The organism is Geodermatophilus dictyosporus (assembly GCF_900115505.1).
Lineage (GTDB): Bacteria > Actinomycetota > Actinomycetes > Mycobacteriales > Geodermatophilaceae > Geodermatophilus > Geodermatophilus dictyosporus.
This window is the reverse complement of sequence record NZ_FOWQ01000009.1, coordinates 168,567-224,238: the sequence shown is the minus strand read 5'-3', so window position 1 is coordinate 224,238 and position 55,672 is coordinate 168,567. Positions and strand designations below refer to the sequence as shown.

Annotated in this window: 59 protein-coding genes, 1 other RNA gene and 1 pseudogene (2 of these 61 only partly in view); 27 read left to right on the top strand and 34 right to left on the bottom strand. The window is 74.7% G+C overall.

Features of this window, described 5'->3' with window-relative positions:
* Positions 1-845 carry the 3' portion of a CDP-glycerol glycerophosphotransferase family protein gene (locus BMZ33_RS19835; RefSeq protein WP_091115210.1) on the top strand. Its footprint begins 286 nt before the window's first position, so only the last 845 of its 1,131 coding nucleotides appear in the window; its start codon lies off the left edge, out of view; the stop codon is at positions 843-845.
* The gene (locus BMZ33_RS19830; RefSeq protein WP_169064601.1) at positions 832-1,638 is read left to right on the top strand and encodes a phosphocholine cytidylyltransferase family protein; all 807 of its coding nucleotides are present in this window, start codon (positions 832-834) and stop codon (positions 1,636-1,638) included. Before BMZ33_RS19835 ends, BMZ33_RS19830 begins: the two co-directional genes overlap by 14 nt.
* A gap of 62 nt (positions 1,639-1,700) precedes the next feature.
* On the opposite strand, the gene BMZ33_RS19825 is transcribed toward BMZ33_RS19830, so the two are convergent.
* From BMZ33_RS19825 to BMZ33_RS19805, 5 genes are read right to left on the bottom strand one after another with little or no spacing between them, the layout of a single operon-like run.
* Positions 1,701-2,768: a hypothetical protein gene (locus BMZ33_RS19825; RefSeq protein WP_091115207.1), complete on the bottom strand. Its 1,068-nt coding sequence runs from the start codon at positions 2,766-2,768 to the stop codon at positions 1,701-1,703.
* A gap of 2 nt (positions 2,769-2,770) precedes the next feature.
* Complete coding sequence (locus BMZ33_RS19820; RefSeq protein ID WP_091115203.1) at positions 2,771-3,436, bottom strand: SCO family protein; 666 nt, start codon at positions 3,434-3,436, stop codon at positions 2,771-2,773.
* Positions 3,433-4,179, bottom strand: a complete 747-nt coding sequence (locus BMZ33_RS19815) for a YcnI family protein (RefSeq protein ID WP_091115197.1) — start codon at positions 4,177-4,179, stop codon at positions 3,433-3,435. The genes BMZ33_RS19820 and BMZ33_RS19815 overlap by 4 nt, the downstream gene beginning before the upstream one ends.
* 13 nt (positions 4,180-4,192) lie before the next feature.
* Entirely contained in the window at positions 4,193-5,998 is a 1,806-nt protein-coding gene (locus BMZ33_RS19810) for a copper resistance CopC/CopD family protein (RefSeq protein WP_169064600.1), read from the bottom strand.
* On the bottom strand, positions 5,995-6,642 hold the full coding sequence (locus BMZ33_RS19805) for a zf-HC2 domain-containing protein (RefSeq protein WP_091115193.1): 648 nt from the start codon (positions 6,640-6,642) through the stop codon (positions 5,995-5,997). The genes BMZ33_RS19810 and BMZ33_RS19805 overlap by 4 nt, the downstream gene beginning before the upstream one ends.
* Before the next feature lie 68 nt (positions 6,643-6,710).
* On the opposite strand from BMZ33_RS19805, the gene BMZ33_RS19800 reads away from it, so the two are divergent.
* The 4 genes from BMZ33_RS19800 (at position 6,711) to BMZ33_RS19785 (ending at position 10,320) form a co-directional block, all read left to right on the top strand.
* Positions 6,711-7,271 carry a sigma-70 family RNA polymerase sigma factor gene (locus BMZ33_RS19800; protein WP_091115190.1) on the top strand — a complete coding sequence of 187 codons (561 nt, stop codon included), beginning with the start codon at positions 6,711-6,713 and terminating at the stop codon, positions 7,269-7,271.
* A 104-nt stretch (positions 7,272-7,375) separates the two neighbouring features.
* Entirely contained in the window at positions 7,376-7,993 is a 618-nt protein-coding gene (locus tag BMZ33_RS19795; protein ID WP_091115348.1) for a DUF47 domain-containing protein, read from the top strand.
* 6 nt (positions 7,994-7,999) lie between these two features.
* A complete protein-coding gene (locus BMZ33_RS19790) occupies positions 8,000-9,001 on the top strand; it encodes an inorganic phosphate transporter (RefSeq protein WP_091115186.1) in 1,002 nt (333 codons plus the stop codon).
* Positions 9,002-9,309: 308 nt separating this feature from the next.
* Positions 9,310-10,320 carry a sulfite exporter TauE/SafE family protein gene (locus tag BMZ33_RS19785; protein WP_136697363.1) on the top strand — a complete coding sequence of 337 codons (1,011 nt, stop codon included), beginning with the start codon at positions 9,310-9,312 and terminating at the stop codon, positions 10,318-10,320.
* 129 nt (positions 10,321-10,449) lie between these two features.
* Here the strand turns inward: BMZ33_RS19785 and BMZ33_RS19780 are convergent, their stop codons facing one another.
* From BMZ33_RS19780 to BMZ33_RS19770, 3 genes are all read right to left on the bottom strand, one after another.
* Positions 10,450-10,950 (bottom strand): DUF5994 family protein, encoded by a 501-nt coding sequence (locus tag BMZ33_RS19780; RefSeq protein ID WP_091115182.1) that lies wholly within the window; start codon positions 10,948-10,950, stop codon positions 10,450-10,452.
* Between the two features lie 214 nt (positions 10,951-11,164).
* A complete protein-coding gene (typA, locus tag BMZ33_RS19775) occupies positions 11,165-13,054 on the bottom strand; it encodes a translational GTPase TypA (protein ID WP_091115178.1) in 1,890 nt (629 codons plus the stop codon).
* 226 nt (positions 13,055-13,280) lie between these two features.
* Entirely contained in the window at positions 13,281-13,625 is a 345-nt protein-coding gene (locus BMZ33_RS19770) for a hypothetical protein (protein ID WP_091115175.1), read from the bottom strand.
* A 53-nt stretch (positions 13,626-13,678) separates the two neighbouring features.
* Between BMZ33_RS19770 and BMZ33_RS19765 the strand changes: the two genes are divergently transcribed.
* Positions 13,679-14,062 carry a GNAT family N-acetyltransferase gene (locus tag BMZ33_RS19765; protein WP_091115172.1) on the top strand — a complete coding sequence of 128 codons (384 nt, stop codon included), beginning with the start codon at positions 13,679-13,681 and terminating at the stop codon, positions 14,060-14,062.
* Positions 14,063-14,175: 113 nt separating this feature from the next.
* Here the strand turns inward: BMZ33_RS19765 and BMZ33_RS19760 are convergent, their stop codons facing one another.
* Positions 14,176-14,739 carry a YceI family protein gene (locus BMZ33_RS19760; RefSeq protein WP_091115169.1) on the bottom strand — a complete coding sequence of 188 codons (564 nt, stop codon included), beginning with the start codon at positions 14,737-14,739 and terminating at the stop codon, positions 14,176-14,178.
* Positions 14,740-14,823: 84 nt separating this feature from the next.
* On the opposite strand from BMZ33_RS19760, the gene BMZ33_RS19755 reads away from it, so the two are divergent.
* On the top strand, positions 14,824-15,324 hold the full coding sequence (locus tag BMZ33_RS19755; protein WP_091115165.1) for a MarR family winged helix-turn-helix transcriptional regulator: 501 nt from the start codon (positions 14,824-14,826) through the stop codon (positions 15,322-15,324).
* Between the two features lie 144 nt (positions 15,325-15,468).
* On the opposite strand, the gene BMZ33_RS19750 is transcribed toward BMZ33_RS19755, so the two are convergent.
* Complete coding sequence (locus BMZ33_RS19750) at positions 15,469-16,539, bottom strand: LacI family DNA-binding transcriptional regulator (RefSeq protein ID WP_169064599.1); 1,071 nt, start codon at positions 16,537-16,539, stop codon at positions 15,469-15,471.
* 171 nt (positions 16,540-16,710) lie between these two features.
* Between BMZ33_RS19750 and BMZ33_RS19745 the strand changes: the two genes are divergently transcribed.
* From BMZ33_RS19745 to BMZ33_RS19695, 11 genes are all read left to right on the top strand, one after another.
* Positions 16,711-17,694 (top strand): asparaginase, encoded by a 984-nt coding sequence (locus BMZ33_RS19745; protein ID WP_169064598.1) that lies wholly within the window; start codon positions 16,711-16,713, stop codon positions 17,692-17,694.
* A gap of 62 nt (positions 17,695-17,756) precedes the next feature.
* Positions 17,757-18,647, top strand: a complete 891-nt coding sequence (locus tag BMZ33_RS19740) for a polysaccharide deacetylase family protein (RefSeq protein WP_091115155.1) — start codon at positions 17,757-17,759, stop codon at positions 18,645-18,647.
* The gene (locus BMZ33_RS19735; RefSeq protein ID WP_169064597.1) at positions 18,644-20,026 is read left to right on the top strand and encodes an MFS transporter; all 1,383 of its coding nucleotides are present in this window, start codon (positions 18,644-18,646) and stop codon (positions 20,024-20,026) included. Before BMZ33_RS19740 ends, BMZ33_RS19735 begins: the two co-directional genes overlap by 4 nt.
* A gap of 115 nt (positions 20,027-20,141) precedes the next feature.
* The gene (locus BMZ33_RS19730; RefSeq protein ID WP_091115337.1) at positions 20,142-20,924 is read left to right on the top strand and encodes an SDR family NAD(P)-dependent oxidoreductase; all 783 of its coding nucleotides are present in this window, start codon (positions 20,142-20,144) and stop codon (positions 20,922-20,924) included.
* Positions 20,921-21,661 (top strand): SDR family NAD(P)-dependent oxidoreductase, encoded by a 741-nt coding sequence (locus tag BMZ33_RS19725; RefSeq protein WP_091115151.1) that lies wholly within the window; start codon positions 20,921-20,923, stop codon positions 21,659-21,661. Before BMZ33_RS19730 ends, BMZ33_RS19725 begins: the two co-directional genes overlap by 4 nt.
* Positions 21,662-21,708: 47 nt before the next feature.
* Entirely contained in the window at positions 21,709-22,071 is a 363-nt protein-coding gene (locus BMZ33_RS19720; RefSeq protein WP_091115148.1) for a hypothetical protein, read from the top strand.
* Positions 22,068-22,817: a 5-oxoprolinase subunit PxpA gene (pxpA, locus tag BMZ33_RS19715; protein WP_091115144.1), complete on the top strand. Its 750-nt coding sequence runs from the start codon at positions 22,068-22,070 to the stop codon at positions 22,815-22,817. The genes BMZ33_RS19720 and pxpA overlap by 4 nt, the downstream gene beginning before the upstream one ends.
* Positions 22,810-23,055 (top strand): acetyl-CoA carboxylase, encoded by a 246-nt coding sequence (locus BMZ33_RS19710; RefSeq protein WP_091115140.1) that lies wholly within the window; start codon positions 22,810-22,812, stop codon positions 23,053-23,055. Before pxpA ends, BMZ33_RS19710 begins: the two co-directional genes overlap by 8 nt.
* Positions 23,056-23,062: 7 nt before the next feature.
* Entirely contained in the window at positions 23,063-24,436 is a 1,374-nt protein-coding gene (locus BMZ33_RS19705) for an acetyl-CoA carboxylase biotin carboxylase subunit (RefSeq protein ID WP_091115333.1), read from the top strand.
* Complete coding sequence (locus tag BMZ33_RS19700) at positions 24,433-25,323, top strand: 5-oxoprolinase subunit B family protein (protein ID WP_091115136.1); 891 nt, start codon at positions 24,433-24,435, stop codon at positions 25,321-25,323. The genes BMZ33_RS19705 and BMZ33_RS19700 overlap by 4 nt, the downstream gene beginning before the upstream one ends.
* Positions 25,313-26,278: a 5-oxoprolinase subunit C family protein gene (locus tag BMZ33_RS19695; protein WP_091115133.1), complete on the top strand. Its 966-nt coding sequence runs from the start codon at positions 25,313-25,315 to the stop codon at positions 26,276-26,278. The genes BMZ33_RS19700 and BMZ33_RS19695 overlap by 11 nt, the downstream gene beginning before the upstream one ends.
* A 29-nt stretch (positions 26,279-26,307) precedes the next feature.
* On the opposite strand, the gene BMZ33_RS19690 is transcribed toward BMZ33_RS19695, so the two are convergent.
* The 3 genes from BMZ33_RS19690 to BMZ33_RS19680 are packed head-to-tail and all read right to left on the bottom strand — an operon-like array spanning position 26,308 to position 29,428.
* Positions 26,308-27,210: an enoyl-CoA hydratase-related protein gene (locus BMZ33_RS19690; protein ID WP_091115130.1), complete on the bottom strand. Its 903-nt coding sequence runs from the start codon at positions 27,208-27,210 to the stop codon at positions 26,308-26,310.
* On the bottom strand, positions 27,207-28,214 hold the full coding sequence (locus tag BMZ33_RS19685) for an acyl-CoA dehydrogenase family protein (RefSeq protein WP_091115125.1): 1,008 nt from the start codon (positions 28,212-28,214) through the stop codon (positions 27,207-27,209). The genes BMZ33_RS19690 and BMZ33_RS19685 overlap by 4 nt, the downstream gene beginning before the upstream one ends.
* A 5-nt stretch (positions 28,215-28,219) precedes the next feature.
* Complete coding sequence (locus BMZ33_RS19680; protein ID WP_091115122.1) at positions 28,220-29,428, bottom strand: acyl-CoA dehydrogenase family protein; 1,209 nt, start codon at positions 29,426-29,428, stop codon at positions 28,220-28,222.
* Between the two features lie 106 nt (positions 29,429-29,534).
* Here BMZ33_RS19680 and BMZ33_RS19675 point away from each other — a divergent pair, with 106 nt between their 5' ends.
* From BMZ33_RS19675 to BMZ33_RS19660, 4 genes are read left to right on the top strand one after another with little or no spacing between them, the layout of a single operon-like run.
* A complete protein-coding gene (locus BMZ33_RS19675; RefSeq protein ID WP_169064596.1) occupies positions 29,535-30,194 on the top strand; it encodes a TetR/AcrR family transcriptional regulator in 660 nt (219 codons plus the stop codon).
* Positions 30,195-30,250: 56 nt separating this feature from the next.
* Complete coding sequence (locus BMZ33_RS19670) at positions 30,251-31,816, top strand: long-chain-fatty-acid--CoA ligase (protein ID WP_169064595.1); 1,566 nt, start codon at positions 30,251-30,253, stop codon at positions 31,814-31,816.
* A gap of 46 nt (positions 31,817-31,862) precedes the next feature.
* A complete protein-coding gene (locus BMZ33_RS19665; RefSeq protein WP_091115118.1) occupies positions 31,863-32,096 on the top strand; it encodes a FitA-like ribbon-helix-helix domain-containing protein in 234 nt (77 codons plus the stop codon).
* Position 32,097: 1 nt separating this feature from the next.
* Positions 32,098-32,493 (top strand): type II toxin-antitoxin system VapC family toxin, encoded by a 396-nt coding sequence (locus BMZ33_RS19660; RefSeq protein ID WP_091115116.1) that lies wholly within the window; start codon positions 32,098-32,100, stop codon positions 32,491-32,493.
* Positions 32,494-32,501: 8 nt separating this feature from the next.
* On the opposite strand, the gene BMZ33_RS19655 is transcribed toward BMZ33_RS19660, so the two are convergent.
* From BMZ33_RS19655 to BMZ33_RS19645, 3 genes are all read right to left on the bottom strand, one after another.
* Positions 32,502-33,215 carry a DsbA family oxidoreductase gene (locus BMZ33_RS19655; protein ID WP_091115114.1) on the bottom strand — a complete coding sequence of 238 codons (714 nt, stop codon included), beginning with the start codon at positions 33,213-33,215 and terminating at the stop codon, positions 32,502-32,504.
* A gap of 114 nt (positions 33,216-33,329) precedes the next feature.
* On the bottom strand, positions 33,330-34,469 hold the full coding sequence (locus tag BMZ33_RS19650) for a glycerophosphodiester phosphodiesterase (RefSeq protein WP_091115112.1): 1,140 nt from the start codon (positions 34,467-34,469) through the stop codon (positions 33,330-33,332).
* 120 nt (positions 34,470-34,589) lie between these two features.
* The gene (locus tag BMZ33_RS19645; protein ID WP_091115110.1) at positions 34,590-35,441 is read right to left on the bottom strand and encodes a patatin-like phospholipase family protein; all 852 of its coding nucleotides are present in this window, start codon (positions 35,439-35,441) and stop codon (positions 34,590-34,592) included.
* Positions 35,442-35,546: 105 nt separating this feature from the next.
* Here BMZ33_RS19645 and BMZ33_RS19640 point away from each other — a divergent pair, with 105 nt between their 5' ends.
* Positions 35,547-37,289 carry a class I adenylate-forming enzyme family protein gene (locus tag BMZ33_RS19640; protein WP_091115108.1) on the top strand — a complete coding sequence of 581 codons (1,743 nt, stop codon included), beginning with the start codon at positions 35,547-35,549 and terminating at the stop codon, positions 37,287-37,289.
* A 70-nt stretch (positions 37,290-37,359) separates the two neighbouring features.
* Positions 37,360-38,412, top strand: a complete 1,053-nt coding sequence (locus BMZ33_RS19635) for a potassium channel family protein (protein WP_091115107.1) — start codon at positions 37,360-37,362, stop codon at positions 38,410-38,412.
* 3 nt (positions 38,413-38,415) lie between these two features.
* Here the strand turns inward: BMZ33_RS19635 and BMZ33_RS23535 are convergent, their stop codons facing one another.
* Positions 38,416-38,592 (bottom strand): hypothetical protein, encoded by a 177-nt coding sequence (locus BMZ33_RS23535; protein ID WP_169064594.1) that lies wholly within the window; start codon positions 38,590-38,592, stop codon positions 38,416-38,418.
* Between the two features lie 120 nt (positions 38,593-38,712).
* The gene (locus tag BMZ33_RS19630; protein WP_091115105.1) at positions 38,713-39,570 is read right to left on the bottom strand and encodes an NAD(P)H-binding protein; all 858 of its coding nucleotides are present in this window, start codon (positions 39,568-39,570) and stop codon (positions 38,713-38,715) included.
* A gap of 112 nt (positions 39,571-39,682) precedes the next feature.
* On the opposite strand from BMZ33_RS19630, the gene BMZ33_RS19625 reads away from it, so the two are divergent.
* Positions 39,683-39,877 (top strand): hypothetical protein, encoded by a 195-nt coding sequence (locus BMZ33_RS19625; RefSeq protein ID WP_091115102.1) that lies wholly within the window; start codon positions 39,683-39,685, stop codon positions 39,875-39,877.
* A gap of 4 nt (positions 39,878-39,881) precedes the next feature.
* On the opposite strand, the gene BMZ33_RS19620 is transcribed toward BMZ33_RS19625, so the two are convergent.
* Together BMZ33_RS19620 and BMZ33_RS19615 are read right to left on the bottom strand one after the other, a co-directional pair.
* Positions 39,882-40,949 (bottom strand): alpha/beta fold hydrolase, encoded by a 1,068-nt coding sequence (locus tag BMZ33_RS19620; RefSeq protein WP_091115100.1) that lies wholly within the window; start codon positions 40,947-40,949, stop codon positions 39,882-39,884.
* Between the two features lie 160 nt (positions 40,950-41,109).
* A complete protein-coding gene (locus tag BMZ33_RS19615; protein ID WP_169064593.1) occupies positions 41,110-42,375 on the bottom strand; it encodes a tannase/feruloyl esterase family alpha/beta hydrolase in 1,266 nt (421 codons plus the stop codon).
* 124 nt (positions 42,376-42,499) lie between these two features.
* Between BMZ33_RS19615 and BMZ33_RS24725 the strand changes: the two are divergent.
* Positions 42,500-43,003: pseudogene (locus BMZ33_RS24725) on the top strand (Lrp/AsnC ligand binding domain-containing protein); the annotation flags it as partial.
* Positions 43,004-43,121: 118 nt separating this feature from the next.
* On the opposite strand, the gene ssrA reads toward BMZ33_RS24725, so the two are convergent.
* The 14 genes from ssrA to prfB form a co-directional block, all read right to left on the bottom strand.
* Positions 43,122-43,496: a transfer-messenger RNA gene (gene ssrA, locus BMZ33_RS19605) on the bottom strand.
* 144 nt (positions 43,497-43,640) lie between these two features.
* Positions 43,641-44,777 (bottom strand): magnesium and cobalt transport protein CorA, encoded by a 1,137-nt coding sequence (locus tag BMZ33_RS19600; RefSeq protein ID WP_091115098.1) that lies wholly within the window; start codon positions 44,775-44,777, stop codon positions 43,641-43,643.
* 253 nt (positions 44,778-45,030) lie between these two features.
* The gene (locus BMZ33_RS19595) at positions 45,031-46,644 is read right to left on the bottom strand and encodes an SLC13 family permease (protein ID WP_091115095.1); all 1,614 of its coding nucleotides are present in this window, start codon (positions 46,642-46,644) and stop codon (positions 45,031-45,033) included.
* 44 nt (positions 46,645-46,688) lie between these two features.
* Positions 46,689-47,222 carry a carboxymuconolactone decarboxylase family protein gene (locus BMZ33_RS19590; protein ID WP_169064592.1) on the bottom strand — a complete coding sequence of 178 codons (534 nt, stop codon included), beginning with the start codon at positions 47,220-47,222 and terminating at the stop codon, positions 46,689-46,691.
* Positions 47,219-48,100 carry an SCO6745 family protein gene (locus tag BMZ33_RS19585; RefSeq protein WP_091115093.1) on the bottom strand — a complete coding sequence of 294 codons (882 nt, stop codon included), beginning with the start codon at positions 48,098-48,100 and terminating at the stop codon, positions 47,219-47,221. Before BMZ33_RS19585 ends, BMZ33_RS19590 begins: the two co-directional genes overlap by 4 nt.
* A gap of 10 nt (positions 48,101-48,110) precedes the next feature.
* Positions 48,111-49,127 (bottom strand): GNAT family N-acetyltransferase, encoded by a 1,017-nt coding sequence (locus BMZ33_RS19580; RefSeq protein WP_169064591.1) that lies wholly within the window; start codon positions 49,125-49,127, stop codon positions 48,111-48,113.
* 11 nt (positions 49,128-49,138) lie between these two features.
* Positions 49,139-49,540 (bottom strand): VOC family protein, encoded by a 402-nt coding sequence (locus tag BMZ33_RS19575; protein WP_091115091.1) that lies wholly within the window; start codon positions 49,538-49,540, stop codon positions 49,139-49,141.
* A complete protein-coding gene (locus tag BMZ33_RS19570; protein ID WP_091115089.1) occupies positions 49,537-50,430 on the bottom strand; it encodes an amidohydrolase family protein in 894 nt (297 codons plus the stop codon). The genes BMZ33_RS19575 and BMZ33_RS19570 overlap by 4 nt, the downstream gene beginning before the upstream one ends.
* On the bottom strand, positions 50,427-51,353 hold the full coding sequence (locus BMZ33_RS19565; RefSeq protein WP_091115088.1) for an NADP-dependent oxidoreductase: 927 nt from the start codon (positions 51,351-51,353) through the stop codon (positions 50,427-50,429). Before BMZ33_RS19565 ends, BMZ33_RS19570 begins: the two co-directional genes overlap by 4 nt.
* Positions 51,354-51,830, bottom strand: coding sequence for an SsrA-binding protein SmpB (smpB, locus tag BMZ33_RS19560; protein WP_091115086.1), 477 nt, complete (start codon positions 51,828-51,830; stop codon positions 51,354-51,356). It lies immediately after the preceding gene.
* A gap of 10 nt (positions 51,831-51,840) precedes the next feature.
* The gene (locus BMZ33_RS19555; protein ID WP_091115084.1) at positions 51,841-52,854 is read right to left on the bottom strand and encodes an acyl-CoA/acyl-ACP dehydrogenase; all 1,014 of its coding nucleotides are present in this window, start codon (positions 52,852-52,854) and stop codon (positions 51,841-51,843) included.
* Positions 52,855-52,934: 80 nt separating this feature from the next.
* Complete coding sequence (gene ftsX / locus BMZ33_RS19550; protein ID WP_091115082.1) at positions 52,935-53,819, bottom strand: permease-like cell division protein FtsX; 885 nt, start codon at positions 53,817-53,819, stop codon at positions 52,935-52,937.
* Positions 53,820-53,862: 43 nt separating this feature from the next.
* Entirely contained in the window at positions 53,863-54,552 is a 690-nt protein-coding gene (gene ftsE / locus BMZ33_RS19545; protein ID WP_091115079.1) for a cell division ATP-binding protein FtsE, read from the bottom strand.
* A gap of 112 nt (positions 54,553-54,664) precedes the next feature.
* Positions 54,665-55,672: the 3' portion of a peptide chain release factor 2 gene (gene prfB, locus BMZ33_RS19540; protein WP_091115077.1), read on the bottom strand. The gene runs 105 nt beyond the window's last position; 1,008 of the gene's 1,113 nt are visible here — the last part of the coding sequence; its start codon lies off the right edge, out of view; it ends in the stop codon at positions 54,665-54,667.

Here is a 55,672-nt window from a genome sequence, read left to right as displayed (position 1 = left end):
AGCGCATCCACAACGACGTGCTGTGGGCACCCGAGGGCCGGCTGGCCTACCTCGAGCACGACATCGCCCGCTGGGACGCGATGCTCTCGCCCAACCCGTACAGCACCGGCCGGTTCCGGCAGGCCTTCGGCTACCGCGGGCCGGTGCACGAGACCGGCTACCCCCGCAACGACCTGCTCTCGAGCCCCCGGCGGGACGAGGTGCGGGCGCGGGTGCGCTCCGGGCTGGGCATCGGCGAGGACGCCCGGGTCGTCCTCTACACCCCCACCTGGCGCGACGACCTGGTGTTCGAGGGCACCGGCGAGCGCGACTTCGAGTTCCCGGTGGACCTCGCCGACTTCAGCGACCGGCTCGGCGGGGACCACGTGCTCCTGCTGCGGCTGCACAACATGGTCTCCGACCGGCTCGAGTCGGTCGAGGGCATGCCGGTGCGCGACGTCTCGTCGTACCCGGACATCCGCGACCTGTACCTGGCCGCCGACCTGCTGGTCACCGACTACTCGTCGACGATGTTCGACTTCGCGGTCACCGGGAAGCCGATCCTGCTCTTCCCCTACGACCTCGCCGACTACCGCGACCGGCTGCGCGGCTTCTACGTCGACATCGAGGAGATCGCCCCCGGGCCGCTGCTGACGACCAGCGGCGAGCTGCTCGACGCGATCGCCGACCTCGACGCCGTCACCGCCGCGCACGCCGACCGCTACCGCGACTTCCGGGAGACCTACACCTCCCTGGAGGACGGGCACGCCACCGAGCGTGTCCTCGACCTGTTCTTCCCGCCCGGCGGATCCGCCGCCGGCGCGGTCGCCACCACCCGAGGAGGGGACTCTCGTGCGCATCGCTGACCTCGTGTCGACCACCGGGCTGCAGACCCGGACAGCCGGCCGGACCGCCGGACGCCGGAAGCCCTTCCCCGTGCAGGTGGTCGTCCTGGCCGCCGGGATGGGGACCCGCCTGGGCCGCCCGCTGCCCAAGCCGCTGACCCCGCTGCTCGACGGCCGCAGCATCCTGCACCGCCAGCTCGACACGCTGGCGGAGGTGCTCGGCTCCGACGTCGACGTCACCGCCGTGGTCGGCTTCCAGTGCGAGCTGCTCATGCAGGCCGCACCCGACCTGCGCTTCGCCTACAACCCCCACTTCGCGCGGACCAACACGTCCAAGAGCCTGCTGCGCGGCCTGCGGACGACGCGTTCGGGCGGGGTGCTGTGGCTCAACGGCGACGTGGTCTTCGACGCCGCCGTGCTGGAGTCGGTGCTGCCCGCGCTGGCCGCCGACGAGAGCTTCGTGTGCGTGGACACCTCCACCGTCGCCGACGAGGAGGTCAAGTACACCCTCGACGCCGACGGCTACGTCGCCGGGCTGTCCAAGACGGTGACCGGCGGCCTGGGCGAGGCGGTGGGCATCAACTACGTCTCGTCGGAGGACAAGGCCGTCCTCGTCGAGCACCTCGAGGCCTGCGGCGACCAGGACTACTTCGAGCGCGGCATGGAGACCGCGATCGCCGACGCCGGCCTGCGCTTCCGGCCGCTGGACATCTCCCGGTGGACCGCCGTCGAGGTCGACTTCGAGGCCGACCTCGACCGCGCCAACGCCCTGCTGGCCGGCGCCCCGCGCCTGCACCCGGTACCCCAGCAGTAGCGACCGACGGGACGGTCCCGCTGCAGGGTCCGCCGCGAGCGGTGGGGCAGCGGGGCCGTCCGTCAGCCGACCGGCTGGGGCTCCGGCGCCGGCCGGTCGTGCTCGCGGGCGCGGAAGCGGCGCGCCGCGGCCAGCCCGCCGACGACCAGGCCCGCTCCCCCGGCCACCAGGACGCCGACGGCCAGTCGGGCGGCCAGGTCCGGCCCGCCGCTGAGCACGTGGGCGCTCCACAGCACGTCGACGTCGGGCAGGCCCTGCACCAGCAGCAGCCAGCCCAGGACGACGGCGAGCAGGCCGGTCACCACACCCCGGTCGCGGCGGGCGGCGACCACACCGGCCGTGGCGACCGCGGCCGCGGTCAGCGCCGGCAGCAGCGCCGACACCAGCGCCGCCGCGTGCGAGGAGACCGTGGCCGGCGGCTCGGGCGTGCTCGCCGCGTGCCACAGCGCCGCCGCCCCGCCGACGGCCAGTGCGACCGCCAGCGCCCGCGGTGTCCGCGCCAGCAGGCCGGTGGCGGCGACCGCGGCGACCAGCGCCAGGTGCAGCGTCCAGACCAGCGCCGGTGCGGGCGGCGGGCTCCAGGTGAGCACGCCGCGCACGGTCACCGGCGTCGTCCCGTGGGCCATCGGCACGGTCCACTCGAAGACGGAGTGCCCCCGCGTCGGGTCGGCCGCCACGGCCGGCGGGAGCTGCTCCTCGCTCATCCAGTGGGTGCGGTGGTCGTGCCACACGTACTGCGGCTCGGTGGACACCTGCACCCACTCGGGCTCGGCCGCGGGGTCGGCGCCGGCGGGGAGGGTGACCCGGCCGAAACGGTCGAGGTTGATGTAGGTGGCCGGGCTGTGCGCGTTGCGCCAGACGCCGTCCGGGCCGATCCGCAGGTAGGGCTCGTCGGAGTAGCCGGGCACCGTGACCTCGGTGGCCGTGCTGTTGACCAGCTCGACCTCGTCGCCGAACTGCAGCACCCGCACGCTGACGCCCGGCACGGCCGGCTGCACGGAGGTCACCCGGCCGTCGAAGTCGCTGCCGGCCGCTCCCCCGCCGACGTGCGCCGCGGCCGGCCCGGCGAGCGCCAGCCAGGCCAGCACCCCGAGGAGGACGACGGCCAGCCGCCCGGCCGGGACGCCCACGGTCAGGAGGCGCCGGCGACCGCGTCGAGGTCGCCGGCGATGTCCCGTGCGGTGTTGCCCGCGTCGAACGCGACGTGCGCCTGGTCGTCGGCGCCGTAGAGCAGCAGCAGCGAGCTGTGCAGCCGCCCGGCGTCCTCGGCCAGGGGGACCCCGGCGGAGAGCTGCGCCTGGTCGATCGCGTCCTGCGGCCCGGTCAGCCCGACGAACTGCGTGGGCAGGTCGGCGTCGAACCGGTCGAGGTACTCGGCGAGCACCTCGGGGGTGTCGGCGGCGGGATCCGTGGTGACGAAGACCACCTGCACCCGCTCGGCCAGCGCCGGGTCGACGTCGCGCAGCGCGAGCGCGGCGTCGGCCATCGTCGTCGGGCAGACGTCGGGGCAGTTGGTGTAGCCGAAGAAGAGCAGCGTCGGCCGCCCCGCCGTCGCCGTGGCGAAGTCGTAGCTCGCCCCGGTGGTGTCGGTGAGGGTGAACGACGGCCGCTGGTAGGGATCGCGCAGGTCGATGCCGGCGTACTCGTCGCCGGGCCCCTCCAGGGAGGCGGCCGCCCCGCCGGAGTGGTCGTGTCCTTCGTCGGCCGCGGCGGTGTCGTCGCCGGAGCCGCAGGCGGCCAGGACCAGTCCGGCGGAGAGGAGCAGCGCGGCGAGCCGGCCGCGCGCGGGAGCGGTCACGAGGACACGGTACGTCGGCCGGCGCGGTAGCCGAGGACGACGCCCGCGAGGCCCACGGCCAGCGCCAGGAGGGACAGGAACAGCGCCAGCCCGGCCGGCTCGTTGCTGGTCTCGCCGCCGTGGCCGTGCCCGTCGGCCGCGGCGGTGTCCGTGGCGTCCGCGGTGGTGCCGGCGGTGTCGCCGTCGGCGGCGGTCAGCGACAGCACCGGTGCGGGGCTCTCCGGCTCGGCCTCGCCGTCGACGGTCGGCTCGATCCAGGCCGACTCGGTCCCGTCGTCGTAGGTCTGCACCACCGGGTAGCTCAGCCGCTCGGCGTCGGGGAACGGGCCGCCCGAGAGCGCGAACTCCTGGAACTGGCCGGGCGCGATGCCGCCGCCGGCGCCAGCCCGGAACTCCACCACCGACACGTGGTCGGTGATCTCCTGCCCGTGCACGGTCACCGGCTCGTCGAGCGTCGCGGAGGTGGTCGACACCGTCCAGCCGGGCACCGGCAGGGTCTGCACCGAGGCCATCGCGGCGTCCGCGGGGATGGAGATGCGCAGCGCGACGGTGCTGGCGGTGTCGCTCTCGTTGGGCACCCGGAAGACCAGCTTCCCGTAGCCGCCGGCGGTCGCGTCGGCCGACGAGACCGTCACGTGCGCCGAGGCGCTGCTCGCGACGACGACGGACGCGACCAGGGCGGCGAGCACGGCGGTCAGGACGACGCCGGCGCGGGCCAGCGGTCGCAGGACGGTGGGGGACACGGTTCTCCTCGTCTCAGCGCACCGGGAAGTCGGTGCTGGCGGTGGTCGCGGTGAACTCGTCCAGGCGGACGGTGACCGCGAGGGTCCAGGTCCCGGCGCCGGGGACGCTCATCCCGTCGGCCACCCAGTGGCCGGGGCCGGCGGGCTCGAGGTCGACCTCGAGCGGGCCGATCTCCTGCTCGGCCTCGGTGAGCGTGACGCGCAGGTCCTCGGGCTGGGCGAGGCGACCGGCGTCGTCGAACAGGTACAGGTGCAGGGTGTTGGCGCCGGGCCGGGCGGGGTCGACCGAGAGCTGGACGCTGCCGGACTCCCCCGCCGCGGACTGCAGCGGGAGGGTGACGTCGACCGGCTCGGCCAGCGTCGCCCGGGCCGGCGGCGTGCCGACCAGCACCGCCGACAGCGCCAGGACGGCGGCGGCGACGGCGGCCTCGACGAGCACCGAGCGGCGCAGCGGGGCGACGTCCTCCACCGCGCCGCGCGCCTGGACGGCCGCCCGCTCCCGGGCCGCGGCCACGGCCGGCCCGTCCTCGTCGGGGCCGGCGCCCGGGGCGGTCGCGGCGAACGCGTGCGCGGTGACCCGCCGGCGCCCGCCCGGGCGCGGCCGGGGAACGCCGAGGTGCTGCTGCACCCACACGCGGGAGACCCCGGCGGCGGCCAGCAGGAGCAGCACCAGCGCGAGCTTGGCCAGCAGCAACCAGCCGTACGTCGTCGACACCAGGGCCGCCGGCGAGCCGACCTCGCGCACCGACTGGACGACGCCGGTGACCACGAGCGCGGCCACCGCCCCCGAGGCGAGCCGCGACCAGCGCGGCAGCGCGCCGGCCAGGTCGCCGGCGTCGGCGCCGGGCCGGACCAGGCCGGCCAGCAGCGCGGCCAGCCCGCCCAGCCACAGGGCCATGGCCGCGACGTGCACCGCGGTGACGGCGGTGGCGAACACCGGCAGGGCCCCGGCGACCGGGTGGCCGACGGCGGCGGTGGTGAGCACGACCCCGCCGGCCAGCACGGCCAGGCCGGCCGCCTCCTGCGGCTGCGGAGGTGCCGCCCGGCGCCACAGCGGCACGAGCAGGGCGGCCAGCAGCAGCGCCAGCAGCCCGCGGCCGAGAGTGGTCAGCCCGAAGGAGGAGGAGCCGGTGGCGGCCAGCAGCGCCGGGTCGAGCACCGAGCCGAGCCCGGCCCCGGCGGCGTAGGGCCCCTGCAGGAGGAAGGTGAGCACCGCACCGGCGGCGACGGCGCCCAGGCCGGCGGTGGTCAGCCGGCGCATCCGCGCCGAGGCCCACCCGGCCGGCCAGCACAGCGCCAGGAACGCCGGGACGCCCAGGCCGACGGCCAGCCCGGCGAACCCGAGGGTGCGCGCCGCCGGCAGCGCCGCGGCCACGACCGGGTCGACGGCGGGGTCGCCGGCCACCGCGCCCGCGTCGGCCAGCTCGCCGTCGCCGACGACGAAGGCGAAGGCGCCGCTGATCGGGTGCGAGTCGGCCGAGACGATCCGGTAGGTGACCACGTAGCTGGTGTCGGGCAGGTCGCCGCGCAGCGGCACGGTGACCGTGTCGCCGTCCACGCGGGGCGCGCCGGTGTCCACCCGCTCGCCGCCCTCGCCGAGCACCCGCGCGTAACCCGCGCCCAGCGACACGCCCTCGGTGAACCGGAGGGTGACCTCGCCGGGCACCTCGTCGAGCCGCGCGCCCTCCCCCGGGTCGGTGGACACCAGCTCGGCGTGCGCGGCCGCCGGGCCCGCCGTCGCCACGCCCAGCCCCAGCCAGCCGGCCAGCAGCACGAGCAGCAGCAGTGCGGGGCGGCGCTGCACGGCGGGGCCGCTCACGCGACCACCCGCTCGCCGCCGAGCACCGCGGCCGGCCGGCGGTGGGGACGCCGCCGCCAGGCGACGGCCGCGATGAGCAGCACCCCGGCCAGCAGCAGCAGGTGGGCGGCCGCGCGGTCGGCGTGCACGTGCCCGGCCTGCAGGTCGCGCACGGTGGTGACGGTCAGCAGCACGGCGAACGTGGCGAGGAACGGCAGCGCGCCGGCGGCCAGCCGCGGTGCGGCGGCGACGGCGAGGAAGGCGGCCGCGACGGCGAGGTTCCAGGCGCCGGTCTCGTGCGCCACGTGCACCGGGGCGCTCATCGCCGCGGTGCCGGTGACCAGCGAGGGCAGCGCCAGCCCGGCCTGCGCGACGGCCGCGGCCAGCAGCGCCAGCCGCAGCGCCGTCCCGACCAGCCGGGAGCGCGCCGCGGCGGCGGTGCCCGGCAGCGACCGCGGGAGGGCGGCCAGCACGGCGGCTGTGAGATCGGGCACCTCCGGCGCCGGCGCGAGCCGCGCCCGGCGGGTGACCTGCCCGGCGACGGCCGCCCAGCCCGCGCAGTCCGGGCAGGCGGCCAGGTGCCGGTCGAGTTCGGCCGCGGGGATGCCCAGCGCCTCACCGTCGAGTCGCGCCGAGGCCGCTTCGCGGAACGGTGCACACTGCATGTAGCAGTAGTCGTCGCGGAGGGCCGTCCGGTTCCCGACCGGATGGACTCGTGCGACGGAGGGGTGACGTGGACGAGCTGGAGCGCGCCGCGGCGGCGGCCGTCGACGGCGACCCGCTGGCCGCCGCCACCCTCGTCCGGGCCACCCAGTCCGACGTGTGGCGGCTGTGCGCCGCCCTCGGCGACCGCCAGTCGGCCGACGACCTCACCCAGGAGACGTACGCGCGGGCGTTCGCCGCGCTGCACCGGTTCGAGGGCCGCTCGTCGCTGCGCACGTGGCTGCTGGCCATCGCCCGGCGGGTGTGCGCCGATGCCGTCCGGTCGCGCCGCCGGCGCCGGCTGACCCTCGTCCGGGACGACGCCGACCTGGAGGCCCTGGGCCCCGCCGACGGCGCCGACCGGGTGGGTGAGGGCGCCGCCGTCACCGACCTGCTCGCCCGGCTGGACCCCGAGCGCCGCGAGGCCTTCGCGCTCACCCAGCTGCTGGGGTTGTCCTACGTCGAGGCCGCCGAGGTGGCCGGCTGCCCCGTGGGGACCATCCGGTCCCGGGTGGCGCGCGCCCGCGCCGACCTCGTCGAGGCGCTCGGCGCGGCGCCGGGCGCGACGGGCACGACCGGCCCGCACGGGTGACCGGGAGCTGAACCGCGCGTGAACGGGTACCTATGCTGCCCGACGGCCGTACGACCGCTCCCGCGGTGGGCGACCGCCCCCAGCCCTCCGACCCGGAGCCCCGCGTGCCCTTCAGCCTGACCCCCAAGGACCAGAGCTTCTACCCGCTGTTCACCGCCTCGGCGGAGAACCTGGTGACCGCCACCGACGTCCTGAGCGACTTCATCCACGACCACGCCCGGCGCGACGAGCTGGCCGCGCGGCTGCGTGAGCTCGAGCACGTCGGTGACCAGTCGACGCACGCGATCTTCCGGCAGCTGAACTCCAGCTTCGTGACCCCGTTCGACCGGGAGGACATCTACAACCTGGCCAGCGATCTCGACGACGTCATGGACTTCGTCGAGGCCGCGGCCGACCTGGTGGTCCTCACCGGCCTGGGCACCCTGCCGGCCGAGATGAGCCAGCAGACGGCCCTGCTGCAGCGCGCCGCCCAGACCACCGCCGAGGCGATGCCCCGGCTGCGCACCCTCAAGGACCTCTCCGAGTACTGGATCGAGGTCAACCGCATCGAGAACGAGGCCGACAAGCTCTACCGGCGGCTGCTCTCGCGCCTCTACAGCGGCGAGTTCGACGCGCTGGAGATCCTCAAGCTCAAGGAGGTGGCCGACCAGCTCGAGGAGGCCGCCGACGCCTTCGAGCACGTGGCCAACGTGGTCGAGACGATCTCGGTCAAGGAGTCCTGACCGCCGATGGACACGGCCTTCGTCGCGCTGGTCGTCATCGTCGTCGTCGCGCTGGCGTTCGACTACACCAACGGCTTCCACGACGCGGCGAACGCCATCGCCGTCGCCGTCTCCACCAAGGCGCTCACGCCGCGCATCGCCCTGGCGCTGGCGGCGGTGATGAACCTGGTGGGGGCGCTGCTGTCGACCGAGGTGGCCAAGACCGTCGGCGCCGGGATCATCGACCCGCCGGAGGGCGGCGGCGGCCTGGAGATCGTCTTCGCCGCGCTCATCGGGGCGATCACCTGGAACATGATCACCTGGTACTTCGGGCTGCCCTCGTCGTCGTCGCACGCGCTGATCGGCGGGCTGGTGGGCGCGGCGCTGGCGGCGGCCCACACGGTGCAGTGGGGCGGCGTCCTCGACAAGGTCGTCATCCCGATGGTGCTCTCGCCGCTGGTCGGCTTCGGGCTGGGCTACCTGTTCATGCTGCTGATCCTCTGGACCTTCCGCTCGGCCAACGTCACCCGCGCCAACCGCGGCTTCCGCTACGCGCAGATCGCCAGCTCGGCGACGATGGCCCTGGGCCACGGGCTGCAGGACGCGCAGAAGACGATGGGCATCATCACCCTGGCGCTGTTCACCGCCGGTGAGATCGACACCTTCGAGGTGCCGCTGTGGGTGGTGCTCGCCGCGGCCCTGGCGATCAGTGCGGGCACCTACGCCGGCGGCTTCCGCATCATGCGCACGATGGGCCGGCGGATCATCCAGCTGACCCCGGCCGGCGGGTTCGCCGCCCAGACGGTCGCCTCGGGCGTCATGGTCACCACCGCCACGGTGTTCGCCGTCCCGGTCTCCACCACGCACATCACGACGACGTCGATCATGGGCGTCGGGTCCACCCGGCGACTGTCGGCGGTGCGCTGGGGCGTGGCCGGCAACATCGTCGTCGCCTGGGTGGTGACCCTGCCGGCCGCCGGCGCGGTCGCCGCGCTCGCCTACCTCGTCACCCACCTCGTCGTCGGCTGAGCCGGGCTCCTCGGCCGGCTCGCGGGGCCCGGCCGGGAGTGACCGGGGCCACTCCGGGCCCCGGTTCTGCCAATCCCGATCGATCTGGTAGACATAGCACCCGTGACGACGGCGACGGTGCTCCTGGTGGGGCGCATCCACGTCGACCTGCTGCGCGTCTGCACCGCCGCCTGTCCGGGCTGCTGAGCCGCGCGCCGTCCGCGGCGCCCCCGGTCCCCCGCGCCCCCGTCGGCGCGCCCAGCCCCCGCTCGTCACCGCCGTGAGCCGCGCCCTCGCGCGCCCGGCGCCTCCCTCCCGGAGTCAGCCCCGTGAAGACCCTGATCGTGCTCGCCCTCGCGGGCCTCGGCGCACAACTCGTCGACGGCAGCCTGGGCATGGCCTACGGCGTCACGTCGACGACGCTGCTGCTGGCCTTCGGCACCAACCCGGCCGCCGCCTCGGCGACCGTGCACTTCGCCGAGATCGGCACCAGCCTGATGTCGGGCGTCGCCCACTGGAAGTTCGGCAACGTCGACTGGAAGGTGGTGGCCAAGGTCGGCGTCCCCGGCGCCGTCGGTGCCTTCGCCGGCGCGCACGTGCTGTCCAGCCTCTCCACCGAGGTCGCCGCCCCGGTGATGTCGCTGATCCTGCTCGCGCTCGGCGCCTACCTGCTGGTCCGCTTCACCCTCCGCGGCATCGACCGGCGCAACCTCGGCAAGCCGGTGCGCAAGCGCTTCCTCGGCCCGCTCGGCCTGGTGGCCGGCTTCGTCGACGCCACCGGCGGCGGCGGCTGGGGCCCGGTCGGCACGCCGGCGCTGCTGGCCAGCGGCCGGATGGAGCCGCGCAAGGTCATCGGCTCGATCGACACCTCCGAGTTCCTGGTCGCGCTGGCGGCCAGCCTGGGCTTCCTCATGGCCCTCGGCTCGCAGGGCGTGAACTGGCTGTGGGCGCTCGGCCTGCTGGCCGGTGGCCTGGTGGCCGCGCCGATCGCCGCCTGGCTGGTCCGGCACGTGCCGCCGCGGCTGCTCGGCTCGCTGGTCGGCGGGATCATCATCCTGACCAACACCCGCACGCTGCTGCGCAGTGACTGGATCGACGCCTCCGACCCGGTGCGCTACGCCGTCTACGCGGTGATCTACGCGGTCTGGGCCGCCGCCGTCGTCCACTCCTTCCGCCAGTACCGCAAGGACCGGGCGCAGGAGTCCGCCGACGCCCTGGCCGCCGAGGCCGCCCGCCTGGCCGACGAGGAGCAGCAGCGGCTGCACGCCCCGGACGCCGCCGACGTCGCGGACTACGAGCGCAGCGTCCAGGCCGGCCGCCCCAGCGACCCGCGCGACTAGCCCACCCCGCTGCGATCCAGGAGGCCCCGTCCGGCACCCGCCGGGCGGGGCCTCCCGCCGTCCCGGGGGGGGCGACGACCAGGTCACCTGGTCGTCGCGCGGTCGGACGGCGCGACCGCGCGCGGGCCGCTAGACGGCGCGGGTCACCGGGAGGTCGGGCACCTGCGGCAGCGGCTGGGAGCGGGCCGCCGCGAGCACCATCTGCGGCGAGCGCGGCAGGCCCCGCCGGGTGCACAGCCGCAGCGCGCGCACCCCGGTGATGACGTCGGTCTCCGGCGGGACGACGAGCAGGTCCGCGCGCCGGTTGCCGCCGGCCCAGCTCAGGCACACCACCCCGGGGTCCATGCTGCGGAAGCCGCCGGTGCGCACCACCCGGCCGTCGACGACGACCTTGCGCGGCGCCGGCTGCCAGGCGTCGAGGGGGTAGGTGAACCGCTCGATGCGCAGGCCCCGCCGGTCGAGGGCCGCGATGAGCTCGGAGACCTCCACGGCGAGGTCGCGGCTGCGCGGGAACCAGGCCCCGTCGAAGGCGTTGGTGCCCGACCCGACGTCGGCCCGCAGGCTCACCCGGACGTCGATGCCACCGCGGAAGCCCTCGCGTCCGTCTGCTGCCCGGGTCGTCGTCGTCATCAGTTCGTGGCCTCCTGCTCGCGGTACCACGGGCCCGCGTCCGGGTCCGCCCGCCGACGGTAGGGCGGCGTGTCGGCGTGCCCCGGCGCACGGCGGCCGGGCCTGTCGGCGCCGCACGGCTCGTCATCACGGCCGGTCACGGGCCGATCACCGGCACCGGGCAGCACGACGGCCCCCGCCCGGGAGACCGGGCGGGGGCCGTCGCAGCGAGGGTCTACGGCTTGGGCTTGCGGTTCTTGGCCTTGCCGCGCTCGTTCTGGTCGAGGACCACCTTGCGCACGCGGACGGCGGCCGGCGTCACCTCGACGCACTCGTCCTCGGCACAGAACTCCAGCGCCTGCTCGAGGTTGAGGATCCGCGGCGGCACCAGGCGCTCGAGCTCCTCCGCGGTCGAGGACCGCATGTTGGTGAGCTTCTTCTCCTTGGTGATGTTGACGTCCATGTCGTCGGGCCGGGAGTTCTCGCCGACGATCATGCCCTCGTACACCTCGGTGCCCGGGGCGACCATCATCGAGCCGCGCTCCTGCAGCGAGAACATCGCGTACGACGTCGCCACGCCCTGCCGGTCGGCCACCAGCGAGCCGGTCGGGCGGGCGCGCATGTCGCCCAGCCACGGCTCGTAGCCCTCGAGGTTGTGGTTGAGGACGCCGGTGCCGCGGGTCTCGGTGAGGAACTCGGTGCGGAACCCGATCAGCCCGCGCGAGGGGACGACGTACTCCATCCGCGCCCAGCCGGTGTCGTGGTGCACCAGGTTCTCCATGCGGCCCCGGCGGGAGGCCAGCGCCTGGGTGAGCGTGCCGACGTACTCGCCCGGGGTGTCGATGGTGACCCGCTCGACCGGCTCGTGCAGCTTGCCGTCGATCTCCTTGGTGACCACCTGCGGGCGGCCGACGGTCAGCTCGAACTCCTCGCGGCGCAGCTGCTCGACGAGGATGGCCAGCGCCAGCTCGCCGCGGCCCTGCATCTCCCAGGTGTCGGGGCGCTCGGTGGGCAGCATGCGCACGGAGACGTTGCCGACCAGCTCCTGGTCGAGGCGGTTCTTGATCAGCCGGGCGGTCAGCTTCTTGCCCGACCGGCCCGAGATCGGCGAGGTGTTGATGCCGATGGTGATCGAGATCGACGGCTCGTCGACGGTCAGCGGCGGCAGCGGCCGCGGGTCGTTCGGGTCGGCGAGGGTGTCGCCGATCATGATGTCCTCGATGCCGGCGATGGCGACGAGGTCCCCGGGGCCGGCGCTCTGGGCCGGAGTGCGGGTGAGCCCCTCGGTGACCAGCAACTCGGTGATCTTGACGTTCTTGACGGTGCCGTCGGTGCGGCACCAGGCGACGGTCTGCCCGCTCTTCATCTCGCCGGAGTGGATGCGCAGCAGCGCCAGCCGGCCGAGGTAGGGCGAGGCGTCGAGGTTGGTGACCTGCGCGCGCAGCGGCTCCTCGGCGTCGTAGGTCGGCGCCGGGATGGTCTCCAGCAGCGTCTTCACCAGCGGCGCGAGGTCCGGGCTGTCGGGGCTCTCGCCGTCCGCGGGCCGGGTGAGCGAGGCCTGCCCGGTCTTGCCGTTGGAGTAGACGATCGGGAACTCGAGGGCGTCGGTGTCGAGGCCGTTGTCCTCGAGCAGTTCCATGAACAGCTCGTAGGTCTCGTCGACGACCTCGGCGATGCGCGCGTCGGAGCGGTCGGTCTTGTTGACCACGAGGATGACCGGCATCCCCTTGCCCAGCGCCTTGCGCAGCACGAAGCGGGTCTGCGGCAGCGGGCCCTCGGAGGCGTCGACGAGCAGGACGACGCCGTCGACCATCGACAGGCCGCGCTCGACCTCGCCGCCGAAGTCGGCGTGGCCGGGGGTGTCGACGATGTTGACCGTCACCGGGTTGCCGTCCTCGTCGGCCAGCCGGATCGCGGTGTTCTTGGCCAGGATGGTGATGCCGCGCTCGCGCTCGAGGTCCATCGAGTCCATGACCCGGTCCTGCGTCGAGTCGTTGTCGGTGCCCTCGCCCTTGGCGCGGCCGAGGGCGCCGGCCTGGCGGAGGAGGGCATCGACCAGGGTGGTCTTGCCGTGGTCGACGTGGGCGATGATGGCCACGTTGCGCAGGTCGTCGCGGGTGGGCATGCGGAGGGGCACCTCGGGGGTTCGGGGACGCCGCGGCAGTGCGCCACGCGGCATCACGAGTAACGGCCGCCGGGGTCGCGACCTTCCCTCCCAGACTAGGCGCTCGGTGGCCGCTCCCCCGCCGTCGCGGCGGTCCGACCACCCCTGCAGCGGCGATCCGTGAGCAGGCTCACCATCCCGGCCGGGGTGAGTCGCTCGTCCGTGACCGGCCGGCGGCTCCACCCGGTCAGCGGGCGGGCTCGGGCCGGTCGGCCACCGCGTACGCGACACCGGCGGCCACGAGCGTGACCAGGCCGACCGCCACCCAGGCCGGCAGGCCCACGCCGAGGGCGAGCACGTGCGCCAGGACGAAGGCGCCGACGTACAGCACACCCAGGCCGAGGGCGACGGCCCAGCCGCGGCGCTGGACCCACAGCCAGCCCGCGGCCAGCCCGGCGCCGGCGAAGACCGCCCCACCCAGCGCGCGGACGCCGGTGCCCTGCGCGACGCCGAAGCCGGCGGCGAGCCCGACGGCGACGAGGGCGGCGGAGGACAGCCGGGTGCGGGCGCGGGTCAGCACGGACGTCGTCATGCCCCGAGTGTCCCCCGCGCCGGGCCGGGCGCCGGCTCAGCCACGGTGCAGAGGTGACCCGCACCCGCCTGCTCGATCTCGACGACGCCCCGACCCTGCTGGAGATCGCCCGCGCGGACCGCGACTTCCTCGCTCCGTGGGAACCGCGGCGTGACGAGCGCTGGTTGACGCCGGAGGGTCAGCGGGAGGAGGTGCGGTCGGCGGCCGACGGGCGGGGGCACGCGTCCGCCGCCGTCGGCCGGATGGTGCGGACGGCCTTCGAGGAGCTCGGCCTGCACCGCGTGGAGGCCGGGACCCTGGTGCACAACGCCGGCTCGCAGCGGGTGCTCGCGCGCAACGGGTTCACCCGGTACGGCCTGGCTCCGAGCTACCTGCGGATCGCCGGCCGCTGGCAGGACCACGAGCTGTTCCAGCCGCTCGACCCGGCGGTGCCGTAGCGGCGAGGGCCCCGGACGCACGAGCGTCCGGGGCCCTGGCGAGGTGCTGGAACGGCCGCCCTTCGAGGGCCCGTGCCGGGCGGAGCGAGGCGTGGGGGAAGGGTGGTCCTTCCTCAGGCGGTGCGGAGCACGGCCTCGATCTCGAGCTCGACGTCGATCTTGTCGCCGACGACGACGCCGCCGCCGTCCATGGGCAGGTCGATGTCGACGCCGTAGGCCTTGCGGGAGATGGAGGTCCGGGCGCTGAAGCCGGCGCGGTAGCCGCCGTAGGCGTCGGGGCCGAAGCCGTTGAGCTCCAGCGCGAGGGTCACCGGCCTGGTGGTGCCCTTGATGGTCAGGTCGCCCTGGACCGTCCAGTCCTCACCGTCGGCCACGACGGCGGTCGAGCGGAAGGTCATCTCGGTGTGGTTGCCCACGTCGAAGAAGTCGGCCGAGCGGATGTGCGCGTCGCGCTGCTCCTGGCGGGTGTCGATCGAGTCCATGTCGATCGTGGCGGTGACGGCCGACCGCGACGGGTCCTCGGCGGTGACGAGCTCGCCGGAGAAGCGGGTGAAGTAGCCGCGGACCTTGCTCACCATCATGTGGCGCACGGAGAAGCCGACGGTCGAGTGGGCGGCGTCGATGTCCCAGGTGCCGGCGACGTAACCGGGGATCTGGACGGCGGTGGTGCTGGTCATGGGGACTCCAGGTGGTTGAGCGTTTGACCTTCTGCTGCGTGAGCGTAGTTGAGGGCTCATCTATTCCGCCAGTACCCTGGGGACATGACGACGGAGGTGTCGCCGGGCGCGGCCCCGGGCGCGGAGGACGACGGGACGCGCTGGCTCGACGCCGCGGAACAGCGGGCCTGGCGGGCCTGGCTGTACAGCACGCAGTTGCTGCAGGAGCGGCTCGAGCGCGACCTGACCCGCGCCACCGGCATCCCGCACGCCTACTACGAGATCCTCGTGCAGCTGTCGGAGACGCCGGACCGGCAGATGCGGATGAGCGAGCTCGCCGATCGCTGCCTGTCCTCCCGCAGCCGCCTCTCGCACGCCGTCTCCCGGCTGGAGGAGCGCGGCTGGGTGCGCCGGGAGGTCTGCGCCGAGGACGGCCGCGGGCTGCTCGCCGTCCTCACCGACGAGGGCTTCGCCGCCCTCGAGGCCGCCGCACCGGTGCACGTGGAGAGCGTGCGCACCCACCTGTTCGACCAGCTCTCCCCCGAGCAGGTCGCCGCGCTGGAGGACATCGGGCGCACCCTGCTGCGCCACCTCGACCCCGACTGACGCTCCTCCCCCGAACCGACGGCGGGTCCCCGCGACGAGACCGGCCGGGTGCCGCCCGACGCCACGTCACCGCGTCGGCGACACCTGGCGCTGTCGGTGGTCGAGCGGCGGCAGGAGAACGGCCTCCTGCGGGCGCTCGGGGACTCACGCCCCCCGGTCCCCCAGGGTCGACGCGCGGGGGACGAGGACGGGGACGAGCCGCTCGGAGGCCACCTCCTCGCCGCCCAGCCGGCGCATGAGCAGGTGGGCGGCGCGGACCCCCATCTCGTGCATCGGTGAGCGCACGGTGGTGAGGCCGACCGGCAGGGACCCGGCCAGGGGCACGTCGTTGAAGCCGACGACGGCCACGTCCCGCCCGACGACCAGCCCGGCGTCCCGGAGGACACCCATGGCACCGATGGCGGCGAAGTCGTTGACGACGAACACCGCCGTGGGCGCCGCGCCGTCGGCGAGGACCCGGGACATGGCCGCCCGGCCGCCCTCGGTGTCGAACCGCGAGTGCACGACCCGCGACCCCGGGACGTGCACCCCGGCCGCGTCGCAGGCCGCGAGGAAGCCGGCCGTCCGGTCGATCCCGGTGCTCGCGTATGGCTCACCGGCGATGACGGCGAGGTCGCGGTGGCCGAGCGCGAGGAGGTGCTCGGCCGCGAGCCGCCCCCCGAGGACGTCGTCGCAGGTGACCGACGGGTAGTCGCCGGCGCGCCGGGAGACCAGCACGAACGGCGCCCCGCGCCCGGCGACCTCGTCGAGGAAGCGGCCGTCGACGTAGGCGTCGCCGAAGATGACCCCGTCCACCCGCCGGGCGAGCACCATCTCGGTGCGCCGCCGCTGCGCGGTCGGGTCGTCCCCGGTGTTCGCCACGAAGGTCGAGAACCCGTAGGTGGCGGTGGCCTCCTCGATGCCCTCGTAGATCGTCGCCAGCACGATGTCGACCAGCCGGGGCACGAGCACCCCCACCAGGCGGCTGCGGCTGGTGCGCAGGCCCGTCGCGTGCGGGTTGGGGCTGTAGCCGACGCGCTCGGCGATCCGGCGGATCCGCTCGGCGGTGGTCCGGCTGGCCGGCCGGACCCCCGGTCCGCCGACGTGGTTGAGCACCCGGGAGACCGTGGACACGTGCACGCCCGCCAGCTCCGCCACGGTGCGCAGCGTCGGGCGTCCTGCCGGGTCCGCGAAGGGCAGCTCGGCCCCGCTCGTCCGGTCGGTCCCGTCCGCCACCACGGCCACCCCCTCCTCGCGGGTCGGGCCGTCCTCCACCCGGCCCCTTGACGGATGAGCTGCGCATCTGATCGGATGCGCAACCGTTCGGCGCAAACGTTAGCGCGACCGCGGTCACACCGGTAGGTGCGGCCACCACACGACAGCTGGGAGGCCGGGCCGGTGCGGACTGTGGCTGTCCTCGCGACGGGCGGGACGATCGCGACCCGGCGCGGGGAGGACGGCACCGTGGTGGCCCGGGCCGCCGCCGAGGAGCTGGTCGCCACCGTCCGCGAGCGCACCGGCGCCGACGTCGACGTCCTGGTCGAGGACGTCCTCCGGGTCGGCAGCTACCGCATGACCCTGGAGCGGATGGCCCAGGTGGCGGGGCGCGCGGCCGCGCACCTGCGCGCCCCGGGGACCGACGGCGTCGTGGTCACGCACGGGACCGACACCCTCGAGGAGACCGCCTTCTTCGTCGACCTGTTCGTCGAGGGCGAGCGCCCCGTGGTGCTGACCGGGGCGCAGCGGCCCGCGGACGCCCCGGACAGCGACGGCCCGCGCAACCTCGCCGACGCGATCACCGTCGCGACGTCGCCCGAGGCCTCGGGGCTGGGCACGGTCGTCGTGTTCGACGGGGAGGTCCTGCCGGCCCGCGGCGTGCGCAAGGTGCACACGGTGGCCTCGAGCGCCTTCGCCGCTCCCGACGGCGGGTCGCTCGGGTGGGTGCGCGAGGGCCGGGTGCACCTCGCCTCCCGCCGCGAGCACCGCCCCCACCTCGACCTCGGGGCGTTCGACGCCGCGCGCGCCCGGGTGGACGTCGTCGCCTGCTACCCGGGCGTGGACGCCACCGCGCTGCGGGCGTTCGCCGCGGCCGGGGCGCGCGGCCTGGTGCTGGAGGCGACCGGCGCCGGCAACGCCACCCCCGAGATCTGCGACGCGGTCGCGGAGCTCTCGGCGGCGGGCCTGGTGGTCGTGCTGTCCACCCGCGTCCCGGAGGGACCGGTGGCCGCGATCTACGGCGACGGCGGAGGGGCCGACCTGCTCGACGCGGGCGCCCTCCTGTCCGGCCGGACGCGACCACCCCAGGCCCGCATCGCCCTGGCGGCGCTGCTCGGCGTCCACGACGACGTCGCCGCCGTGCGGGAGACGTTCCCCCGGCTCTGTTCCGCCTGAGACGAACGGCACGTCCAGTCATCCCGCCCACGACGGTCGGGAGACCGAGGAAGGAGAATGCGGTGCCCAAGGAGATCCTCTGCGCGTTCGGCGTCGACGTCGACGCCGTCGCCGGCTGGCTCGGGTCCTACGGAGGTGAGGACTCCCCGGACGACATCTCCCGGGGCATGTTCGCCGGGGAGGTCGGGACGCCGAGGCTGCTCGACCTCTTCGCCCGCCACGACCTGCGGACGACGTGGTTCGTCCCCGGCCACTCCATCGAGACCTTCCCGGACCAGTTCCGGCGCGTCGTCGACGAGGGCCACGAGGTCGGGGTGCACGGCTACAGCCACGAGAACCCCATCGCCATGAGCCGCACCCAGGAGGCGGCCGTCCTCGACCGGTGCATCGACCTGATCGAGAAGGAGGCCGGGCGCCGTCCCACCGGGTACGTCGCGCCGTGGTGGGAGTTCTCCCCGGTGACCAACGAGCTGCTGCTCGAGCGGGGCATCAAGTACGACCACTCCCTCATGCACAACGACTTCACCCCGTACCGGGTGCGCGTCGGTGACAGCTGGACCAAGATCGACTACTCGGCCTCCGCCGAGGACTGGATGAAGCCCCTGGTCCGCGGCCGGGAGACCGAGCTGATCGAGATCCCGGCGAACTGGTACCTCGACGACCTGCCGCCGATGATGTTCGTCAAGACCAGCCCGAACAGCCACGGCTTCGTCAACCCGCGCCACCTCGAGGAGATGTGGCGCGACCAGTTCGACTGGGTGCACCGGGAGATGGACTACGCGGCGTTCACCCTCACGATCCACCCCGACGTGTCGGGCCGCCCGCAGGTGCTGCTCATGCTCGAGCGGCTCATCGAGCACATCAACGGCCACGACGGCGTCCGCTGGGCGACCTTCGACGAGATCGCCGACGACTTCGCCGCCCGCGCCCCGTGGCAGGGGGCCCAGGCGTGAGCGCGCCGGTCCCGGGCCAGCCGGTCCCGGCCACCGAGGGCCTCCTGCAGGCCGGTCCACCGCGCCGGCAGTTCGCCCCCTTCACCCGGCGGGAGACCAACACCGCCATGGTGCTGGCCCTGCTGGCCTGGACCATCGCGGTCTTCGACTACGGCCTCTTCGGCACCCTGCTGCCGGCCATGCAGGGCGACTTCGGCTGGGACGACTCCACCGCCTACCTGGTCAACACCCTCATCGCGATCGGCACCGCGATCGTCGCCTTCGGCGTCGGCCCGGTCATCGACCGGCTCGGCCGGCGCCGCGGGATGATGGTCACGATCGGGGGGACGGCGGTCGCCTCGGCGCTCACCGCCATCCTGCCCACCAAGCCGGCCTGGGCGGGCGTGACCTCGGTCGTCGCCGTCCGCTCCCTCGGCGGCCTGGGCTTCTCCGAGCAGTCGGTGAACGCCACCTACCTCAACGAGGTCTTCGCGGTCACCGAGGACGAGCGCAAGCGGGCCCGCCCCGGCCTCTGGTACGCCTTCGTCCAGGGCGGCTGGCCGCTGGGCTTCCTGCTGTCCAGCGCCCTGGCGCTGGTGGCGCTGGACACGCTGGGCTGGCGCGGGATGTACGTCGTGGCCGCGATCCCGGCCGTCGTGCTCATCGTCGTGATCGGCAAGAAGCTGCGGGAGACGCCGCAGTTCCAGCTCCAGCAGCAGCTCAGCCGGCTCAAGGCCGAGGGCAGGGGGGCCGAGGCGCAGCAGCTGGCCGCGGACTACGGCGTCGAGCACAGCGACAGCGCCCCGATCGCGCGGATCTTCCAGCCGGGCCTGCGGCGCAACACGATCGTGCTGTCGGCGGCGTGGATCATCAACTTCTTCGGCATCAACATCTTCAGCGTGCTCGGCACCTCCGTCCTGGCCAACGCCAAGGGCGTGGAGCTCAGCACGGCGTTCTGGATGCTGATCGTGATCAACCTGGGGGCGTACTTCGGGTACGTGTTCCACGGGTGGCTCGGCGACCGGATCGGCCGCAAGAAGACGATCGTCATCGGCTGGATGATCTCCGGCCTGGCGTTCGCGACCATGCTCGCGCCGTTCGTCGACTCGGCCGCGCTGATCGTGACCACCTACGCCGTCGGGCTGTTCTTCCTGGTCGGCCCGTACGCCGCGATCCTCTTCTACATGGGTGAGTGCTACCCGACGGACTGCCGCGGCACCGGGACCGTGATCATCGGGGCGATGAGCCAGCCGGGCACCATCATCGGCGGCTTCCTCTTCACCGCGGTGACGGCGGCCTCGGACACCGGCACGGCGGCCCTCTGGGTCGGCGCGCTCGGCACCTTCGTCTCGGGCCTGCTGATGCTCTTCGCCAAGCCCGTGGCCGAGCTCAAGCACTGACCCGGACGACGTCCCCCCACCCCAGGACCGGACACCGCGGAGCCGCGGTGCCGGGCGGGCCACGCGCCCGCCCGGCACCGCTGCCCGGGTGCGGAGAGGCAGGACCGAAGTGACGATGGCAGCTCCCGTCGACCGGGACGGACCCGCGGTGGCGGTGGTGACCGGCGCGGCCAGCGGCATCGGCCGCGCCCTCGCGGTCGGCTACGCCCGGGACGGCGGCCACGTGGTCATCGCCAGCTACCCCGGCGACCCGCACGACCCGCAGGAGACCCTGCGGCAGGTGGAGGTCGCCGGCGGGACCGGCACCGTGGTGGCGGTCGACGTCCGCGACTCCCGCCAGGTCGACGACCTCGCGCGGGCCGCGCAGGAGGCGTACGGGCGCATCGACGCGGTCGTCGCCAACGCCGGGGTCCTCCGGCGCGCCTCGCTGGCCGACCTCTCCGACGAGGCGTGGGACGACATGCTCTCGGTGGACCTCACCGGGGTCCTCCGCACGTTCCGCTCCTGCCTGCCGTTCATGGCCGAGGGGTCGGCGATGGTGGCGGTCTCCTCGATCGCCGGGGGGATCTACGGGTGGGAGGACCACGCGCACTACGCCGCCGCCAAGGCGGGGGTGCTCGGGCTGTGCCGCAGCCTGGCCGTGGAGCTGGCCCCCCGCGGCATCCGGGTGAACGCGGTCATCCCGGGGCTGATCGAGACGCCGCAGTCCTCCGACCCCGTCAACTCGCTGGGCCCCGAGGGGCTGCGGCGGGCGGGGGCCGACATCCCCTTCGGCCGGGTGGGGCGTCCCGAGGAGGTCGCCGACGTGATCCGCTTCCTCACCTCGCACCAGGCCCGCTACGTCACCGGCCAGCAACTGGTCGTGGACGGTGGCCTGACCATCAAGATGCGCGCATGACGGGCGTCCTCGACGGGCGCGCCGCCCTGGTGACCGGCGGCGCGAGCGGGATCGGCCGGGCCATCGCCGAGGCCTTCGTCGCCGCCGGAGCACGCGTCGTCCTGCTCGACCGGGACGAGGCCGCGGCGCAGACCGTGGCCGGCGAGCTCGGCGCGGTCGGGGGCGTCGGTGCCGACGTCGCCGACGAGGCGTCGGTGCGCCGCGCGGTCGCGGCCACCGAGGAGGCGCTCGGGCGCATCGACGTCCTGGTCAACGCGGCGGGCATCCTCACGCAGTCACCGCTGGTCGAGATGTCCCTGGCGCAGTGGCGGGAGACGATCGACGTGGACCTGACCGGCGTCTTCCTGCTGTGCCGGTACGTGGTCCCCGGCATGGTCGCGCGCGGATCGGGACGGGTGATCAACATCGCCTCGCAGCTGGCCATCAAGGGCGGGACGTCGCTGACGCACTACAGCGCGGCCAAGGCCGGCGTGCTGGGGCTGACCAAGGCGCTGGCGCTGGAGGTCGCCCCGGACGGCGTGCTCGTCAACGCCATCGCCCCGGGGCCGATCGAGACCCCGCTGGTCGAGGGCATCTCCGAGGACTGGAAGCGCGCCAAGCGCGAGGAGCTCCCGCTGGGCCGCTTCGGCCGCCCCGAGGAGGTCGCCCCCACCGCGGTGCTGCTCGCCGCCTCGCCCGGCGGCGACCTGTACGTCGGGCAGACGCTGGGGCCCAACTCCGGCGACGTCATGCCCTGACCGGACCGTCCGAGGAGAGCGCCGTGTGCGGAGCGTGCGGACGGGCGGTGGCCACCGACGCGTGGTCGGCCGTCCTGGCCGGTCGTCGTGCCCGGTGGGAGGTCGCCCGCCTGGTGAACCAGGTGCTGGAGGACGGCGCCCACCCGGCCCGGGTCTCCTGCGGGCCGGGTGGGTTCACCGTGCGCACCGCCACCGGCCGCGGTGTGCTGGCCGACACCGCGAGCGAGCTGTGGCGCGTGCTGCTCTCGCTGCCGGGCCCCGCGCTGCACCCGCAGGCGGTCCTGGACCGGGTACCCCGCACCCCGGTCGCCGACGCCGTCGCCGCGGCCGCGCGGGCGGCCGGGGCGGACCACACCGCAGAGGGCCACACCGCAGAGGGCCACACCGCAGAGGGAAGGACACGATCGTGACGGTCAGCATCAACTCCGACATGGGCGAGTCGTACGGCATCCACTCCTTCGGCAACGACGAGGCGCTGCTGCCGCTGGTGGACGCCGTCAACGTCGCCTGCGGCTTCCACGCCGGCGACCCCGTGGGCATCCACGAGGTCGTCACCGCGGCCGCGTCCGCAGGCGTCGCCGTCGGCGCCCACCCGGGGCTGCCGGACCCGGTCGGCTTCGGCCGACGGGAGATGGCGCTCACCCCCGAGGAGGTCCGCGACCTCGTCCTCTACCAGGTGGGCGCCCTGCGCGCCTTCCTCGACGCCGAGGGCGTGCGGCTGTCCCACATCAAGCCGCACGGCTCCCTCTACGGGATGGTCGGCCGCGACGAGGCGCTCATGGACGCGGTGTGCGACGTCGCCGTCCAGTACGGGGTCCCGGTGTACGGCCTGGTGGGGACGGCGCACGAGCGGGTGGCCGGCCGGCGCGGGGTGCCGTTCGTGGGCGAGTTCTTCGTCGACCTCGGCTACCGGGCCGACGGCTCGCTGATCATCGCCCGCCGCCCCCACGCCACCCCGCCGGAGCTGGCCGAGCGGCGGGCCCGGCTCGCGCTCGCCGAGGGCGAGGCAGAGACCGACACCGGGACGCGGATCCCGGTGACCTTCGAGAGCATCTGCGTGCACTCGGACACCCCGAACGCCGTGGAGGTCGCCACCGCCGTCCGCGGTGTGGTGGCGGCCGCCCGGACCGAGAACCCTGGAGGAAGCGTTGCCTGAGCACACCGTCCGTTCCCCCCTGCCCGGCGTCTTCTACCGCCGCCCCGCGCCCGACCAGCCGCCGTTCGCCGAGGAGGGCGCCGCGGTCACCGCCGACCAGACCATCGGCCTGGTCGAGATCATGAAGCAGTACGCCGAGGTGAAGGCCGGCGCGGACGGCAGCCTCACCGCCTTCGTCGCCGAGGACCAGTCGGTCCTCGGCGCCGGTGACGCGGTCGCCACGGTCGACGTCGGCTGAGGCCGCGGTGCAGACCCTGCTCGTCGCCAACCGGGGGGAGATCGCCGTCCGCGTCCTGCGGGCGGCCCGGGAGCTCGGCCTCCGGACCGTCGCCGTGTGCAGCGAGGCCGACGTCGGCGCGCTGCACGTCCGGATGGCCGACACCCACCGGGTCGTCGGGCCCGCGCCGGCGACCCGCAGCTACCTCGACGAGGACGCGGTGGTGGCCGCCGCCCTCGACGCCGGTGCCGACGCGGTGCACCCCGGCTACGGCTTCCTGTCCGAGCGGGCCTCGTTCGCCGGCAAGGTCGTCGGTGCCGGCCTGACCTTCGTCGGGCCCTCCCCCGAGGCCATCCGGCTCATGGGCGACAAGGTCCTGGCCCGGCAGACCGCCGCCCGGGCGGGAGTGCCGACCGTGCCGGGGTCCGACGGGCCGGTGGCCACGGTGGAGGAGGCGCTCGAGGTGGCCGGGTCCACCGGCTTCCCCGTGGCCATCAAGGCCGCGGCCGGGGGCGGCGGCCGCGGGATCCGGGTGGTGGCCTCCGCCGAGGAGCTCCGCGAGGCGCTGCCGCGGGTGCAGGGCGAGGCCCGGTCGGCCTTCGGCAACCCCGAGGTCTACCTGGAGCGGCTGGTCCAGCGGGCCCGGCACGTGGAGGTGCAGGTCTTCGGCGACGGCGAGCGGTTCGTCCACCTCGGCGAGCGGGAGTGCTCGCTGCAGCGCCGCCGGCAGAAGGTCGTGGAGGAGGCCGGCGCCCCGGGTCTGCCCGAGGCGGTGCGGGAGCGGATGACCGGCGCGGCGGTCGCCCTCGCCGCCGAGGTGGGCTACCACGGTGCGGGCACCGTCGAGTTCCTCTACGACCCCGAGCGGGCCGAGTTCCACTTCATCGAGATGAACACCCGCATCCAGGTGGAGCACCCGGTCACCGAGATGGTCACCGGCCGGGACCTGGTGCGCGAGCAGCTCACCGTCGCGGCCGGCGACCCGCTGTCCTTTCCCCAGGAGGAGGTCCGGGTGCAGGGCCACGCCCTGGAGTTCCGGCTCAACGCGGAGGACCCCGACACGGGGTTCCTGCCCAGCCCCGGCACCCTCGCGCGGCTGCACCTGCCCGGGGGGCCGTTCGTCCGGGTCGACTCCGGCAGCGAGCAGGGCGGGGAGGTCCCGCCGTTCTACGACTCGCTGCTCGCCAAGGTCGTCGTCTGGGGCGACACCCGGGAGACCGCGCTGGCGCGCGCCCGGCGGGCCCTCGACGAGGTGGAGGTCGAGGGCGTCGCCACGACCGCCCCCTTCCTGCGCCGGCTCGCCGACCACCCCGGCTTCGTGGCCGGGAGCTACCACACCACGTCACTGGAGGAGTGGATGACCGACAGCAGCGAGGCCGGCCTGGCCCGGAGGAGCGCGTGAGCGCCCGGCGGCCCAGCCGCTACTCGTGGGGCGGCGACGAGCACCTCGTCGTGCAGCTCGACGAGGCGATGAGCCTGGAGGTCAACTTCGCGGCGACGGCCATGACCCGGGCGCTGGCCGACCGGCAGCTGGCGGGGGTCGCCGACATCTGCCCGGCCAACGCGTCGTTCCTCGTGCGGTTCGACCCGGACGTCATCGCCCCCGACGTGCTGGAGGCGCAGGTCCGGGAGGTCGAGCGGGAGGTCGAGTCGGCGCCGTCCCTGGCCCTGCGGACGCGCATCGTCGAGGTGCCGGTCTGGTACGACGACCCGTACACCAACGAGACCGCGGCCCGGTTCCGCGACCGGCACCAGCGCCCGGAGGGCAACGACCTGGAGTTCGCGGCGGCCGAGAACGGGCTGGCCTCGACCGAGGAGTTCATCGCCCGGCACTCCGGCTCGCCGTGGCTGACCTCGATGGTGGGGTTCGTCGCCGGCCTGCCGTTCCTGTACCAGATGGTCTCCCGGGAGCGGCAGCTCCAGGTCCCCAAGTACCTCCGGCCGCGCACCGACACCCCGCCGCTCACCGTCGGGCACGGGGGCTGCTTCGCCTGCGTCTACTCCGTGCGGGGCGCCGGCGGCTACCAGATGTTCGGCGTCACGCCGGCGCCGATCTTCGATCCCACGCAGACCCTCGGGGACTTCGCCGACTTCATGGTGTTCTTCCGGCCCGGCGACCTGGTGAAGTTCACGGCCATCGACGAGCGCCGCTACCGGGAGATCGGCGAGGAGGTCTCCGCGGGCACCTTCCGCTTCCGCCAGCAGGAGGTGGAGTTCCGGCTCGACGACTTCCTCGCCGCGCCGGACGAGTACAACGCCGCACTGCTGGAGGTGCTCGATGGCCGTTGAGATCGTCGCGCCGGGCCTGGCCGCGTCCGTCCAGGACCGCGGGCGCACCGGGTACTACGACGTCGGGATCCCGCCGTCGGGGGCGGTCGACCTCTACTCCTCCGGGGTGGCCAACCTCCTCGTCGGCAACGACCCCGGTGCCGCCGTGGTCGAGGCCGCCTACATGGGGCCGCACCTGCGGTTCACCGAGCGGGCCGTCGTCGCCGTCACGGGGGGCCGCATGCCGGCCCTGCTCGACGGCGAGCCGGTCCCCCAGTGGGAGTCGGTCGAGGTGGCGGCCGGGGCCGAGCTCTCGTTCGGCTACCTGGAGGCGGGGGCCCGGATCTACGTGGCCGTGTCCGGGGGCCTCGACGTGCCCGTCGTCCTGGGCAGCCGCAGCACGTACACCCTCGGCTCGTTCGGCGGGTTCGAGGGCCGGGTGCTGCGCGCCGGCGACGTCCTGCCGGTGGGGACCGGCTCGGGGACGGCCGGGAGGTCGGTGCCCGAGGAGCTGCGGCCGGCGCTGTCGAAGGACGTCGACCTCCGGGTGGTGCTCGGCCTCTACGACTACCGGCTCACCGAGCGGGGACTGGCCACGCTGCTCGACACCACCTGGACGCTGACCCCGGTCGCCGACCGGATCGGCTTCCGGTACAGCGGCGGGACGCTCGAGTGGCAGGACCGGGAGCAGCCGTTCGGCGCCGGGTCGGACCTGTCCAACATCGTCGACGCGGGGTACCCGCTGGGGTCGATCCAGGTCCCGGGCGGGGTGGAGCCGATCATCCTGCACCGGGACGCGGTCTCCGGTGGCGGCTACGCCATGGTGGCCACGGTCATCAGCGCCGACCTGGACCTGGTGGGCCAGTCCTCGCCGGGGACGCGGACCCGCTTCCGCCCCGTTCCGCTCGAGGAGGCGCTCGCCGCCCGGCACGAGGCCGCCGCACGGTGGCGGCAGGTGCGCGAGCTGCTGTCCTGACCCGCGGACGACGCCGGGCCGCCCCTCGTCTATCCCGGGGGTGGCCCGGCGTCGTCCGGCGGCGCGGGCCAGCGCGGGACCCCGGCGACCTCGCCGTCGCCGAGCGGGGCGGTGAAGTCCGGCGCCCGCTTGGCGAGGAAGGCGGCCACGCCCTCGGCCACGTCGGGGCCGCTGGCGAGCTCGGCGAGCGCCCGGGTCTCGGCGCGGTGCGCGTCCCAGGGCGAGGGCGCACCGAGCATCGACCACAGCAGCTGCCGGGCCGCGCCGACGGCCACCCCGCTGGTGTTGTCGGCGATCTCGGCGGCGAGCGCGTGGGCGGCGGGCAGCAGCTCGGCGTCGGGCACCACCCGCGACACCAGCCGCCCGCGCAGCGCCTCCTCGGCGCCGAAGACCCGGCCGGTGGCCACCCACTCCATCGCCTGGCTGATGCCGACCACCCGCGGCAGGAACCACGACGAGGCGGCCTCCGGGACGATGCCGCGGCGGGCGAAGACGAAGCCGAAGCGGGCCGACTCGGCGGCGATCCGGACGTCCATCGGCAGGGTGAGCGTGGCGCCGATGCCCACCGCGGGGCCGTTGACCGCCGCGATCACCGGCTTGCGCAGCGCGGCGAAGGGCAGCGAGGCCACCCCGCCCCAGTCGCGGGGCAGGCCGCCCACGGTGCCCCGGCCGGCGGGGTCGTCGACGGCCGCGCCGCGGGCGCGGTCGCCCAGGCCGCCGGAGCCGGCGGCGAGGTCGGCGCCCGCGCAGAACGCCCGCCCCTCGCCGGTGACGACGACCACCCGCACCGCGTCGTCGGCGTCGGCGGCCGCCGCGGCCCCGGCCAGCTCGCCGGCCATGACCGCGGTGAAGGCGTTGAGCCGCTCGGGCCGCGACAGCGTGATCGTCGCGACCCGGTCGGCCACCTCGTAGCGCAGCTGGGTGGGGCTCACCCCAGGGCGCCGGCGACGGCCAGGCGGGCGACGGTGTCGTGGTGCTCGCCGGCGTCGCCGAGCAGCAGCCGGTCGACCTTCGCCCGGCGCCAGTACAGGTGCGCGTCGTGCTCCCAGGTGAAGCCGATCCCGCCGTGCACCTGCACCAGGGTCTCCGCGGCCCGCTCGAGGGCCTCGGCGGCGTAGGCCTTGGCGGCCGCGGCGGCCAGCGGGAGCTCGGCGGGCGCGGCGTCGGCGGGCGCGGCGTCGGCGGCCCACGCCGCCCACCACACCAGCGACCGCAGCTGCTCCACGCCGACCCACGCGTCGACGAGCATGTGCTTGACCGCCTGGTAGGAGCCGATCAGCCGGCCGAACGCCTCGCGCTCCTTGGCGTAGGCCACGCCGAGCTGCACCGCCCGGTCGGCCGCGCCGAGGTCCTCGGCGGCCAGCACCACCGCGCCGACCGCGCGGGCCCGCGCCCACCGCTCGCCGGCGTCCTCGGCCAGCACCCGGCGGGTGGTCAGCCGCACCGAGGCCAGGCCGCGGGTGGCGTCCAGCGGCCGCCCGGGCACCACCACGCCCTCGCCGGCGACGAGGGTGCCGCCGTCCAGGCCGAGGAAGAGGGTGGCGTCGGCGGCGTCGATCGAGGGCGCCGACCCGGTCACGGGCCCGTCGAGGACGGCGATCGCGGTGGACCCGTCGGCGAGCTGCGCGGCCAGGTCGGGTGCGGACTCCAGCAGCACCGCCGCGCGGGCCGCCGTCACCAGGGACGGCGCGGCCAGCACCGCACCGGCCTGCTCGGCGACGACGGCGAGGTCGAGCACGCTGCCGCCGGCACCACCGGCCGACTCGGGCACGGTGATGCCGAGGAAGCCGATGTCGGCCAGCGCCTCGCGGCCGGGCGCGGGGGCCGCGGTGCCCTCGAGCGCGGCGCGCGCGGCCGCCGTCGACACCGAGCCGGTGAAGAACGCGCGGGCGCCGGCGGCGGCGTCGCGCTGGTCGTCGGAGAGGTCGAAGTCCACCGTCGTCACCTCGAGAAGGGGGCGGTCTTGTCGGTCCGGGGCTCCGGCGGCAGGCCCAGCACCCGCTCGCCGAGGATGTTGCGCAGCACCTGGTCGGTGCCGCCGGCGATGGCGATGCCCGGCACGTAGGCCTGGGCCCTCTGCCAGGTCTCGTCGCCGTCGGCGGTGGCGCCGAGCACCGCCTCGTCCCCGAGCAGGCGGACACCGGCGTCGGACACCAGCCGGGCCGCGGCGGTGCCGCCGAGCTTGCCGGCGCTGGCCTCGGGGCCGGGCACGCCGCCCTTGCTCAGCGCGGTGAAGCGGCGGTAGCCGGTGTAGCGACTGGCCAGCGCGGCAACCAGCGCCCGGCCCACCGCCTGGCGGGCGAGCGCCTGCTGGTCGGCGCCGAGCGCGGGCAGCCGGTCGCGGGCGTGGGCGGCCAGCGCCTCGGCCGACTGGCCGATGTCGCTGCCGGCCCCGCCGATCGCCACCCGCTCGTTCATCAGCGTGGTGAGCGCGACCCGCCAGCCCTCCCCCGGCTCGCCGAGCCGCTCGCCGTCGGGGATGCGGACGTCGTCGAAGAAGACCTCGTTGAAGTCGGCACCGCCGGTCATCTGCCGCAGCGGCCGGACGGTGACGCCGGGGGCGTGCATGTCGACGACGAACATCGTCAGCCCGGCGTGCTTGGGCCGCGTCGGGTCGGTGCGGGTGAGCAGGATGCCGAGGTCGGCGACGTGGGCGAGCGTCGTCCACACCTTCTGGCCGTTGACCACCCAGTCCTCGCCGTCGCGGACGGCGGAGGTGCGCAGCGCCGCCAGGTCCGAGCCCGAGGCCGGCTCGCTGAACAGCTGGCACCACACGTCGTCGGCGCGCAGCAGCCGGGTCAGGTACCGGGAGCGCTGGTCGTCGCTGCCGTGCGCGATGACCGTGGGCCCGCACATGCCGATGCCGATGTGGTTGACCAGCGTGGGCACCCGCGCGCGGGCCAGCTCCTGCGCCACGATCGCCTGCTGCACCAGCGTGCCGCCCTGCCCGCCGTGCTCCCGCGGCCACGTGACGCCGACCAGCCCGGCGTCGGCCAGTACCCGCTGGGTGGCGCGCAGCTCGGCCTCGCGCAGGCGGGCGTCGGTCGGCTCCCCCGGCCGCACGTGCAGCAGCTCGGCGTCGTGCTCCTCCAGCGTGGCCCGGACGCGCGCCCGGTAGGCGGCCTCGTCGGGAGTGTCGTCGAAGTCCACGGGGCGCCTTCCGTCGTCGAGCGGTCGGGCCGCAGCGTGACAGCGGTCACCCTGCACGGTCAACGGTGACTGTTCGCGGGCCCCGCCGGGGCTTACCCTGCCGCGGGTGACCGCCGATCCCGTCCCGGCCGGCGCGCCGCTGCGCACCCGCTCGGCGCGCACGGCGGGCAGCCGGGCGCTGATCCTCGACGCCGCCGTGGCCTGCCTGGTCGAGGACGGCTACGCCGGCGCCTCCACCCTCGCCGTCCAGGCCCGGGCCGGGGTGTCCCGCGGCCGGCTGCTGCACCACTTCCCCTCCCGCGCCGAGCTGCTCGTCGCCGCGGCCGGGCACCTGTCGACCACGCTGCTGGCCGAGGTGGAGGCGCGGGCCGCGGCCGTGATGGCCGACCAGCCCGCCGGCCCCGAGCGGGTCGACCGGGCGATCGACCTCCTGTGGGCGACGTTCCAGGAGCCGCCGTTCTGGGCGGCGATGGAGCTGTGGACGGCGGCGCGCACCGACCCGGGGCTGCGGGCGGCCCTGCGGACCGAGGAGCGGCGGCTGCGCGCGGCGATCCGGCGGGTGGCCGACGGCATCTGGGGTCCGGAGGTCGCGGCCGCACCGCGCTACGCGGAGGTCTGCGAGCTGCTGTTCACCAGCATGCGCGGTGTCGCCTGCGTGTACGCCTTCGCCGAGCGCCCGGCGGCCACCGACCCGCACCTGGCGCTGTGGAAGGGCCTCGCCGCCCGGCTCCTGGTCGCCGGGGAGGGCGGCAACGGTCAGGCTTGACCGCCCTCGGCCCCCCCGACAGCATGACGCGGGTCACACCGACCGAGGAGGCCCCCGTGGACGTCCCGACCCTCGCCGGACGCGGCATGACCGCGTCGGACCAGCTCGCCCGCTGGGCCCGCCGCACGCCCGGGGCGGTGGCGCTGCGCTTCGAGGGGACCGGGCGCACCTACGCCGAGCTCGACGAGCGGGTGACCCGCCTGGCCCGCACCCTGGCCGGCCGCGGCGTCGGCAGCGGCGACCGCGTCGCCGTCCTGGCGCTCAACGGGCTGGAGACCTGGGAGGCCCACCTGGCCGGCGTGCGGCTGGGTGCGGTCGTGGTGCCGGTCAACTTCCGGCTGGTGGCCGACGAGGTGGCCTACGTGCTCACCGACAGCGGTGCGACGGCCCTCGTGGTCGACGCCGCGATGGCCGAGGTGGGCGCCAAGGCCCGCGCCCAGGCGCCCGGGGTGAGCACGGTGCTGACCATCGGCGAGGAGCTGGAGGCGGCGCTGGCCGCGGCCGGTGCCGAGCCGCTCGAGGTCACGGTCGACGAGTCCGCGCCGGCGTTCATCATGTACACCTCGGGCACGACCGGCCGGCCCAAGGGCGCCGTGCTCACCCACCACAACCTGCTGATGCACGTGTTCAGCCAGGTCACCCACCTCGGCTGGGACCCCGACGACCGGGTCGCCGTCCCCGGCGCGCCGCTGTTCCACATCGCCGGGCTGGCCGGGGGCCTGCCGCCGCTGCTGCTCGGCGGCACCCACGTGATCCTGCGCTCGGGCGGGTTCGACCCCGTCGCCACGCTCGACCTGATCGAGCGGGAGCGGGTGAGCAGCATCTTCCTGGTGCCGGCGATGTGGGCCGCGGTGGTCGCCGTCCCCGGGATCGCCGACCGCGACCTGTCGTCGCTGCGCCGCATCTCGTGGGGCGCGGCCCCGGCGTCGACGACGCTGCTGCGCACGATGATCGACACGTTCCCGCAGGCGGAGGTGGTGACCGCCTTCGGCCAGACCGAGTGCAGCCCGGTGACCACCTTCCTGCGCGGCGAGGACTCGGTGCGCAAGATCGGCTCGGTCGGCACGCCGATGCTCAACGTCGAGGTCCGCGTGGTCGACGACGCGATGCGGGACGTCCCGCAGGGCGAGGTCGGCGAGATCGTGTACCGCAGCCCGATGGTGATGAAGGAGTACTGGGGCAAGCCGGAGGCGACGGCCGAGGCCTTCGCCGGCGGCTGGTTCCACTCCGGGGACCTCGTGCGGCAGGACGAGGAGGGCTACCTCTACGTCGTCGACCGCAAGAAGGACATGATCATCACCGGCGGCGAGAACGTGTACTGCGCCGAGGTCGAGGACGTCCTGGCCGCGCACCCGAAGGTGGCCGAGGTGGCGCTGATCGGCGTCCCCGACGCGCGCTTCGGGGAGGCGCCGCTGGCCGTCGTCGCCCCGCGGGACGCGGCCGACCCGCCGACGGCGGAGGAGCTCACCGCCTGGTGCCGCGAGCGGCTGGCCCGCTACAAGAACCCGCGCGAGTACTCGGTCGTCGGCGCGCTGCCGCGCAACCCGAGCGGCAAGGTGCTCAAGACCCGCCTGCGCGAGGAGCACTCGGCCGGCTCGCTGGTCGCCCGACCGGTGGTCTGACGCGTCGGTGGGTGCAGACTTCATGCACTGCACGTAGAGCGCCTGCATGGCCAGGACGATCCAGGTCCGGGACGTCCCGGACGACGTCCACGAGGTCCTGCGGGTACGCGCAGCCCGCGCTGGGCTGTCGCTGTCCGAGTACCTCCGGAGGGAGGTCAGCGGGCTGGCCCGGCGACCGACCGCGGAGGAGTTCCTCTCGCGCGTGACGGCACGCGCCGACGTCCCCGTCGACTCCGAGCAGATCGTCGCGGCCGTGCACGCCGAACGCGGCGTGCGCTGAGGTGTCCGTCGTCCTCGACGCCTCCGTGGTCCTGCGCCTGCTCCTGCAGACCGGTGGACGCGCCGCCGAGCTCCACGACCTCGTGCGGGCCGACGACCTGCACGCACCGGCGCTGGTCGACGTCGAGGTCGCCTCAGGACTGCGCAGGCTCACCGCCACCGGGGCCGTCGGGGCCGATCGAGCCGCCGAGGCCGTCGACGACCTGGTGCTCCTGGGGATCGAGCGGTACCCGCACACCTCGCTGCTCCCCCGGATCTGGCAGCTGCGGTCGAACCTGACCGCCTGCGACGCCACCTGTGCCGCCCTCGCCGAGAGGCTGGGGTGTGCGCTCCTCACCGCCGACCGGGGACTCGCGACCGCCCCCGGCCCACGGTGCGAACGGCGACACCTGTCCTAGGCGTCCGGTCAGACCGAACAGCCGTCGGGGCCGCAGACCTCGCCGCCGCTGATCACGGGGACGAGCGGCGTGCGCTCGGCCCAGGCGCGCTCGAGCACCTGCAGCAGCGCGTCGGCGGACTGTGCGCCGTTGACGCCGTACCTCCGGTCGACGACGAAGAACGGCACGCCGCTGATGCCCAGGGCCTGCGCCTCGGCCTCGTCGGCCCGCACCGCGCCCGCGTACCGCTGGTCGGCCAGCGCCGCGCGCACCTCGTCGGCGTCCAGCCCCGCCTCGGCGGCCAGCCGGACGAGGGTCTCGCGGTCGCCCACGGCCTCGCCCTCGCCGAAGTAGGCGGTCAGCAGCCGCTCCTTGACCGCGTCCTGCACCCCGCGCTCGGCCGCCAGGTGGAGGACCTGGTGGGCGTCGAGGGTGTTGGCCCGCACCGCGCGGTCGAAGCGGAAGTCCAGCCCCTCGGCGGCGGCCTGCTGGGTCATGGAGTCGGTCATCTGCTGCGCGGCGGGCACCGACGTGCCGTACTTGCGGGCCAGCCGCTCGGCGTACTCCGTCGGCGTCACCGGCTCGCCGGCGGCGGCCGAGGGCGCGCCCGGGTCGAGCTCGAAGGCCCTCCACTCCACCTCGACGGCGTCCCGGTGCGGGAAGCGGGCCAGCGCGGCCTCGAAGCGGCGCTTGCCGATGTGGCACCAGGGACAGACGACGTCGGACCAGATCTCGACCTTCACGTCCGCTCCAACACCCCGTCCCCTGCGCGCTCTTCCCGGTGACCACGGCGCCGCGACCAGCCCGAGGGCTCAGGACGTGGTCACGGCGCCGTGGTCACCGGCGAGGGAGGGCGCTCAGGCGGCCGCCTGGTCCTCCCCCTGCAGGAACAGGTCGCGGGAGACGACGCCGGTGTCGGGGTTGTCGGTGAAGATCCCGTCGATGCCGGTCTCCCAGAACACCAGCTGCTCCTCGATCGCCCGGCCGTAGTCGCCGGGTTCCTCGCCCGGGTCGCGCAGCTCGACGGGGAGGAACTCGTTCTCGTTGCGGAAGGTGTACGGGTGCACGAGCAGGTCCGCGGCGTGCGCGTCGGCCACGAAGGACGTCGGCTCGCCCAGCGTGCCGTCGGCCTCCCGCGGGATGACCAGGTTCTTGTCCGGGCCCACCCCGTCGGCGTACTCGCCGATGCCGGCCAGCCCCTCGGCGGTGGCCAGGTCGGCGTAGGTCCGCGGGTCACCCGCCGCGACCAGGTCAGCGGGCGCGCCGGTGTTCGACATCAGCTGCACCAGCGCCACGTCGGCGACCTCGTCGAGCTCGCGCAGGTTCGCCGTCTCGAAGGACTGGACGAACACCGGCGAGCGGTCACGGTCGAGCCCGGCCTCGTCGAGCGCGGCCAGCAGCGGCTCCTCCAGCGACAGCCCGATGGCGTCGAAGTACGTCGGGTGCTTGGTCTCGATGTAGACGCCGATCTCCCGGTCCAGCTCTCGGCTGAGCTCCTCGCGCAGCTCGAGCACCTCCTGGAGGGTGGGCACCTGGTACAGCCCGTCGTACAGCCGGTTCTCCTCGCGGAGCTCGGGGAGCCGCTCGACCGCCCGCAGCGTCCGCAGCTCGGCGAGGGTGAAGTCCTCGGTGAACCAGCCGGTCAGCTCGGTGCCGTCGATCGTCTTCGTGGTGCGCCGGTCGGCGAACTCGGGGCGCTCGGCGACGTCCGTCGTCCCGGAGATCTCGTTCTCGTGGCGGGTGACCAGCACGCCGTCCGACGTGCTCACCACGTCGGGCTCGACGTGGTCCGCACCCATCCGGGCGGCCAGCTCGTAGGAGGCCAGCGTGTGCTCGGGCCGGTAGCCCGAGGCGCCGCGGTGCCCGATGACCAGCAGCTCCTCCGCCTCGGGCCCGGCCGCCTGCGGCGGGGCGGCGGTGGCCGGGCCGGTCAGGAACAGCGGGACGGCGAGGACCGCGGCGCTCAGCGCTGCGGTCCGGCGGTGGGCACGTGACATGGGTGCGCTCCCCCGGGCTCGGACGGCGACGTCGCCGCCGGCCCGGACGATCCCAGCCCGGCGACGGAGCCGCGACCGGAGCCGCGACCGGACGGCCGGTGGTCCCCCTCCGGCGGCCGCTCAGCCGGACCAGGCGGCGGCGACCTCCCCGGCCACCGTCGACGCCTGCGCGCGGCCGGCCTCGGCCGAGGGCCGGCGGGCCGCCGGGTCGAGCACGTTGCGGCCGATGGCCCGGCGGGCGGCCGGGTCGGGCGAGACGACGGCGACCCGCGCCACCATGCCGCTGACCTGGGCGTCGACGCTGGCCATGGGGCCCGCGCCGCGCGCGATCGGCGCCAGCACGACGACCCGCTCGTACCCGGAGGCGAGGTCGGCGTTGGCCGCCGAGCGCATCCCGCCGTCGACGTAGCGGCGGCCGTCGATGGTCACCGGCGGGTAGACGCCGGGGACGGCGCAGCTGGCCGCGACCGCGTGCACGAGCGGCACGCCGGAGTAGCGGTCGAAGGTGCGGAACTCCCCGGTGGCGGCGTCGACGGCGGTGACGGTGAGCGCCCGCCCGGGCCACTCCCGCGACACCAGGCGGGAGCCGATGACGTCGAGCCGCTCCTGCTCCGGCGGGGTCACGCCGGCGGCCTCGGCCCGGAGCGCCAGCGCCCCCATCCGCCGGCGGAACGCGGTGTCGCTGCCGCGGCTGCGCAGCACCGCCCAGGCGAAGGCGGCCAGCGCCCCCCGCCCCATCCGGGCCGCGCGCTCCGACGACGGGGGCTCGAGCTGGCGGCGGTACAGCTCCCCGAGCTCCGCGCCGCTGGTCACCTGGGCGCCGACGACGCTGCCGGCCGAGGTGCCGACGACGAGGTCGGCGCCGGTCAGGTCGACACCGGCCTCGGCCAGGCCCGTCAGCAGGCCGATCTCCCACGCGATGCCGGTGATGCCGCCGCCGCCGAGGACGAGGGCACTGCGCTGGTCGCTCACCCGGCCATGGTCGCAAGCCGCGGTCGCCCGGCACCGGAGGGTGCTCGACAGGCGCTGTGGGCTGGGCCACGCTGTCGTGGAACGGCCCCGGACGGAAGGACCCGCATGACCGCCACGCAGGACGCGCCCACCTCCACCGCCGCGAGCTGGCCGCCCGGGCTGCCGCGCTCCCTGGACTACCCGGCGGTACCGGTCGGGTCGATCCTGCGTGCGGCGGTGCGCCGCTGGGGGACGAGGACGGCCTTCGTCGACCACGACGTCGAGCTGACCTTCGAGGAGCTCGGCCGGCGGGCGTGCGCCGTCGCGAACTGGCTGGCCGCCTCCGGCGTGGGCCGCGGCGACGTCGTGGCCGTGCACATCCCGAACTGCCGCCAGTACCCGGCCGTCTACTACGGCGTGGTCATGGCCGGGGCGGTCTTCTCCCCCACCAACCCGCTGCTGCCGGCCGCCGACCTCGCCGCCCAGCTCACCGACGCCGGCGCCACCGTCCTGGTCACCTGGGACCAGGTGCTGCCCTTCGTGCGCCCGGCGCTGGAGGCCACCCCGGTGCGGACCGTCGTCGTCACCGGCGAGGCGCACACCCTCGACCTCGCCGCCCGCCTCGACGGGCTCGCCGACGGCGACGTCGACCTCGCCGACCTGCTGGCCGCCGACCCCACCGACCGGCACCTCGACGCCGCCGTCGACCCGGCCGCCGACCTCGCCCACCTGGCCTACACGGGCGGCACCACCGGGGTGAGCAAGGGCGTGGAGCTGCCGCACCGCAACGTCGTCACCAACGTGCTGCAGTCGGCGTGCTGGACGTCGGGCTCGCTGCCCGAGCTCGACGAGGCCGGCGACGTCACCCTGCGGCAGGTCCTCGGCGAGGACGAGTGCCCGATCCGGCTGGGCACGGCCACGCTGGTCAACCTGACGCCGTGGTTCCACGCGATGGGGGCGATCGGCTACCTCAACGGCATGGTCATGGCCGGCACGACGACGGTCGTCCACATGCGCTTCGACCCGGTGAGGTACGTGGAGGACGCCCAGCGGTACCGGGTGACCAGCATCGGCGGCGCCCCGCCGGTGTTCGTCGCGCTGCTGCAGGTGCCCGGCTTCGCCGAGGCCGACTGGTCGCACGTCCGTGGCGTCTCCAGCGGCGCGGCGCCGCTGCCCGTGCCGCTGATCGAGCGGCTGCAGGCGGTGCTGCCCGACGCGGTCATCGGCGAGGGCTACGGGCTCACCGAGGTCACCATGCAGGCCACCGGCAACCCGTCGTTCCGGTCCGGCACCCGCAAGGCCGGGACGGTCGGCGTGCCCGTGTTCGACACCGAGATCACCATCCGCCCGCTCGGGGGCGGCGACCCGCTGCCCGTGGGCGAGCGCGGCGAGGTGTGCATCCGCGGCCCCCAGGTCATGCGCGGCTACGCCCACCGGCCCGAGGCCACGGCGGAGTCGATCGACCCCGACGGCTGGTTCCACACCGGCGACGTCGGCGTCCTCGACGAGGACGGCTACCTCTCGATCGTCGACCGCACCAAGGACATGCTGCTCTACAAGGGCTACAACGTGTTCCCGCGGGAGCTGGAGGAGGTCCTCTTCGGCGTGCCGGGGGTGGCCGGCGCAGCGGTGGTGGGCCGGCCCGACGAGGAGGCCGGGGAGCTGCCGGTGGCCTACGTCGTCCGCCGCGACGACGACGCCGGGCGGGCGCTGACCGCCGGGTCGGTCATGGCCGCGGTCAACGACCGGGTCACCCCGTACAAGCGGCTGCGCGACGTCGTCTTCATCGACGCCATCCCGGTGTCGGCGGCGGGCAAGGTGCTCAAGCGCGAGCTGGCCGCGCGGGAGCGCGGGGCCGCCTCGAGCTGACCCGTTCGAGGGCGGTGCGCACCGGCATCCCGGTGCGCACCGCGCCCGCTCGCTATCGTCCGCTGACGTGATGAGCGGACAGGCGGCGGACGACCCGCACACCGGGGTCCAGCTCGCCCACGTGGAGGAGTCGCCGACCCGCCAGGTGTGGCGCCGGGTGGCCTTCGCGAGCTTCTTCCTGGCGCTGACGGTCCTCATCGTCTGGCTCGACCGCGACTCCTACCGCGACGGCGACGAGGTCGGCATCTCGCTGCTCGACGCCGTCTACTACGCCACCGTCACGCTCTCGACGACCGGCTACGGCGACATCACGCCGATCACCGAGGGCGCGCGGCTGGTCAACATCCTGTTCATCACGCCGCTGCGCGTGCTGTTCCTGATCGTGCTCATCGGGACCACGCTCGAGGCGCTCACCGCGCGCTCGCGCGAGGAGTTCCGCATCCGACGCTGGAGGTCCCGCGTGCGCCAGCACGTCATCGTGTGCGGCTACGGCACCAAGGGCCGCAGCGCCGTCCGGTCCCTGCGGGCCACCGGCACCCGGCTGGAGGACATCGTCGTCGTCGACTCCGACCAGCGGGCGATGGACGAGGCCAACTCCATCGGGCTGACCGGCATCGTCGGCGACGCCGGGCGCACCGACGTGCTGCGCCGGGCGCACGTCGAGCGCGCCCGCGCGGTGATCGTGGCGGCCAACCGGGACGACGCCGCGGTGCTCATCACGCTCACCGTGCGCCAGCTCAACCCGAGCGTGCCGATCACCACCAGCGTCCGCGAGGAGGAGAACGCGAGCCTCCTGCGCCAGTCCGGCGCCGACACGGTCATCACCACCTCGGCGACGTCGGGCCGGCTGCTGGGCCTGTCCACCGACAGCCCGCGGGTGGTCTCGGTCGTGGAGGACCTGCTCACGGGCGGCCAGGGGCTCGACATCTCGCAGCGCACGGTCAGCTCCGGGGAGGTCGGGCTCGGCCCGCGCGACCTGCGCGACATCGTCCTGTCGGTCACCCGCGGCGGGCGCACCCTGCGCTACGACGACCCGCTGATCGGGACGCTGCAGAGCGAGGACGTGCTGGTCGTGGTCCGCTCGCACGGACCCGACGGCCACGCCTTCGCGCGCGCCCACTAGCTGTCAGACCGGCAGCGCGGCCAGGTCGTCGGCCAGCCGGACGTCGGCGAGCACCAGGTCGGCGGCGGTGGTGTGCCAGCCGGCCACGAGCAGCAGCGGCCAGGGGGCCTCGACATCGGCCGAGGCGGTGGCGGCGACGAGTCCGGCCTGCGCGACGGCGCGGCACGCGATGGGGTTCATGCTCCCGGGATCGGCACGGGCAGCGCCGCACTGGAGCCCGGCGGCGGACCCCACCCCTCGAAGGGAGGCCCGCCGGCGGCTACCCGCCCGTGCCGAGATCGCCGATGTCGTCGGCGGTGGTCAGCCCCGCGCGGCGCGGACCGCGTCGACCAGCGGGGTCACCTGCCGGCCGAGCAGCGCGGTGAGGGTCTCCTCGCCGGTGTCGAGCTCGCCGCGGGCGATGGAGGTGTCGATGGCGGTGACGAACCCGGCGGTGCCGGCCTCGAGGCCCGCCTCCTGCAGCGCGGCGGTGAGCTCCTCGGCCGGCAGGTCGCGGTAGCGCACGGGCGTGCCGGTGGCCTCGGTGACGGCGGCGGCGAGCTCGGCCAGGGTGACCCCGGGGCCGCCGAGCTCCAGCACGCCGCTGCCCTCCTGGTCGGCGAGCAGCGCGGTCGCGGCCGCGACGGCGTAGTCGGCACGGGGGGCCACCGACACCCGGCCCTCCCCCGCGGCGCCCAGGATCTCGCCGGTGGCCAGGTACCGGTCGAGCTGGGCGGTGTAGTTCTCGACGTACCAGCTGTTGCGCAGGACCGTCGCCGGGACGCCGACCTCGCGCAGCGCCTCCTCGGTCCCCCGGTGCTCGCCGGCCAGCGGGTTGCCCGAGGTGTCGGCGTGCGCGATCGAGGTGTAGACGAGCCGCTGCACGCCGGCCGCGGCCGCCGCCTCGGCGACCGCGCGGTGCTGGGCCACCCGCGCGCCGGGCTCGTTGCCCGAGACCAGCAGCAGCCGGGTGACGCCGGCCAGCGCCGCGGGCAGCGTCTCCGGCCGCGAGTAGTCGCCCTCGCGGACCTGCACGCCGCGGGCGGCGAGGTCGGCGGCGGCCTCGGGACGGCGGACGACGGCGACGACGTCCGCCGCCGGGACGCCGCGGTCGAGCAGCTCCTCGACGGCGCGTCGGCCCAGGCCGCCGGTTGCTCCGGTGACGGCGTACGTGGTCATGCGGTGCTCCTCGGGTGCGGCGGGGTCTCCGCGGGGGCCAACTGGAGGGGACGGCCGGCCATTCCGCGGGTAGGAGCGTCGGGGACGTTCCCGACCCGCACCGGAGGACCCCGTGGAAGAGCGACAGAGCGCCGTCGACCACCCCCGCAGCGACGACACCAAGGGCCGGGACCGGCACGACGGCGAGACCACCGAGGGCGTCAGCGGCCTGGTGGGCACCGCCGACGCCGACGACGTGCAGGCCCAGGGCGCGGCGCCGAACGCGCCGGGCGGGGCGGTACCGGCCCCGCCCGGCGGTGGCAGCTGAGGGCTCAGACCTCCGTGTCGAGCAGCTCGCCGAGGTTGCGGTCCACCTCGGCCAGGTAGGCCGGCTCGAAGCCGAACAGCCCGAAGTGGCCCGCGATCGAGGGCAGCACGCGCAGCTCGCTGTCCTTGATGAGCGCCTGCTCGACGGCGCAGTCGCGGGGCGGGAAGAACATGTCCTCGTCGATCGGCATGACGAAGGTCCGCGCGGTGATCCGGCCCAGCGCCGCGGCGAGGTCGCCGTCGGTGTGCCGGGTGACGTCGCCGCGCTGCCACTTCCAGCCCATGGTCAGCAGGGCGTTGGGGTCCATGGCGAGGAAGGTGGCCTGCACGAACCGCTCCTGGAACTCCTCGAAGGTCGACCACGTGACGTCGGGCAGCTCGACCCCGCGCCAGAACCCGGTCCGCCAGAACTCCGTGGACAGGCCGAGCACCGCCCAGATGTCGGCGTGCCGGCGCAGGCCGTCGGCGACCTCGGTGTGCGAGCGGTACTCGCCGCCGTTCCACCCGGGGTCGGAGGTGATCGCGTCCATCAGCGTGCGGGTGAACAGGAAGTCGTGCGGGGTGTTCTGCGCGGTGCCGGCGATCGGGGCGGCGCGCAGCACCTGCTCGGGGAAGCGGACCGCCCACTCGTAGGTCTGCTGGGCGCCCATCGAGCCGCCGACCACCAGCGCCCACCGCTCGATGCCGAACAGCTCCGCGGCGAGCTGCTGCTGGGCGCGGACGTCGTCGCCGATGCGGACCTGCGGGAAGCGCGACATCGCGATCCCGCCGTCGGTGTTGTGCGGCGAGGTCGACAGCCCGTTGCCGATCTGGTTGACCACCACGATGAACCAGCGCGTGGGGTCCAGCGCCCGGCCGGGGCCGATGTAGACCTGCTCCCAGGTGGCGTGGGTGCCGCTGAACCAGGTGGGGACCAGGATCGCGTTGTCCTTGGCCGCGTTCAGCTCGCCGTAGGTGGCGTAGGCCAGCCGGAGGTCGGGGATGCGCCCGCCCTCCTCGAGGTCGAAGCCGCCCAGCGAGTGCAGCTGGTAGGCGCCCTGCACCTCGGGCGTGTAGAAGGCGTTCTCGATCACGGCAGCTCCTCTGCTCGGAAGGGTGATGCCGGTCACTCTGCCGGACCGCGCGGTTCCGGGAGCAGCCGGTCGCCCTGCCCGGCCGCCCGCGGCCGCGACGCACGAGGGCCCCGGGCGGACGTCCTCCGCACCGGGGCCCTCGCCGTGGCGACGGGACGGGTCAGCCCCCCGAGGCCAGCGAGCAGGTGTTCAGCAGCGCCGGGTCGCTCGCATCCACCCCTGCGGGGCGCGGGACCGTCGTGCTGGCCGGCGGCTGCGCGCCCTCCTCGACCCACGCCGTGAGCGCGTCGAAGGCGGTGCGGAAGCAGGGCAGCATCGGCCGCAGGAGCTGCGGGTCCACGGTCACCAGGCTGTCGACGTGGTTGCCGCCCTCGATGCGGTAGTACCGGTGCAGCCGGTCCCGGTTCTGGTCGGCGATCATCCCGGCGTAGACGTCGCTGTCGGTGCTGATCGGGAGCAGGGCGTCCAGGGTGCCGTGCAGGGTGAGCAGCGGCTTCTTGATCTTGCCGGTCAGGCTGATCCGGGCCAGCGCGTCGTGCACCGGCTCCGAGTCCGGGTTCGCGAACCAGGTGTCGTAGCCGGCGTCGCTCGGGCAGGGCGCCAGGATGGCGGGCAGGGTCGTGCCGGCCGTCGGGCCAGGGCACGCCGGGTCGTACGCCGGGTCGAACTCGGCCCGGTAGGTCTTCTGCGTCAGTCCCCAGTAGACCGTCCGGTGGTAGTCCCACAGCGGCTCGGAGCCGCGCGCGAACCCGGCGGCGTACATGTCCTCGGCCGTCGCCTGGCCGAGGGTGTAGCGCACCGCGGTCGGCAGGTAGGTGAACAGGTTGGGCCCGTCGGGGGTGAAGAGGGTGCCCTCCCAGTCGACGCCGCCGTCGTAGAGGTGCGCCCGGTTCTCCAGCTGCCACCGCACCAGGTAGCCGCCGTTGCTGATGCCGGCCACGTACGTCCGCTGCGGCGCCTGGCCGAGGTGCTGGCGCAGGGTGGCCTTCGCGGCGACCGCGAGCTCGGTCACCCGCTGGTGCCACTCCGCGACGGCGTCGCCGGGCGCGACGCCGTCGCGGTAGAAGTCGACCCCGTTGTTGCCCTTGTCCGTGGAGGCGTAGGCGAAGCCCTGCGCCAGCACGGCGTCCGAGACGAGGAAGTCCGAGGCGTACTGCTTGCGGGTGCCGGGTGCGCCGGCCACGACGAGGCCACCGTTCCAGTCGTCCGGGATCCGGAGGACGAACTGGCTGTCGTGGTTCCAGCCGTGGAGGGTGTTGGAGGTGGACGTGTCGGGGAAGTAGCCGTCGACCTGCAGCCCCGGCACCCCGGACGGGTTCTGCGTGCCCAGCGCGTGCAGCCCCGTCCAGTCCGCGACGTCGGTGTACCGCCCGGGCGCCTGCTGCTGCAGGCCGGAGGTGGTCAGGTCGGGCAGGCAGGCGGTCACGCTGTGCTCCGCGCCGGGGACCTCGACCGTGTCGCCCGCCGTGCAGGGCCGCGCCCCGACGCCCGGGCCGTGGCCTCCCGGTACGGCTGCTGCGGGCGACGCCTGCAGCGCGAGCGCCGCCGTGATGCCGAGGGTGGTGATCGTGAGGGTGGTTCGTCTGCGCTGCGACACGAGGACTCCCTTGTCCGCGACTGTCCGGCCGAGTTCCGGATCACATGCTGCGGTCACCTCGGGAGGAGCGCCAGGTGCCCGGTCCACAGCGGCCGGCGCCGGGTGTGTGCCGTCCCCACACCCGGTGGCTCAGGCGCCGGCGAGCAGGGTGGCGAGGGCGACGTGCACGGCGGTGCCGGCGGAGGTGCTCAGCAGCACGTTCCGCCGCCACCGGTGCAGGGGTCATCGCCGGGTACCGGGCGGTCATCGACCCGCGGGCCACCGGGCGCACCTTCGAGGTGATCGTGGCCGTGGAGATCCGCGCCACGACCGGCGCGCCGTCGAGGAGTTCGAGGCCGCGGTCCTGGCCTTCGACGAGGTGGTCAGCGTCCGGCGGCTGTTCGGCGTGCCCGACTACTTCGTGCACGTGGCGGTCGCGGACGCCGAGGCCTTCGAGGCGCTCCTGATGGCGAAGCTCATCGGCCTGCCCGCGTCGCCCGCGCCGTGTCCCACCAGACGATGCGGCTGCTCAAGGGCTGAGCGGCCCCGGACGCACGGGAGCCCGCACGGACGTCGTCCGTGCGGGCTCCCGTCAGGGGTGGAGGTGGCGGGAATCGAACCCGCGTCCTGCGACGCATCACCAGGGCTTCTCCGAGCGCAGTCCGCTCTGCCTCTGCTCGGCCCTCCCGATCGCGCGAACACGTCGAGATGACAGGCCCAGTCGCTGTGAGGTGTCCCGTGCACGCCCGCGACCGGCACGCACGGTGAGTCATCTAGCTGATGCCAGACACCGGGTCGATGACCGAACCCGGGCTGACAGCGTCACACTCGCTGTCAGGCAGCGAGGGCGTACGCGCGCTGACTCTTGTCGGCGCTTGTGTGTTTTCCGACGCGTGGTTAACGAGCTCATCGTCGGCTTCCTCGGCTCGCTTCCCCTGGTCACCCGACCGCAGTCGAGACCATTCACCCCCTGTGCAGTTGTGCACCCATCCTAACCGGCCCGACCAGCGGGTTGTTCCCCGCCGCCACCCCGGCGCGTGGTGACGTGCTGGAACGGCCGCCCCTCAGGGCCCCGCGCCGAGCCTGCGAGGCGTGGGGGGAAGGGTGGTCCTTCGTCAGATCCAGTCGCGGCGCTTGAAGACGGCGTACAGCGTCAGGCTCACGCCCAGCATCAGCACCAGCGCGAACGGGTAGCCCAGGTGCCACGACAGCTCGGGCATGTCCTCGAAGTTCATCCCGTAGACCGTGCCCACCAGCGTCGGCGCGAACAGGATGGCCGCCCAGGCGGAGATCTTCTTGACCTCCTCGCCCTGTGCGATCGAGGCCTCGGTGAGCTCGCGGATCTCCTCGTTCTGCCGCTGCGCGACCAGCGTCGCGTTGACGGTGAGGATGTCGCGCAGCTGCTGGCGGAAGCCCTCCACCCGCTCGTTGACCTGCACGACGTGGTCGGCGACGTCGCGCAGGTAGCTGCGCAGGTCCTCGTCGACGCCGTACTTGTCGAACCCGGCGGTGATCGCGGCGAGGATCCCGGTCAGCGGCCGGGCGGCCCGCTGGAACTCCAGCACCTCCTGCGACAGCTCGTAGATGCGCCGCGAGACGCCGGGGTCGCCGCGGAAGACCTCGGTCTCGATCTGCTCGATGTCGTTGGCCAGGCCCAGGACGACCGGCGTGTACCCGTCGACGACGGCGTCGAGGATCGCGTACAGCACCGCCTCGCTGCCCTTGGCCAGCAGCGCCGGCTCGCTCTCCAGCCGCCGCCGCACGCGGGCGAGGTCGGGCGACTCGCTGTGCCGGACGGTGATCGCGAACTGCCGGCCGAGGAACAGGTGCAGCTCGCCGAACTCGACCTGCTCGACGGCGTCGAGGTAGCGCGCGGCCTTGAGGACGACGAAGAGCGTGTCGCCGTAGCGCTCGAACTTCGGCCGCTGGTGGGCCTGGATGGCGTCCTCGACGGCGAGGTCGGGCAGGCCGTACTGCTCGGCCAGCTCCCCCAGCTCGGCGGGCTCGGGCCGGTAGAGGCCCAGCCACACCATCCGGTCGTCGAAGCCCTCGGTCAGCCAGTCGTGGCTCTCGGCGGCCGACCCGGGGGTGGCGACCCGGCGGCCGCCGGCGTAGACGGCGTTGTCGACCAGCCGCGACTGGCGCTCCGGCTCGGGCGGCGGCGGGGGGACGACGACCCGGCGCGGCGGGGCCGGGCGGGGACGGCGCCCGAGGGTGAGGGCGGAGAGGGGCGCGAGGCGACGGTCGGCCATGACGGGCTCCCGGGGACGCTGGCGGGCGAGGACACAGCGGCGGTCCTCGCCGCGCTGCGCACCGGGCGCGCGGCGACCGGGGGCTATCGGACGAGGACCACGGGACTGGGACTGGGGGGTTCGCTGCGCACGGCGCTCTCCCTCCCTCCCGTCGGTGGCGGCCGGCGTCGCGCGGGCCGTCGTCCATCGTGGCACGCGGTGCCGGCCGCGGCCTCCCCGGAGCGGATGACTTCCCCCTCCGTCCACCCCCCGTTCACACGTCGAGGACGAGCCCCACCATCAGCGGCAGCAGCACGACGATCAGCAGCGCGCCGAGGACGTCGAACGAGATCCCCGAGCGGATCATCTTGGTGATCGGCACGACGCCGGAGCCGTAGACGATCGCGTTCTGCGGCGTCGACACCGGTAGCATGAAGCCGAAGGACGCCGCGAACGTCGCCGCCAGCGCCGGCACGAACGGGTTGATCCCCGCGGCCACCGCCACCGGGATGATGATCGGAACCACGACCGCCGCGGAGGCGGTGTTCGAGGTCGTCTCCGAGATGATGATCGCCAGGATGACCGCGAAGATCGTGATGGCGAAGGTGCTGGTCAGCCCGAGGGTGTCCGCCGAGGCGTTGCCGATGGTCTCGGCCAGGCCGGTGTCGGCGAGCAGCGAGCCGAAGATGATCCCGGTGCCGAACAGCAGGACCGTGCCCCAGTCGATCGTCGCGGCGTCGGACCAGTTGAGGGTGAACTCCCGGCGCTTCCAGTCGGTGGGCAGCAGGAACAGCAGCGAGGCGCCGAGGACGGCGACGATGCCCTCGTTGATCCGCCCGCTGATCGTCTCGTAGAGCGCGGAGTCGGTGCCGGCGGTCAGCGCGATGACGCCGGGGAAGATCCACAGCGACACCGTGACGCCGAAGGCGACCAGCGTGTTCTTCTCCGCCCGCGTCACCGGGCCGAGCTGGGCGCGCTCGGCCTCGACGTACTCGTGCACGCCCTCGATCCGCCGGATCTCCGGCTTGTTGAGCAGCAGCAGGACGGCGGCCAGCGCCACGAACATGAGCGCGCAGATCGGCAGCGCCATGAGCATCCACTGCAGGAACCCGATCCGCTCCCCCGTCGCCTCCTCGATCAGCCCGCGGCCGATCAGGTTCGGCGGGGTCCCGACGGGCGTGATCAGGCCGCCGACGCTCGCGCCGTAGGCCAGCATCAGCATCAGCGCGACACCGATGCGCAGCCGCAGCGGGTCGAAGTCCGGCGCCACCAGCTGCTTGTCCTGCAGCAGCTTGGCGATGACCGTGAGGATGCCCAGGGCCGTCGGCAGCAGCATGGCCACCGTGGCGGTGTTGGACACGAACGCCGACAGCAGCGCGGTGATCACCCCGAAGGCGATGACCACCCGCGCGGTCGAGGCGCCGACCCAGCGCAGCGACAGGATGGCCATCGCGAAGCGCCGCGCGACGCCGTGCTTGAGCATCGCCGCGGCCAGGATGAACGCGCCGATGAAGGTGAACACCGTGGTCGACCCGAACGGGCCCACGGCCTCGTCGGCGGGCACCACCCCGAGGACGACGATGGCGCCGACCCCGATCAGGCCGCCGATCGGGATGGGTACCGGCTCGGTGATCCACAGGACGATGACGCCGAGCAGGATGGCGGCCAGCAGCTGCTGCTGGCTCTCCATGCCCAGCGGGAGCAGCGCGAAGACGATCGTCACCAGCGGGGCGAGGAACAGCCCGACGGTGCGCCGGCCCTTCTCGAACCGTTCCTCGGCCGGGCTGAGCGTCTGCTCACCGAGGCTGCGGTAGGTGGCGGAGCCGCGGAACGCGGCGTCGACGTCGGTGGGCTGCCCGGAGCCGGGCCGGCGGTCGGTCGTGGTCATGACGCCTCCCCTGGACTGTGACCCAGACCATAGGGAGGAACGGCTCAGCCGGGAACCTCCCCGTCCGACGGGGGGACGGCGAGGGCGACGAGCAACCGGGACACCATCCCGTAGCCGCCGACCAGCACCGCGAGCTCGACGACCTGCCGGTCGTCGAGGTGCTCCCGCACCGCCGCGAAGACCTCGTCGGGGACGGCGACGTGGCGGGTGGAGGCGTCGGTGAAGGCGAGGACGGCGGCCTGCACCGGCGACCACACCGGCTCGGCGGTGGCGTCGGCCGTGCGCAGCACCCGCAGGTGCAGGTCGGTGAGCCCGGCGCGGCGGGCGATGGGCGCGTGGGAGGTCCACTCGAACTCCGCCGCGTTGAGGACCGCGACCCGCAGGACGACGAGCTCGCGCAGGTCGGCGGGCAGCGTGGTGGCCCCGCGCAGCGCGCCCAGCAGCGCGTTCCAGCCCTCCGCCACCGGCGGGCTGTGCAGCAGCAGCCGGTCGAGCGTGGTCAGCACGCCGCCGCGGCGGGCGCGCAGCAGCTCGGCGGCCGGCCCGTCGTCGGGTCCGTCGGGCAGCCGGGCGGTCACCGGCCGGCGAAGACCCCGGCCGGGTAGGCGCCGGCCGCGACGATGGTGCCCGACAGCTGCTTGCCGAGCGCGGTGGCGCGGGCGGTCCGCTCGGGCCCGAGGTGCTGCCACGGGGCGGTCGACAGCGCGTCGGTCTCGGCCTCCAGCTCGGCGCGCAGCCGCTGGCCCGCCTCGGTCAGCGCGCGGCCGGTGACCAGCCCGCGCTCGGCCAGCCGGGACCAGCCGGCGGCCCACTCGTCGTCGGTCCACCCGCGCAGCGTCTGGGCGACCGGCTCGAGGAAGGCCCGGCCGGTGGCGACGTGGGTCTGCAGCGCCTCCATGCCCGACAGGCCGTGCCGCACGAGGACGGCGACGTGCGCGTCGCCCCGCCACTCCCGCAGCAGCGTGGCGGCGTGCCAGAGCCGGGTGACCGGGTCCTCGGGCCAGGGCAGGTCGGCGTGGCCGGCGTAGAGCGGGCGGCCCTCGGCGGTCAGCACCGAGCAGGCGTCGGCGAGCAGGTCGCCGAGCTCGGCCACCTCCGGTGCGGCCGCGGCCTGCTCCCCGCCGAGCAGCCGGGTCAGCGAGGCGCGGGCGGCGGCGGCGCGGGCGGCGACCACCTGCTCCGGGGCGGCCAGCGTCCACGCGCGGGGGACGTGCCGGGCGACGACCGCCGGGGAGAAGTTCGAGAAGGTCGCCGTCACCACGCCCGGGCCGACCGCGCCCATGGGGGCCGCCCGGCCGGCGAAGTAGACCATCCGCCCCGGGCGCAGGCCGGCCGCGGTGAGGTGCTCCTCGGTCTCCGACACGAAGTACACGTGGTTGTGCAGCGGCTCGACGGCGCGGTGTGCGCGCCCGGCCAGGGCGGGATCCGGGGAGGCGGGCTGATCGACGCTGACCATGCCGGCGACCCTAGCGAGCACCCCGCGGCGGGACCGGGTACGCCCAGGAGTGGTGGGTGCGCGCCACCCGGAAGCCGACCCGCTCGTAGAGCGCGAACGCGCCGGTGGTGTTCTCGGTGTCGACGTCGAGCGCGGCCCGCCCGCAGCCGTCGGCCGCACCGGCGGCCAGCGCGGCGGCGATGGTCGCGCCCGCCACGCCCCGCCCGCGGGCTCCCGGGAGCACGCCGATCTGGCCGAGGTGGAGGGTGCGGACCCCGGTCGCGCGGGTGTCGGCGTCGTAGACGTACCCGAGGGCGTACCCCGCGACGACGCCGTCGGCCAGGGCCAGCACCGACAGGTCGGGCCGGAAGGCCTTCACGCCGGTGAACCAGGTGCGCCAGGCCGTCTCGTCGCGCTCGGTGGAGCCGTGGTGCTCGGTGAACGCGGCGTTGTGCGCGCGGCGCACCTCGTCGTCGCGGTCCCAGGTGAAGGGCACCAGCTCGATCCCCGCGGGCGCGACGGCGGCGGGCAGGTCCTCGAGCGGGCGCTGCATCGAGGCGAACAGCCGCTCGACCGCGAAGCCGCGGCGCTCCAGGAGCCGCGCCAGCGGGGTCATCGAGGGCCAGGCGCTGGCCACCAGCCGTCCCGGCAGGCCGGGCGGGGCGAACTCCGCGTGCTGCTCGGTGCCGCGGCGCACCTGCCAGTCGACCAGCGCCGCGCCGATGCCGCGCCCGCGCCAGGCGGGGTGCACCCGGCCCTCGGCCCAGACCCGCAGCGCCTCCCGGCCGGAGCGCTGGGAGATCGACGTCGCCCAGGCCACCAGCGTGCCGTCGCCGGTGACCACGGCGCGGCCGTCGCGGGGCAGGTCGACGAGCCCGCGGCCCCACCACTCGGCCAGGTCGTCGGCGTCCTCGTGCTCGCCGGTGTCGTCGACGGCCTCGGCCGCCTCCAGCAGCTCGGCCGCGGCCGGGGCGTCGTCGAGGGTGAGCGGGCGGGCGGTCAGGTCCGCGGGGAGGCCGGTCACGTCGGCGGGGAGCACGTCGGGCACGGCGGGTCAGGCTAGGCGGCGTCCCCGGACGGCGGCGACCCGTTTTCCAGCCGCACGAACAGGCAGAACGGGTGGCCGTCGGGGTCGGCGTAGACGCGCACGTCCTCGTGCGGCTCGGTGTAGCCGCCGATCCGCCGGGCGCCGGCGTCCTCGGCGAGCGCGCAGGCCGCGTCCAGGTCGTCGACCTCCAGGTCGAGGTGCACCTGGATCTGCTGGGTGTCCGGCTCCGGCGGCCAGACCGGTGGCACGTGGTCGCGTTCCCGTTGGAACGACAGCCCGGTGCCGCCGCCGGCCGGGCGCAGCGCCGCCCAGTCCTCCTGGTCGTCGCGCAGCGGCCAGCCGAGCAGCCGCTGGTAGAAGCGGGCCAGGGCGCGCGGGTCCGGCGTCCCGAGGACGGCGGCGGCGAGCCTCACGCGGCCACCCCGAACAGGCGGGCGCCGTTGTGCCACAGCACCGCGCGCAGCCAGTCGTCGCCGAGGTCGAGCCGGGACAGCGCCGCGAGCTGCTCGGCGTAGGGGTACGGGATGGACGGGAAGTCGCTGCCGAGCAGCACCCGGTCCCGCAGCGCGGCCAGCCGCGGCCGGTCGGCGGGGTCGAAGGGCATCAGCCGCTCGGTGAAGTCGGTGGCGAACATGGTGGTGTCCAGGTGCACCCGCTCGTACCGCTCGGCCAGGTCGAGGAACTCGCGGTACTCGGGCATGCCCAGGTGGGCGATCACCAGCTGCAGCCGCGGGTGGCGCTCCAGGAGGCCGGTCATCGGGGCCGGCCCGGTGTGCTCGCCGCGCAGCGGGCCGGACCCGCAGTGGATGACCACCGGCGTCCCGGTCTCGGCCAGCCGCGCCCAGACCGGGTCGAGCAGCGGGTCGCGCGGGTCGAAGGCGCCCACCTGCACGTGCACCTTGAACACCCGCACGCCGCGGTCGAGCGCCTCGGCCACGTAGTGCGGCGCCTCCGGCTCGGGGAAGAACGTCGCCGAGGACAGCACCTGCGGGTGGGCGGCGGCGAACCCGTGCGACCAGTCGTTGAGCCAGGCGGCCATCCCGGGCTTGTGCGGGTAGGGCAGCGTCGGGAAGGCGCGCACGCCGAGCCGGGCGAGGACGGCGAGCCGCTCGTCCTCGGGCAGCGCGTAGTGCACCGGCCACGCGGCGCCGTAGTGCGTCTCGGCGGCCTCGAAGTAGGCCCACACCTTCGCCTGCACCGGGGCCGGGAGGAAGTGCACGTGCACGTCGACGAGGCCGGGCAGCCCCAGCTCCCGCCAGAACCGCGGGACGTCGGCGTCGCCGGCCGGCGGCGGGACGCTCACGGGTCCAGCGTGACGACGACCTTGCCGCGCACGTGCCCGCCGGAGACCAGCTCCTGCGCCTCGGCCAGGCGCTCCAGCGGGAACGCCCGCGCCACCGGCACCCGCAGCTGGCCGGCGTCGGCCATCCGGGCGAGCTCCTCGAGGTGCTCGTGCTCGGGGCGCACGAACACGTAGCGCCCGCCCAGCGCGCGCACCGAGGGGTCGACGACGCTGGCGATGCGCGCGGGGTCGCGGACCTGCCGCGGCGCGTCGGCCAGGGTGTCCCCGCCGACCAGGTCGAGGACGGCGTCGACCGGCTCGGACAGCTGCCCGCTCGGCGGCCCGGCGGAGTAGTCGAGCACCTCGGCCACCCCGGCGTCGGTGAGGAAGCCGTGGTTGCGCGGGCTCGCGGTACCGATCACGTGCGCGCCGAGCGCGACGGCGATCTGCACGGCGAAGAACCCGACGCCGCCGGCCGCGCGGTGCACCAGCACCCGCTCGCCCTCGCTCACCTCGAGCGCCTCGGTGAGCGCCTGGTAGGCGGTCATCCCGGCCAGCGGCACCCCGGCGGCCTCGGCGAACGACAGCGAGGAGGGCTTGTGCGCCAGGCAGCGCTGCGGGGCGGGCACCAGCTCGGCCGCCGTCCCCCACTGCACGTCGTCGCGGCGCACGTAGCCGTAGACCTCGTCGCCGGCGGCGAAGGCGGTCACCGCGGGGCCGGCCACCTCGACCACCCCGGCGACGTCCCAGCCCGGGACGATCGGGAAGTGGTGCGGGAACGCGCCGGCCAGCCCGCCCTCCCGGATCAGCACGTCGACCGGGTTGACGGCGCTGGCCCGCACCCGCACCCGCACGGTGTCGGGGCCGACGGGCGGGTCGGGCAGGTCGTCGCGCAGGCTCAGGACCTCGGGCCCGCCGAACTCGTCGAGGGCGACACCGCGCACCTACCGCCGTCCCTTCACGTAGCGGCCGAAGGCGCGCTGGATCTCCCGGCGGGAGTCGCGCTCGGCCAGGTCGTGCCGCTTGTCGTAGGACTTCTTGCCCTTGGCCAGCGCGAGGGTCGCCTTGACCTTGCCGTCCTTGAAGTACAGCTCCAGCGGCACCAGCGTCAGGCCGCCCTCGCGGGTCTTGCCGATCAGCTTGTCGATCTCCTCGCGGTGCATGAGCACCTTGCGCTTGCGCCGCGGGGCGTGGTTGGTCCAGGTCCCCTGCGTGTACTCGGGGATGTGCACGTGCTGCAGCCACACCTCGCCGTCGTCGACGGTGGCGAAGCCGTCGACCAGCGACGCGCGGCCGGCCCGCAGGCTCTTGACCTCGGTGCCGGTGAGCACCAGGCCGACCTCGTAGGTGTCGAGGATCGAGTAGTCGTGCCGCGCCTTCTTGTTCTGGGCGATCAGCTTGCGCCCCTGTTCCCGCGGCATGGACCCCAGGTTACTGCCGGGGCCCCGCGGCGGTGATCTCGCGCCGGAGCTGCCCGTACGTGGGGGCCTGCACGGGCAGGAACGCCACCTCCCGCACGCGGCGGGCGGTGGCGCTGCCGGCCAGGTACCCCGCCCCACCGGCGACCGCGGTCTCCAGCCGCACCGCCTCGGAGGCGACGTCGAGCGCGGCCAGCCGCAGCCGGGCGAGGTCGCCGGGGCCGACGCCCACCCGGTCGCCGGCGAGGTCCTCCAGCCGCCGGGCGACGTCGTCGCGGCGTTCGCCGAGGGCGTCGCCGTCGGCCCGGAGGACGGCCGGCAGGTGCTCCTGCGCCGCGGACAGCGCGGCGTCGGCGAGGCCGAGGGCGAGTGCGGTCTGCAGCAGCAGCATCGCCGGGCGGCACACCGCCATGAAGGCGGTCAGGTCGTCGCTGAGCACCTGCGCCGGGCCGACGGCGAGGCCGTCGAGGTGCAGCCCGCCCGTGCCGGTGCCGCGCAGGCCCAGCGTGTCGTGCGGCCCGGTCGGCGTCACGCCGGGGTCGGTGCGCCGGAACAGCACGACCAGGCGGCCCTCGTCGGCCGTGCGGGCGGGGACGACGACGACCGCGTCGTCGAAGAGGTTCGACGCCCAGCCGACGGTGCCCGACAGCCGCCAGCCCGTGCCGTCGCGGACGGCCGCGACCGGGAGCGTGCCGGTGCCGGCGAGGTCGGCGACCGCGGGCGCGAGCGCGGTCGCGCCGGGCACGGTGCCCGCGCGCACCTGCGCGACCAGGCCGTCCAGCGGCGCGGGCGGCGGGCAGCAGCGGAGGTACTCGAGCACCATCCGCTGCGACCAGGCGGCGAACGCGGTGGCCAGCGACACCGCCGCGAGCCGACGGAGCATCCGCACCGAGGCCAGCAGCGCCTCGGTCGGGTCGTCGTCGTCCGCGCCGAACGCGCCGACCTCCCCGAGCCGTCGCAGCGCCGGCCGGACGTCGGCCCGGCCGGTGTCGAGGTCGTCCGCGGTGGCACCGGCCGTCGTCGTCATGCCGCTCCCCTACCCCCGGTGGCCGCCCGCCGCGCCCGGGGGACGGCACCGGACGGGTGTCGGCCGGCAGGCCGACGGTGTCACAGTCGGACGTAGAGGCGCAGCGTCACGTAGGCGGCGACCGCGGCCAGGCCCACACCGGCGGCGGCGATGACGGGGGCGATCGTGGCGATGGCGCCCCAGTCGACCGGCGGGATGATCCCGGCCTTGATCGGCCCGGCCAGCGTCTTGTCGACGAAGAGCACCTTGGTCAGCACCAGGCCGCCGACGGCGAGCAGCGCGCCGATCAGCCCGGCCAGCGCGGCCTCGAGGATGAACGGCAGCTGGGTGTACCAGCGCGAGGCGCCGACCAGCCGCATGATGTTGGTCTCGTTGCGCCGGTTGAAGGCCGCCAGCTGGATGGTGTTGGAGATCAGCAGCAGCGCCGCCAGCGCCTGGACGACGGCCACCGCGATCGTCGCGTTGCGGGCGCCGTTGAGCAGGCTGAACAGGCGGTCGAGGAAGTCGCCCTCGTCGCGCACCTGGTCGACGCCGTTCTGCCCGTTGGGGAACTGCTCGGCCACGACCGGGTAGCGCTCGGGGTTGACCAGCTCGACCCGGAAGCTCTCCGGCAGCGCGTCCGGCGGCGTGTTCTCGACCAGCTCGGGCTGCTGGGAGAACTGCTGCCGGAAGCGCTCGTAGGCCTCCTCCTTGGACTCGTAGATGTAGGCGGCCACCTCCGGCGAGTCCGACAGCTGGGCCTCGATCGCGCTGCGCTGCTCGTCGGTGACGTCGTCGGCCAGGAAGATGGAGACCTGCACCTTGTCGTAGTAGATCTCCTTCATGTCGGAGATCATCCCGGCGATGAGCAGGCCGGTGCCCATCAGGCCGAGCGAGATGGCCGTGGTCAGGATCATCGCGACCGTCATGGTCAGGTTGCGACGCAGCCCGGTGGCCACCTCGGAGAGGACGAAGTTGACGCGCATGGGTTCCCTTGCGTGAGGTGCAGGTCGTCGGTGGGAGGGGGACCTAGCGGCCGACGCCGTAGACGCCGCGGGTCTGGTCGCGGGTGATCTGGCCGCCGTTGAGCTCGATCACGCGGCGGCGCATCGAGTCGACGATGTGGTAGTCGTGCGTCGCCATGATCACCGTGGTGCCGGTGCGGTTGATCCGCTCCAGCAGCAGCATGATCCCCTCGCTGGTCTCCGGGTCGAGGTTGCCGGTGGGCTCGTCGGCCAGGAGCACCAGCGGCCGGTTGACGAACGCGCGGGCGATCGCCACCCGCTGCTGCTCACCACCGGAGAGCTCGTGCGGCAGCCGGGCGGCCTTGCCCTCCAGGCCGACCATCTCCAGCACCTCGGGGACGACGCGCTTGATGGTGCGGTGCGGCTTGTTGATGACCTCGAGGGCGAAGGCGACGTTCTCGGCCACGGTGCGGTTGCGCAGCAGCCGGAAGTCCTGGAAGACGCAGCCCATCGTCCGGCGCAGCTTGGGCACCTGCCACTTGCTCATCGTGTTCAGCGTCTTGCCGTTGACGACGACCGTGCCGCGGGTCGGGTCGTCCTCCTTCAGCAGGAGGCGCAGGAAGGTCGACTTGCCCGAGCCCGAGGACCCGATGAGGAAGACGAACTCGCCCTTGTCGATCTCCGTCGACACGTCATCGAGGGCCGGCCGGCCGCTGGCCGGGTAGAGCTTGGTGACGTGTTGCAGTTCGATCACGAGGCGCCACGGTACCTCGCCGGAGGCTCTCGACGACCCGTTCGCCACGGGACGCACCGGGCGCGTCTCCTGCGCCGAGGGTGGGGCGGCGCCCCCGCCCGGGGGTCCTCCCTCAGTTCGCGGCGACCGTCTCCTGCTGCCGGCGCCAGCGGATGCCCGCCTCGATGAAGCCGTCGATGTCGCCGTCGAGGACGGCCGCGGTGTTGCCGGTCTCCTGCTCGGTGCGCAGGTCCTTGACCATCTGGTAGGGGTGCAGCACGTAGGAGCGCATCTGGTTGCCCCAGCTGGAGCCCTCGCCCTTGAGCGCGTCCATCGCGGCGCGCTGCTCCTCCTGCCGCTTGGCCAGCAGCCGCGCCTGGAGCACGCGCATGGCGGCCGCCCGGTTCTGGATCTGGCTCTTCTCGTTCTGGCAGGACACCACGATGCCGGTGGGCAGGTGGGTGATCCGGACGGCGGAGTCGGTGGTGTTCACGCTCTGCCCGCCCGGGCCCGAGGACCGGAAGACGTCGATGCGGATCTCGTTCTCCGGGATCTCCACGTGGTCGGTCTGCTCGACGACGGGCAGCACCTCGACGCCGGCGAACGACGTCTGCCGGCGGCCCTGGTTGTCGAACGGCGAGATGCGCACCAGCCGGTGGGTGCCCTGCTCGACCGACAGCGTGCCGTAGGCGTAGGGCTGCTTGACCGCGAAGGTGGCCGACTTGATGCCGGCCTCCTCGGCGTAGGAGGTGTCGTAGACCTCGACGGCGTAGCGGTGCCGCTCGGCCCAGCGCAGGTACATCCGCATGAGCATCTCGGCGAAGTCGGCCGCGTCGACGCCCCCGGCCTCCGAGCGGATGGTGACCAGCGCCTCGCGGGAGTCGTACTCGCCGTTGAGCAGCGTGCGGACCTCGAGCTCGTCGATCTCCTTGCGCAGCGCCGCGAGCTCGCGCTCGGCCTCGGCCGCGGTGGCCTCGTCGGACTCCTCCTCGGCCATCTCGTGCAGCACGCCGACGTCGTCGAGGCGGCGGCGCAGCTCCTCGACCCGGCGCAGGTCGCCCTGCAGGTAGGACAGCCGGGAGGTCAGCGCCTGGGCGGCCTCGACGTCGTTCCAGAGGTCCGGCGCGGCCGCCTGCTGCTC

Coding starts and splice junctions, on each gene's coding strand:
- BMZ33_RS19805 (WP_091115193.1), bottom strand. CDS start 6,642: ATGCAGTGTGCACCGTTCCGCGAAGCGGCCTCGGCGCGACTCGACGGT.
- BMZ33_RS19790 (WP_091115186.1), top strand. CDS start 8,000: ATGGACACGGCCTTCGTCGCGCTGGTCGTCATCGTCGTCGTCGCGCTG.
- BMZ33_RS19780 (WP_091115182.1), bottom strand. CDS start 10,950: ATGACGACGACGACCCGGGCAGCAGACGGACGCGAGGGCTTCCGCGGT.
- typA (WP_091115178.1), bottom strand. CDS start 13,054: ATGCCCACCCGCGACGACCTGCGCAACGTGGCCATCATCGCCCACGTC.
- BMZ33_RS19770 (WP_091115175.1), bottom strand. CDS start 13,625: ATGACGACGTCCGTGCTGACCCGCGCCCGCACCCGGCTGTCCTCCGCC.
- BMZ33_RS19760 (WP_091115169.1), bottom strand. CDS start 14,739: ATGACCAGCACCACCGCCGTCCAGATCCCCGGTTACGTCGCCGGCACC.
- BMZ33_RS19755 (WP_091115165.1), top strand. CDS start 14,824: ATGACGACGGAGGTGTCGCCGGGCGCGGCCCCGGGCGCGGAGGACGAC.
- BMZ33_RS19730 (WP_091115337.1), top strand. CDS start 20,142: ATGGCAGCTCCCGTCGACCGGGACGGACCCGCGGTGGCGGTGGTGACC.
- BMZ33_RS19725 (WP_091115151.1), top strand. CDS start 20,921: ATGACGGGCGTCCTCGACGGGCGCGCCGCCCTGGTGACCGGCGGCGCG.
- BMZ33_RS19695 (WP_091115133.1), top strand. CDS start 25,313: ATGGCCGTTGAGATCGTCGCGCCGGGCCTGGCCGCGTCCGTCCAGGAC.
- BMZ33_RS19665 (WP_091115118.1), top strand. CDS start 31,863: ATGGCCAGGACGATCCAGGTCCGGGACGTCCCGGACGACGTCCACGAG.
- BMZ33_RS19650 (WP_091115112.1), bottom strand. CDS start 34,469: ATGTCACGTGCCCACCGCCGGACCGCAGCGCTGAGCGCCGCGGTCCTC.
- BMZ33_RS19640 (WP_091115108.1), top strand. CDS start 35,547: ATGACCGCCACGCAGGACGCGCCCACCTCCACCGCCGCGAGCTGGCCG.
- BMZ33_RS19635 (WP_091115107.1), top strand. CDS start 37,360: ATGAGCGGACAGGCGGCGGACGACCCGCACACCGGGGTCCAGCTCGCC.
- BMZ33_RS23535 (WP_169064594.1), bottom strand. CDS start 38,592: ATGAACCCCATCGCGTGCCGCGCCGTCGCGCAGGCCGGACTCGTCGCC.
- BMZ33_RS19630 (WP_091115105.1), bottom strand. CDS start 39,570: ATGACCACGTACGCCGTCACCGGAGCAACCGGCGGCCTGGGCCGACGC.
- BMZ33_RS19600 (WP_091115098.1), bottom strand. CDS start 44,777: ATGGCCGACCGTCGCCTCGCGCCCCTCTCCGCCCTCACCCTCGGGCGC.
- BMZ33_RS19595 (WP_091115095.1), bottom strand. CDS start 46,644: ATGACCACGACCGACCGCCGGCCCGGCTCCGGGCAGCCCACCGACGTC.
- BMZ33_RS19585 (WP_091115093.1), bottom strand. CDS start 48,100: ATGGTCAGCGTCGATCAGCCCGCCTCCCCGGATCCCGCCCTGGCCGGG.
- smpB (WP_091115086.1), bottom strand. CDS start 51,830: ATGCCGCGGGAACAGGGGCGCAAGCTGATCGCCCAGAACAAGAAGGCG.
- BMZ33_RS19555 (WP_091115084.1), bottom strand. CDS start 52,854: ATGACGACGACGGCCGGTGCCACCGCGGACGACCTCGACACCGGCCGG.
- ftsX (WP_091115082.1), bottom strand. CDS start 53,819: ATGCGCGTCAACTTCGTCCTCTCCGAGGTGGCCACCGGGCTGCGTCGC.